We start from the raw sequence: 55,565 nt of genomic DNA on the forward strand, positions 1-55,565 counted from the left end.
CCATCCCGCGCAGGATGGTCTGGCCCGACTCCTGGTCGGTGGAGACGCGGAAGGACGGATCCTCCGCCGCGAGCTTGGCGAGCGCGATGCCGAGCTTCTCCTGATCGGCCTTCGACTTCGGCTCGACCGCGATCTCGATGATTGGCCCCTGATCGTTCGGCATCGCAAGCGCCCTCGAAGAGCTGAAATCGCCACCTAACGATCCTCTATGAAGGGAATCCCTATCGGACTCAATGCGCGCTATGCCTATAGTCCTAAGATAGTCATCACTGCCAGCGAGTTTTTTCGAAGGATCCGTTTCTTGGCTGAGCACGTCGAATAGTATGCGTCGACGGAATGACGAGTCTACCAGTGCGCGATCAGGACATTATTCCAGCGCGATCATCGCTGCATCGCTTAGTAAGGAATACTGATGAACCATCCCGACGTGGCGGAAGCGGCCCTCGCCTTCCTGCGCGACGGCCGCTTCCCGGATCGGTTGCGCGACATGCCGGGCGGAGCCGTCCGCCCGGCGCGATAGGGCCTCAGCCCGCCATCGCCGCCTTGAGGTTCTCGTCGACCTTGTCGAGGAAGCCGGTGGTGGAGAGCCACTTCTGCTCGGGCCCGACGAGAAGGGCGAGATCCTTGGTCATGTAGCCCGCCTCGACGGTGTCGACGCAGACGGTCTCGATCGTCGTCGCGAACTTGGCGAGCTCGGCGTTGCCGTCGAGCTTGGCCCGGTGGGCGAGGCCGCGGGTCCAGGCGAAGATCGAGGCGATCGAGTTGGTCGAGGTCTCCTTGCCCTTCTGGTGCTCGCGGTAGTGGCGCGTCACCGTGCCGTGCGCGGCCTCGGCCTCGACGGTCTGGCCGTCCGGCGTCATCAGCACCGAGGTCATCAGGCCGAGCGAGCCGAAGCCCTGCGCCGCCGTGTCGGACTGCACGTCGCCGTCGTAGTTCTTGCAGGCCCAGACGTAGCCGCCGGACCACTTCAGGCACGAGGCGACCATGTCGTCGATCAGCCGGTGCTCGTAGGTGATGCCGAGCGCCTGGAACTTGCCCTTGAACTCGGCGTCGAACACTTCCTGGAACAGGTCCTTGAAGCGGCCGTCATAGGCCTTGAGGATGGTGTTCTTGGTCGACAGGTAGACCGGGTACTTGCGCGCGAGGCCGTAGTTCAGCGAGGCGCGGGCGAAGTCGCGGATCGAGTCGTCGAGGTTGTACATCGACATCGCGACGCCGGCGGCCGGGAACTTGAACACCTCCTTCTCGATCACGGTGCCGTCGTCGCCCTCGAACTTGATCGTCAGGCGGCCCTTGCCCGGCACCTTGAAGTCGGTGGCGCGGTACTGGTCGCCGTAGGCGTGGCGGCCGATGACGAAGGGCTGGGTCCAGCCCGGCACGAGGCGGGGCACGTTCTTGCAGATGATCGGCTCGCGGAAGATGACGCCGCCGAGGATGTTGCGGATCGTGCCGTTGGGCGAGCGCCACATCTCCTTGAGCTTGAACTCCTTGACGCGCTGCTCGTCGGGGGTGATGGTGGCGCACTTCACGCCGACGCCGTGGCGCTTGATCGCCTCGGCCGCGTCGACCGTCACCTTGTCGTTCGTGGCATCGCGATGCTCGACGCCGAGGTCGTAATAGTCGAGGTCCAGGTCGAGATAGGGGTGGATCAGCTTGTTCTTGATCTCGGACCAGATGATCCGGGTCATCTCGTCGCCGTCGAGCTCGACGACGGGCTTCGCCACCTTGATCTTGTCCATGAGCCGCTGCCTTCCGTGGTAATCCGGGCGGGCCCCATGCAAATGCCGTGCGGCCGCGGGGCGGGTCATAGCGCGGGCGTTTCCCGGGCGAAAGCCGGGGGCGCGGACAGGCCGCCGGGGCTGTCATGCAAGCTCGGCCGTGCGGCGCTTAGGGGTGGACATCCGGCCGTCCGGCTGGGATCAGCGCGCATCCATCACGCGTGAGGAGCAACCATGAGCGAGCGCATCATCCTGCGGGCCGGCGAGGCGCTGGTCGCCGGCGGGCCGCCGAACACCGCATCCGAGCCGGAGGTGATCATCGGCGAGCTCGACGGGCCGGTCGGCACTGCGCTGGCCACGCTGACCGGCGACCAGGTCGTCGGCCATTCCCGCGTCTTCGCGCTGCTGAACACCGACATCATGGTGCGGCCGGTGACGCTGTGCGTCTCCAAGGTCAGCGTCACGGAATCGAAGTACACCTCGATCCTGATGGGCACGGTGCAGTTCGCCATCGCCAACGGCGTGCTCGATGCGGTCCGCGCCGGCTACATCCCCAAGGAGAAGGCCAACGACCTCGGCATCATCTGCTCGGTCTGGCTCAGCCCCGGCGTGATCCAGGCCGAGACCGTCGACCACAAGGCGCTGTTCGACATCCAGCGCCGCGGCATGACGGAGGCGATCCGCAAGGCGATGACCAACGAGCCCTCGATCGACTGGCTGCTGGAGAACCAGGACAAGATCGTGCACAAGTATTATCAGATGGGCCTCGACGGGAAGATCTGATCCTTGCGGCCGAGACCCTCCGGTCCGGCCGGCGGCCCTTCCGCACGGCGGACGTCCATGCGAGAGCGCCGCGCATGAGCGCCCCCGTCGTCATCCTCGTCGAACCGCAGCTGGCCGAGAACATCGGCATGACCGCCCGCGCCATGGCGAATTTCGGGCTGTCGGAGCTGCGGCTCGTCGCGCCGCGCAACGGCTGGCCGAAGAAGGGCGCGCGTGAGGCCGCCTCCGGCGCGACGCACGTGCTCGACGCCGCCAAGGTCTTCGCGACGCTCCCCGAGGCCGTCGCCGACCTCACCATGCTGCTCGCGACCACCGCGCGGGAGCGCGGGCAGATGAAGCGCGTGCTGCTGCCCGACGCCGCCATGACGGAGGCGGCCGAGCGCGGCGCGAACGCCGAGAAGGTCGGGGTGATGTTCGGCCGCGAGCGCGTCGGGCTCCTGAACGACGAGGTCTCGCTGGCCGATGCCATCGTCACCTTTCCCGTCGCCGAGGCATTCCCGTCGCTCAACCTCGCCCAGGCCGTGCTGCTGGTCGGCTACGAGTGGCGGCGCGCGGCGGGCCTCGCCCGACCGCGCTTCACCGGCGAGATCCGGGCGCCGCAGGCGACCCGCGAGGCGCTGCTCTCCCTGTTCGACATCCTCGAGGCGACGCTCGCGCGCGCCGGATTCTACCCGCCGCAGAAGCGCGAGATCATCGCCCGCAACATGCGCGACCGGCTCCACCGCATGAGCCTGACCGACCAGGACGTGCGCACCTTCCGCGGTGCGCTCAAGGCGCTCGAACGCGGGGCGCGGCGCCGACCGGACGACGCGTCCTAGAGGATTTTTGGTGATCCCCGGATCACGAAAAACGCTCTATCTTGTCTAGAGATCGCATTGTCTTCACGCGAGCCGGGATCCACCTCGCTTGAAGATGCTCTAGCTGCGATCGGCCGGCTTGCGGGCCAAGGCGGCCGCGGCGCGGCTCGACTGGGCGGCGAGGCTGCGCAGCGAGGCGAGGTTGGCGGCGACCTCCGCGGGCGGCAGGTCGCGCCGCAGGATCGCCTCGGCCTCGTCGAACCGGGCCTTCAGGCCGAGCACCAGGGCGAGGTTGCCGCGCACCCGCGCGTCTGCGCCGGGCCGCGAGACCGCGACGCGCATCGTCTCCTCGGCGCGGTCGAGCTGGCGTGCCAGCGCGTAGGACAGACCGAGATTGGACAGGACGGAGGGCTCGTCGGGGCGGATCTTGAGGGCCGCTTCGTAGAAGCTCTGCGCGCGGGCGTGGTCGCCGAGCTGGTCGGAGACGGAGCCCTGCGCCGACAGGATGCGCCAGTCGGGCTGCGCCGGGGAATGGGCGTTCTGCAGCACGTCCTGCGCCTCCTGCAGCCGCCCGACCTCGACCAGGGACTTGCCGTAGGCGCCGAGCACCGCCGTGTTGCGCGGGTTCCGCAGGGCAGCCTGCTGCAGCACCGCGCTCGCCTGGGCACGCTGGTCGGTGGCCCGCAACGCCTGCGCGTAGCGCATCGCGATGCCGAGATCGTTCGGGTTGGCCGCGTAGGATTCGGCGAGCGACTCGACCTGCCCGGCCGCGATGCGCGGGGCGTCGATCGAGCCGGTGGTCTCGGGCGAGCGCGACTGGCACCCAGCGGCCACGAGGGTGACCAGGCAGGCGGCGACCAGGCGGGGGGCCGAACCCCGGGCGAACGGGGCCGTATTCGGCCGGAGGGCCGCGATCATGGAATGCTCCGTCGAGGTCCGGCAGGAGGTTCTTCCCGTGCCGGACGGGACGGTGATAGAGCGTTAACCCTAACCCGGGGTTAAGCGCCCGGCCCGGCCAGGACCGCATGACAGACACCGCACCGTCCCTTCCGCCCCTGTTGCCGGCCGGAACCTCCGGCATCCCGATCTCCCTGGTCGCGAAGGACGGGTGGCCGAGGATCGAAGCCGGCCTCGACGCCGCGCAGCGGACCTATGCGGGGGCGATCGGCTTCGCGGCCAAGCCCGGGCAGGTGGCGTTGCTGCCCGCCGCCGACGGGACGCTCGCCCGCGTGCTGTTCGGCCTCGGCGAGACCGACGCGGCCGGCCACGATCGGCTTCTCGCCGGCAAGCTCCCCGGCCTGCTGCCGCCCGGCACCTACGCCTTCGCGGATGCCGAGGCGCCGGCCGAGGCGGCGCTCGCCTGGCTGCTCGGATCCTATCGCTTCTCGCGCTACCGCCCCGCCGGGCCGGAGCGCCCCCGCCTCGTCGCGCCGGAGGGAATCGACGCCGCCGACACCGATCGCATCGCCGCCGCGGTCGCGCTCGGGCGCGACCTCGTCAACACGCCGGCCAACGACCTCGGCCCGGCCGAGATCGAGGCGGCGGCGCGTGCGCTGGCCGAGCGGCACGGGGCGACGATCACGGTCATCGCCGGCGCCGAGCTCGAGCGCGATTTCCCGCTGGTCCATGCGGTCGGCGCCGCCTCGACCCGGCCGCCCCGGCTGATCGACCTCACCTGGGGGCCGGCCGACGCGCCGCGGGTGACGCTGGTCGGCAAGGGCGTCGCCTTCGACACCGGCGGCCTCGACATCAAGCCGTCGGCCGGCATGCTGCTGATGAAGAAGGATATGGGCGGCGCAGCCGCAGCCCTCGCCGCCGCCGACATGGCGATGGGCGCCGGCCTGCGCCTGCGGCTGCGCCTGCTCATCCCGGCTGTGGAGAACGCGATCTCCGGCGAGGCCTTCCGCCCCGGCGACGTGATCCGCAGCCGCGCCGGGCTCACCGTCGAGATCGGCAACACCGATGCCGAGGGCCGGCTGATCCTCGCCGACGCGCTGGCGCTCGCCGATGCCGACGCGCCCGAGCTGCTGATCGACTTCGCGACACTCACCGGTGCCGCCCGCGTGGCGCTCGGCCCCGACCTGCCGGCGTTCTTCACCGAGGACGACGCGTTCGCCGCCGCGTTCGAGGCGGCGGGCCGCGCCGCGGCCGATCCGGTCTGGCGCCTGCCGCTGCACGCGCCCTATGCGAGCCTGCTCGCCTCGAAGGTGGCCGACCTCAACAATGTCTCCGGCGGCCCCTTCGCCGGGGCGATCACCGCCGCGCTGTTCCTGCGCCGCTTCGCCCCGAGCACCAAGGGCCACGTCCACCTCGACCTCTACGGCTGGAACCCCTCGGCCAAGCCCGGCCGGCCGGAGGGCGGTGAGGTGCAGACCGCGCGCCTGGTCTACGCGCTGCTCAAGGAGCGCTACCCGGCGGCGTGACACGCGGGATCTTCGTGGGGGAAGATGGCCCACGTCGTCGTCGGCTCGCCTGCCGGGCTCGTCGCGGGCCGGAGCCGGGCCGCTAGGCCGCGGCGGCCAGCGCCTCCGGGCCGGCGGCCTCGATGCGGTTCCGACCGAGGACTTTTGCCCGGTACAGCGCGCCGTCGGCGCTCGCGAGCCTCTCGGCGAGACCGCGGCCCTCCGGGGCCGCGAGCCCGCCGCTGACGGTGGCGTGGATCGCGAGGCCGTCCGCCCCCGCCGGCGCCGCAGCGAACCGGCGCGCGATCGCCGCGCCGCGGCTGAGCGCCGGCTGCCGGTCGTAGCCGGGCAGGAGCGCGGCGAACGCCTCGCCGCCGAGACGGACGAGGAGCGCATCGGACCCCGTCCCCTCGCGTACGGTCTCGGCGAACAGCGTCAAGTCTCGTCGCCGACCGGATGGCCGTAGCGGTCGACGGTCCGCTCGCGAAGCTGGACGACGCCCGCGATGCAGGCTTGCCGCATGCCCGACATCCTTACGCCGCGTGATCACGAGGCTGCACGCGCCTGCGCGCCGAGGTTTCCACCAGCGCGCGTGTCGGCGACGGTCGCCGCGACCGCGATGATCGAGCAATGGCGGCGCTCTCATCTTCCCGCGTCGACAGCCGCGACCCGGAGACGCTTGCGCGTCCACGTCTCATCCCGCCAGCGGCAGCCCCGTCTCGATCAGGCGTGCCCAGAGCGAGGCGCCGAGCGGGGCGGCGGCGTCGCAGAAATCGTAGTGCGGGTGGTGGAGCGCGGCGCTGTCGCCGTTGCCGAGGAACAGGTAGGCGCCAGGGCGCCGGCCGAGCATGTAGGAGAAGTCCTCGGCCGCCATCATCGGCGCGACGGCGCGGTCGACCCGCGCTTCGCCGACGAGGCCGGCGGCGACGTCGGCCATGAAGGCGGCTTCCGCCGGGTGGTTCTCGGTCACGGGGTAGCTCGATCCGAAGTCGACGCTGCCGACCGCGCCGAACCCGGCCGAGACCTGCTCGACGATCGCCACGATCCGCGCCTTCGTCGTTGTGCGCACCGCGGTCGAGAGCGCGCGCATGGTGCCGCGCATCGTCACCGTCTGCGGCAGCACGTTGAAGGCTTCGCCGGCTTCGAGCGCGCAGACCGAGACCACGGCCGATTGCAGCGGGTCGATGGTGCGCGACACGATCGATTGCAGGGCGATCACCACGTGGCTCGCCACCACGACGCTGTCGATCGCGTTGTGCGGCAGGGCGGCGTGGCCGCCGCGTCCCTCGATCGTCAGGGTGAAGCGGTCGGTCGAGGCCATGATCGGGCCGGGACGGATCGCGAAGGATCCGAGCGCGAGGCCGGGGATGTTGTGCATCCCGTAGACCGCATCGATGCCGAAGCGCTCCATCAGCCCGTCCTCGACCATCGCCTCGCCGCCGCCGCCGCCCTCCTCCGCGGGCTGGAAGATCAGCACCGCCGTCCCGTCGAAGTTGCGGGTGGCCGCGAGGTACTTCGCGGCGCCGAGCAGCATCGCGGTGTGCCCGTCGTGCCCGCAGGCGTGCATCTTGCCCGGCACGGTCGAGCGGTAGGCGAGGTCACGCACCTCCTGGATCGGCAGGGCGTCCATGTCGGCGCGCAGACCCAGGGTGCGGGCGGCGGCTTGGCCCGCGCCGTGTCCGGCCCCGTTTCCCCTGCCCCGGATCACGCCGACGACGCCGGTCCGGCCGATGCCGGTCTCGACCGCGTCGCAGCCGAAGGCCGCGAGCTTGTCGGCGACGAAGCCGGCGGTGCGCGTGACGTCGTAGAGCAACTCGGGATGGGCGTGCAGGTCGTGCCGCCAGGCGGTCATCTCGTCGGCGAAGCGCCGGATCTCCGGCAGGCCGCCCGTGGATCGGTCCTCGGCGGCCGCGCCGCGGACGTGGGCATCGCGGGCGATCGGAGGTTCGGCGGACGGGTGCGGCAACGGCATGGATCGGTAGGCCTTCGGCTCCGGTCGTCGCGGCCGGCAGGTCCCACCAGCAAACAGGGGGCCAACGCTCCGGTCAACGTGGGAGCGACGGCGTATCGCCTCAGCGGCGGCGCCCCGATCCGCCGTCGTTGTGGGCGAGCGTCTGCGCCGCGAGCGCCGCGTCCAGTTTCCGCATCGCCTCGAAGCGCGCGATGTCGGCCTCGACGTCGCGGATCGTCTCCTCGACGAGGTGATGCTGGATCGCGAGGCGGGGATCGTCGGGCGCCATGCCCTCGCGCTCGCGCAGGCGCAGCACCGCCTGCCGCACCACCCCGTAGACCGCCTCGCGCTCGGCCCGGTTCATGGTCGGCTTGATCGCCTGGGCGACGAGGTCGGAGAAGTCCGGCATGGGCGTGCGATCGGGTCCGCTCGAGGGGGGGCGGCCGAACCCGGATGCGGGCCGGCCCTATCGGGCGCTGCGCCCGCTCAGATCCGCTGGTCCCTGATCCCGCCGACGATCAGCGACACCGAGCTCCACAGCACGACGAAGCAGAAGAACAGCACCGCGAGCTGGCGCCAGCGCTTGGGATAGAGCGAATCCGTCGGGATCATCGGCGGCACGAAGGCCGTGAGGAAGATGTGCTGCTTGCCGGCGGAGACGCGCGCCCGGTCGAGCAGCGTGTTCGCCATCTCGTTGAGCTTCTCGGCGATGGTGCGCTCGACCATCAGGCCCTCGTATTCGAGCAGCGCGTTGGTCATGGTCGCGCCGCCGGCGGCGCCCCCGTCGGTGGTCAGCTGGTCCTGCAGCGTCTTCATCTGGCCGTCGATCGCCGCCACCGTCGCGGCGAGGACCTGGATCGAGCGGGACTTCTCGTCGAGGTTCGAGCCGCGCAGCACCTGGAGGTCGTTCTCCGCCTTCAGCTTCTCCTTGCGCAGGGTCATCATCGTCAGCAGGGTGCCCTCCGCCGACTTGATCGGATCGATGATGCCCCAGTGGTTGCGGTAGCGCTGGATGTCCAGCGTCGCCTTGCGCAGCCGCTCCTGCGCCGCCGCCGAATCGATCTCGGCCTGCTTGACCATGTCGGCCTGCGCGCGCCGCGAGATCTCGTTGATCAGCACCTCGGAGCGGGCGACGACGTCCTTGGCGATCGCCAGGGCGTCCTCCGGCGTAAAGGCGCGGACCGACAGCTGGATCACGCCCGAGATCGCGTCGATCCGCGCCTGGACGTGCTCCTGCCAGTACTTCGTCAGCTCCTCGATCGGCTGCGGCGTGCGATAGCGCGCCCAGAAATCGGCTTCGTTGCGAGAGAACATCTGCGACACGCCGAGGCTCTTCTCGACGGCGTCGACCATCGCCTGGCTGTTGATGAAGTCCCGGACGATGTAGCTGTCCTGGCTGTTGTGCTTCTGAATCAGGCTGGTGTACTCGCCGAGCGACACGTTCTCCATCGGCTCGACGTTGCCGCGCACGGCGAACTGCGCCTCGGCGATGTACTGGTCCGAGGCGATCGCGAACAGGTAGAACCCGACGACCGCGGTCGGCAACAGGACGAACAGGCTGAAGCGCTGGACCAGCCGGGCGACGTAGCTCTTCGGCTCCGCGTCGACCGGGCTGAGGCCCGGCAGGCGGGTCCAGGCGAGGCTCTCGCGGGTGCGCTGGACCAGCGAGCGCCGGGCCGGATCGCGGATCGGCTCGATCGTCTCGGCACCGCGCCGAAGCTCGGTCACAGACCGCTGCGCGACCTGCAGAAGGCCGCGGAGCCGATCGCCTTGCCTGACCTCGTCGACGCTCATCCGTTCCGGTTTCCTGCGCTCTGCTCGTTCGACCGCGCCGTGACGGAGACGGCCGCGCCGTGCGACCTCGCCGGCTCGCTTTCGAGACGAGGCCCGCTCGCGATCGGAGCGGTGCCGCAATCCCGTTCTTTTCGGCCCTTTTTAAGGCGCCGGCGGTGCGCGGCCGGCGGCGGCCGGCACGATCCGCCGCGGTTGCGCGCCGCCCGTCCCCGTCCTACCCGATGTGCGATGAAAACGGATTCCGCCGACGTCGCATCTGCCCGACCCGTCCGAACGGCGAAGGCGAAGTTCTCCGAGGTGGTGGCGGTCTGCACGAAGTGCGCCAAGCGCCAGGGCTTGCCCAAGCGGGCGATCCGCGACCGGGTGAAGGCCGGCCTGAAGCAGGCCCGGCCCGGGGCGAAGCTTCGGATCGTCGAGACCGGATGCCTCGGCCCCTGCCCGAAGCGCCTCGTCGCCGTCGCCACCGGGGCCAGCGTCGCGGGCGGGCGGATCCTGCTGATCGACCCGGCGGCGCCCGCGGCCGAGATCGCCGCCCAGCTGCTGCCGTGCCGGAGACCGGCCGCGCCGTCGCACGATCCGGAGGCCGGAGACGATCGGGACGCGGCCGCGTGACGGCGCCGGGGGCCTCCCGCGCGGGCCGGCCCGGGGTCGCGCGGGCGATCCTGCGCCGCCTGCCGCTGGCCGGCACCGTGCTCGGCCTCGGCCTCGCCGTCTGGCTCGTCGCCACCAACGACCTCGGAGCCGTCGCCGACGCGTTCGGCCGGATCGGGTTCCTGGGCCTGGCCGCCGTGGTGATGATGCGGGCGGCCATCGTGACGATCTGCGCGGTCGCCTGGCAGCGCATCCTCGACGGCCTATCGCCGGCCGGCCTTCCCGCCTTCGCCACCCTGCGCTTCGTGCGCGAGGGCATCAACGTGCTGCTGCCGGTCGCCTCCGTCGGGGGCGACGTGGTCGGCGGCCGGCTGTTGACCTTCTGGGGCGTCGCCGGCCCGCTCGCCGCCGCCTCGATCCTCGCCGACATGCTGTTCCAGGTCGGGACGCAGGCGCTGTTCGCGCTGCTCGGCGCCGGCCTGCTGATGCAGGTGGAGGGCGAGCCGGCCGCCGAGCTCGCGCGCTGGGTGCTGCGGGCGCTCGCGGTTGCTGGCCTCGTGCTCGCCGCCTTCTTCGCCTTCCAGCGCACGGGTGCGGCGCGCTTCGTCGAGCGCAAGCTCGGCGCGCTCTCACGGCGCTTCGTGCGCGAGGCCGAGCCGGCCCGCAGCGAGGGCGGCAGCGTGCAGGATGCGCTCGATGCGGTCTGGGGCCCCGGACGGCGCCTGCGCCTGCTGCAATCGGTCCTGCTGCACGCCCTCGCCTGGACGCTGGGCGCGGCCGAGATCGCCATCGTGCTCGCCTGCATCGGCGTCGAGGGCGTGACCGTGCCCGAGGTCCTGGTGATCGAGGCCCTGAGCCAGGCGATCAAGTCGGCGGCCTTCCCGATCCCGAGCGGGCTCGGCGTGCAGGAGGGCGGCTTCGTGATCGTCGGCGCGCTGTTCGGCATCGATCCCGGCACCGCCATCGCCCTGTCGCTCGCCAAGCGCGTCCCCGACGTGGTGCTCGGCCTGCCCTCCCTGATCGTGTGGCAGAACCTCGAATCGCGCCGCGGCACCGTGGGCTCGCCGACGCCATGAGCACGCGCGGCCCGTCCGCAAGGCTCGATCCGTCCTCCAGGCTTGCACGGCCCGAGAACCCGCCCCAGGGTGCCGCCGCCATGAAGCCCGCCGACATCCATCCTCGTTTCCGGATCCCGCGTCGTCTCGGGCTCGCCGTCTTCGCGCTCGCGCTCGGCGCGGGTCCGGCCGCCGCGCAGAGCCTCACCGTGGATCTCGGCGCGGGCGGCGCCAGCGAGCGCGCGCTGCAGCTCGTCGCGCTCATCACCGTGCTAGCTTTGGCGCCCTCGGTCCTGGTGATGGCGACCGCGTTCACGCGGATCGTGGTGGTGCTGTCGATCCTGCGCTCGGCGCTCGGCACCCAGACCGCGCCGCCCACCACGGTGATCGTCAGCCTCGCGCTGTTCCTTACCGCCTTCGTGATGGCGCCGACCGGGCGCGAAGCCTACCGCGCCGGCATCGAGCCGCTGCTCGCCAACCAGATCACGCAGGTGCAGGCCTTCGAGCGGGCGTCGGCGCCGTTCAAGGCGTTCATGCTGAAGAACGTCCGCGAGAAGGACCTGAAGCTGTTCCTCGACATGGCCAAGGTGCCGGTGCCCTCCGGGCCCGAGGCGGTCGGCCTCGAGATCGTCACGCCGGCCTTCATGATCTCGGAGCTGCGCCGCGCCTTCGAGATCGGCTTCCTGCTGTTCATCCCGTTCCTGATCATCGACCTCGTGGTCGCCTCCGTGCTGATGGCGGTGGGCATGATGATGGTGCCGCCGGCGACCGTGGCGCTGCCGTTCAAGCTGATCTTCTTCGTGCTGGTCGACGGCTGGACGCTCGTCGCCGGATCGCTGGTGCAGAGCTACGGGGGAAGCTGACGCGGGCTTCGTTCGCGGAAAGCTCACATTGACGAGCCGCCCGGCGCGGCCCATCCTGATCCCATGTCGGTCGACACCATCCACCTCATGCGGCGGACCGATCCCGGCGCTCCGCTGCGGGATCTCGACGACGTGCGCGTGCTTGCCAGTGTCGTGACGATGGACGGCGACATGATCCCGGCCGGCGCCGCGGGAACCGTGGTCGCGGTCTGGGGGGCCGGCGAGGCCTACGAGGTCGAGTTCCCGGAACCACCCGGCGCGCTCGCCACCGTCGAGGCAGCGCAGCTCGTGCGAACGGGGCGCTCGGTTCCTTGATCGACGAAGGCTGGTGGCCGGTCCTCGAGATTCCGGACGGCAAGCTGGTCGATTACCTCCTAAACCCCGAACATCCGACAGGCGGCCCGAAGGCGCGCTTCTTCCTGTCTTTCGGGTTCGATCGGTCCCGGCCGCAAGAGCTCGGCCGAGCCTTGCTGGCACAGGCCGACGCGCTCTACGGCACGGAAGCCCTTTGCTTGGTCCAGGTCGACGGTCGCGTGCGCCTCGTCGTCGAGGGGCCGATCGCTGCCCCGGATGGACGGCGCCCGCGCGTCCGCGTCGTCTGGCAGCAACAAGCGGCGATCGCTTGGCGCCTCATCACCGCGGTGCCGCTGACGCGCTGATGCCTTCGCCCATCGACCCGACGAAGCGAAGGCCGCGATCACGGCAACCGCTCCGATGACGAATGCATGCGGCGGACGCATCGCCATCCGGCGAGGCCGCACCGCCAGGTCCGACGATGCTCAGCCTGGCGGCGTCGCTTGCCCGTCCGCGCGCTTCTCGGGCTCGCCGCGGGCGGGGAGCGAGGCGTCCGGGTAGCGCTTGCGGTACTCGGCGAGGAAGGCCGCCAGGGTCTCGGCGTTCGTCGCCTTCTGGGCGATCTCGCGGAACCCCGGCTTCTTGGTCGCGTCGGCGCTGGTCAGCAGCGCGAAGGTGCGGGCATCGGCGCTGTCGGCCATCGCATCCGAGAACTTGGCCTTCAGCCGCTCGAGCCCGATCGGCTCGACCGCGAGGTCGTAGGCGATGCCGGCGCGGATCACGTGGGCGCGGGCCGCGTCGTCGAGCACCTTGCCGGAGCGCCACGCATCGCCGAGCAGCGCCTCGTGCGCCTCCCCGGCCTCGCGCCAGCGCCGCGCCGACCACAGGATGTCCGCCCGCAGCCGCGCCGCGTCCGGGCCGGCCTCGCCCTCGATCGTCTCGAGCGCGAGATCGGTCCGCGACAGGTCGGACAGGGCACGCGCGCGCAGCAGCGACCGGGCGCGGCGCAGGTCGCGGGGAAGCTCGGGCAGGTAGGTTCCCTCGATCGCCTCCAGCGCCATCAGCGGCTTGCCGTCCATGAGACGGATCGCGGCGAGCTGCGTCGCGACGCTCGATCGGCTCGGTCCGGTGAGGCGGTTGTCGATCTGGTACTGGAGCAGGTTGGCGGCGGGATCGAGCAGGTCGAGGCCGACGAGCCGCTCGGCCAGCCGACGCACCACGGCGTCGCCCCGCCGCCCGATCGGCGCGAAGTCCTTGAAGTCGAAGTACAATGCCACCGCGTCGATCCCGCTGAGCGAATCGCCCCGCGGCGAGAGGTACAGCTCGTCGAACAGCGCCATCGCCTCGTCGTGCAGCGCCCGGGTCTCGGGTGCATCGGAGCCGATGGCATCGGCGGCCCGCACGGCGGTGAAGGCCTCGCGATAGCGCCCGGCCGCCATGTAGAGCCGGGCGAGCCCGGCGGTGATCGCGTTCTCGATCTCGCCGCCGTGCCAGGTGATCGCCAGCCGCTCGAGCCGGTCCATCGCCTCGTCGGGGGTGATCTTGCCGGTCTCGCGCGCGAGCAGCGTGCCGCGCAGAGCCGCCGCCGCCGCCGCCGGTCGCTCGCCCGATTCGGCGAGGCGATCGTAGGCGTCGAGCGCGGCCTTGGTCCGATCGGTCGCCTCGTCGACGCGGGCCCGGACCAGGGCGACGCGGTCCCGCTCCAACGGTGTCGGCTCGGCGGTCGCGAGCTGCGCGACCCGCTGCAATGCGGTGTCGAGGTCGCCGGTCTCGAGCGCGGATTCGGCCGCCAGCGTGCGGATCGTCGCCTGCAGGGCGAGCGGGTAGCGCTCGATCACCGGCAAAGTCCGCTGGAAGCCGGCCTCGGCGTCGTGCCAGCGTCCCGCCTGCCCGTCGGCGACCGCGCGCCACAGCACTGCCTCGGGATCGCGCTGCAGCGCCTCGGTCGCGAGCACCCGACGCGCCTCTGCATTTCGGCCGATCGCGGCGAGCGCCGCGGCGCGCAGGATCGCGGTGTCGCGGCCGCTCGCCACCAGGGGGTCGTCGGCCGAGGCCGCGTCGAGGGTGGTCAGGGCCTCGGGCGCGAGGCCGTTGGCGAGCTGGGTGCGCGCGAGGGTGAGCCGCAGCGGGCCGCGCGTTCCGGCGGACGCCGCGATCGAGGCGCCGAACTGTGCCCGGATCGTCTCGCGCACGTCGCCAAGGCGCGCCTGCTCCCAGGGCTCGCGCTGGATCGCGAGGTTCGAGGCCTCGGCGAGCGGCGCTTCGGGGGGGCGCGCCACGGACGAGACCGCGAGGCCGCCCTCGCGCCCGATGACCACGCCGTCGAGGTCGGGACGCACGGTGAGGTCGTCGGCCTGAGCCAGCACGGCGAGGCCGAAGCGGCTCGGCAGCAGCTCGAAATCGACGAAGCGCTGGCGCTTCGCGATGCCGGCGGGCTTCCAGCCGCGCGCGGTGACGACGGCGATGCGCTCGCCGTCGAGATCGAGCCATGCCGCGCTGGCGGGTTGCGGCAGGCCGACCGCGACGCGCCCGTGCCCGGCGGCGTCGGGCAGGCGCGTCGGCGCGAGGGTGTCGCTCGGGCCGAGGTCGTCCCCCGCGGTCAGCTCCCAGGCGCCGGCGGCGGACCCGGCACGCACCGGCACGAGATCGAGCAAGGTCCCGGCCGGGACGGCGAAGCGCAACGCCGTCAGCGCACCCGTCCGCACCGGCTCGCCGAGGGCGCGCAGGCCGCCCGACTCGCCGGTCGGGAGGGCGACCGGCGCGCCGGTCTCGAAGACCAGGGTCGCGACCCCGCCGCGCTCGAACAATGCGACCGCCGGGCGCTTGGCGAACGGAAAGACGAGGCCGGACCCGGCCTGCCGCTCGGGCGGCTCGGGCGCCGGTGGCCGGTTCGGCGCCGCGGTGCCCGGTGGTCCGGCGGCCGCCGGAACATCGGCCGTGGCGGAGGCTTTGGCATCCCCGGTCCTGGGCGCGACCCGGCTCGGCGGCTCTCCCTTGCTCGCGGGTTCGGGCTTGGTCGCAGGTTCGGCCTTGGTCGCGGCTTCGGCTTTGGCAGCCTGCTCCGCCCTGGCAGCCGCCTCGGCCTTGGCGGCGGCGTCCTTCTTGGCGACGATGTCGAACACCACGGTGTCGTCGTCGCGGTCGGTAGAGACCGTGAAAGCATCGCCCGCCGCCACCACGAGCCCGGCCGAGGCATCGTCGGCCGACGCGGTCAGGCGGGCCATGTCCTGGCGCAGCCGGCCACGGGTCTCGGACAGGTCGAAGCTGTAGGCCCCCAGGATGCGCAGCCGCGTTGCGCCACCTTCCGGGCCGACGGTCGCCTCGGCGCCCTCGGGCAGCCGCACCGTCAGGCGGGTGAGCGTCGGCAGCTTCGCGACCTCGACGCCGAGCGGCCGGCGCACGGGTGCGGGGTTGCGCGATTTCAGGATCGCTTCCGCGGCACGCGCACGCCGGGCCAGGTCGGCGACGATCTCCGGCGGCAGCGGCGGCGGCAGGCTCGTCCAGCTCTCGGGCAGGAGGTCGACGAAGACCTTCTCGCCGGCGTCCTGCACGTTGACGCGCACGGTCCGCTGCAGGGCGAGCCGCAGGCCGCTGCCGTCGGGATCGCGCCGGACGGCGGTGAGGTAATCGGGCAGCTGCGAGACCAGCCGCTCCGGCCCAGCCTCGGTCCGCTCGCCGTAGCCGAGCACCAGCACGCCGTTCGAGAGCCGCGCCTTGATCGAGACCGCGCTGTCGAAGGTGAAGGCGATTCGCGCATAGCCCTGCGCATCGGTGCCGGCGACGGCGAGGAGCTTCGCCGCCTGGGCCGGCAGCCCGAGGCCGATCAGGACGGCGAGCGCGAGGCCCGCGCTGCGGGGCGTGCGGCGGACCCCTGGTCCCGTCTCAAGCCTCGCGCCCATCGATACGCCGCACCCGGGGCGGCGGGCGCCCCGGACGAGGGACGCAACGCTCCGACGCCGCTGAGGGCCGACACTGCCGGATCGCGGCTAACGTGCGCTTAATCGCAGTCGCCGCCGACGTCCCAACGGCATTCCCGATGGGAGGCCGCGCGACGCTCAGCGCTTGACGATCAGGTTCGGGACGATTCGGCTCGACGGGCCGAACGTCTCGATCGCGCGTTGGCAATTGGCCGGAACGTCCTTGCGATAAGTCTCGACATACGAGCGCGAGATCGCCGCCAGCTCGCCCTGCTCCAGGTCCTGCGGATCGATTCCGAGGCGCTCGACGGCCGATTTCAGCAGCGCGGGATCGCCCTGGATGTCCGGGCAGGAGGTGTTGGCGAAGCCGACCAGCCCGGCGAGCCGCGCGGCCATGACCCGCTTCTTGTCCATCGGCGGTGCGTCGGGCATCGAGTCCGGCGGCGCACCGGGCGGGCTCGACTCTTGCGCCGCGAGCGGGCTGGCGAGGCAGGCGAGCAGCGCCGCTAGGATCATCGGGTCGCGCATGCTCGGCCTCTCCTCGTCGTCTCGCTCGCCGGTGCCGTGGCGCGGCGGGTTGATGTCCCGCGCGTCGCCTTGGTCGCCGCGCGTCAGTTGCTCAGGGCGATCGCCCGGTCCCAGACCGGCGCGAACCCGCCGAGCGGCACGGCGATCGGCTGCGGATCGTTGGTCCCGGACTTCACGCCGATCACCTGAAGGGTCTTGGCCGTCCGCATCGCGTCGGTGGCGAGCGTCGGGAAGCTGATCGGCACCAGGCAGCCCTCGGACCCGCACGAGATGTAGGGCGCGCCCTTGCCGAGCACCACGTCGTCGAGCTTGAAGGTGATGCCCGGGTCGATCGCCAGGCCGAACGGCATCAGGATCAGCCCCTCGGACCGCCCGTCCTTGGGCGCCTGCAATTCGAAGGCGAACAGGCGCTTGCCGGTCTTGTTGTCCCCCTGCGACTGCATCAGCATGCACGACGTCGCCGGCTCGGCACGGCTGCAGCTCAGCGTCCAGTCGCCGTAATTCTCGGTGATGGAGAGTGCGCCGGCCGGCCAGACCGCCGCGGTCTTGGCAGGCGCGGCCTGCGCGGCAGGGGCGGCGGCCGGCGTCGCCTTCGGGGCCGGCTTCGGCGCGGGCGGGCGCGGCTTCGGCTTGACCTTCGGCGCGGCCTCGGGCGGAGCCTCCGGCGCCTCTTCCTGTGCGGCGCACGGGACTGTGCCGATCGACAGCGCGATCAGGACGGCGGCGAGGATCGCGGGACGGCGGGATGCGCGGATCGGCGACATGCGAAGAACGGCCCCCTCGGCCGATGTGGCGTTGAGGAAGCCGCCTAGCGGTCAAGCCGAGGCTGCGCAATCCGGTGCCGGTGGATTCGACCGGCGCCGCAACAGGATCAAGCGTGCGGCAGCGTCCCGGCGGCGCGTGCGCAACGCCGCTCGAAGGCGCTGCGGCCCTCGCGCCGGAGGACCCGCACGACCGTGAAGGCGAGGGTCAGGAAACCGGGATCGCGGTCCTGCGGCTCGTCGGCGGGTACCGGAACGCGGGCGGTGAGGACGGACAGCATGGCGGACTCCGTTCGATCGATGATCCGGCACGAATCGTGATCGATTTCGCGGTGCAGCATGCGAGCGTTGTGCGATGCACGCAACATGAGGTTCGGTGGGGCTCGCATGCAGTCATCGCATGCCGCGGCAAGACTTCGTCAACGACTCTGCTCGCCGCGCGGGCGTTGCGCGGTTGACCCTCACGGCACGAGGCGGCACTAGGGCCGGACATACCCCGCGCCGCGATCGATCGCCGACTGGGATCGGCGCCCGGGCCGGAGGGCCGTCGCGGACGCCCGTTCGCGGACGAGCCCGGCCTGTCGCCCCATCGTCACATCGGCCGCCTAACCCGAGCCGCCCCTGCGCGCCGCGCACATCCGAAGGACCGCCCGAGCCATGACCGACACGCCGAACCAAGGGCCGAACAGAGGGCCGATCCACGGCCGCATCAGCGGACCCATCGTGATGATCGGGTTCGGATCGATCGGTCGCGGCACGCTTCCGCTCATCGAGCGCCATTTCGAATACGACCGTGCCCGCTTCACCGTGATCGATCCGGATGATTCGCACCGGTCTCTCGCCGACAAGCACGGCCTGCGCTTCGAGACGGTCGCGCTGACCCGCGAGAATTATCGCGACGTGCTCACGCCCCTCCTCACCGAGGGCGGCGGCCAGGGCTTCTGCGTCAACCTCTCGGTCGACACCTCGTCGCGCGCGATCCTGGAGCTGTGCCGCGAGCTCGGCGCCCTCTACATCGACACCGTCGCCGAGCCGTGGCCGGGCTTCTACTTCGACAAGGAGAAGAGCCAGGGCGACCGCACCAACTACGCGCTGCGGCAGGACATCCTGGACGCGCGCACCGCCAGCCCCGGCGGCACCACCGCGGTCTCGTGCTGCGGCGCCAATCCCGGCATGGTCTCGTGGTTCGTCAAGCAGGCGGTGCTGAACATCGCGAAGGACACCGGCGTGACCACGCCCGAGCCGAAGTCCCGCGCCGAATGGGCCGCGCTGATGCGCGAGGTCGGCGTCAAGGGCGTCCACATCGCCGAGCGCGACACCCAGCGCGCCAAGCATCCGAAGCCGCAGGGCGTGTTCGTCAACACCTGGTCGGTCGAGGGCTTCGTCTCGGAGGGCAACCAGCCGGCCGAGCTCGGCTGGGGCACGCACGAGACCTGGATGCCCGAGAACGCCCGCGAGCAGGAGAAGGGCTCGCGCTGCGCGATCTACCTGCTCCAGCCCGGCGCCGACACCCGCGTGCGCTCGTGGACCCCGACCGCGCAGTCGCAGTTCGGCTTCCTCGTGACCCACAACGAGGCGATCTCGATCTCGGACTACTACACGGTTCTCGAGGGCGAGCGCGCGGCCTACCGCCCGACCTGCCACTACGCCTACCACCCGGCCAACGACGCCGTGCTGTCGCTCCACGAGATGTTCGGCAATGCCGGCAAGGTGCAGGAGAAGCACCACATCCTCGACGAGAACGAGATCGAGGACGGCATCGACGAGCTCGGCGTGCTGCTCTACGGCCACAAGAAGAACGCCTACTGGTACGGCTCGCAGCTCTCGATCGAGGAGACGCGCCGGATCGCGCCCTACCAGAACGCCACCGGCCTTCAGGTGACCTCGGCGGTGCTCGCCGGCATGGTCTGGGCGCTGGAGAACCCCGAGGCCGGCATCGTCGAGGCCGACGAGATGGACTTCCGCCGCTGCCTCGAAGTCCAGACCCCGTATCTCGGCCCCGTCGTCGGCGTCTACACCGACTGGACGCCGCTGGCCGGCCGCCCGGGCCTGTTCCCGGAGGACATCGACGCCAGCGACCCCTGGCAATTCCGCAACGTGCTCGTGCACGGCTGAACCCGAGCGTCCGCGCCGTTGCGGACCGGCCCCGGACTGCTACCATCGCGGCCTCACCGGAGGAGGCCGCGATGGCCGTTGCCCGACGACGCGACGCGCGCATGGGCGTCGCCGAATACCAGGATTGGGTCGCGTCCAAGCCGGACGACCAGCGCTGGGAGCTGCTCGACGGCGTACCGACGCTGATGTCGCCGACGAGCGGGCGTCACCAGCGCATCGTCGCGAACCTGGTCCGGCGCCTCGACGAACTCGCCGAGCGCAGGGGCTGCAGCGCCCTCCCCGGCCTCGCCGTGCTCAGCGCGGAGATGGACGACTTCGCGCCGATCCCCGACATCGTGGTCCAGTGCGGCCCGCTGCCCCGCGACGGCTACACCCGCGACCCGCTGCTCGTCGCCGAGGTGCTGTCCCCCTCGACGATGAGCATGGATCGCGGCCGCAAGACCGATTTCTTCCGCACGGTCGCGGCGCTGCAGGTCTTCCTGATCGTCTATCAGGACGATGCCCGGGCCGAGGTCTGGCGGCGCGACGCCGGATGGGCGATGCGGATGCTGGGACGGGGCGACGTGATCGACCTGGCCGAGCTCGGCGGCACGCTCGCTGTAGCCGACATCTACGCCCGGGTGGAATTCTGAACGCCCGCGGCTGACGCCGGTCGCGGGCGGACCCATCTATGGTACGCTCGCCCAGGCAGTTCGGAGAGGCCCGCATGGCAGTCGCGGCGAAGCGGGACGACCGCATGAGCGTCCCGGACTACCGGGTTTGGGTCGCCGGCCGCCCGGACGACGAGCGCTGGGAACTGCTCGACGGCGAACCGGTGCTGATGTCGCCACCGACCGAGCGGCACCAGACCATCGTCTCCAACCTCATCCGTCGCCTCGGCGACCTCGCCGATGTGCGGGGCTGCCGCGTCGTCCCCGGCATCGCGGTCGTCAGCCGGGACACGGACGACTTCGCGCCGATCCCCGACGTGGTGGTGCGTTGCGGCCCGATGCTGCCGGACGGCTACGCGTCCGATCCCGTCCTCGTCGCGGAGGTGCTGTCCCCCTCGACGATGAGCGCCGACCGCGGCCGCAAGACCGACTTCTACCGTGCCGTCGAGAGCCTGCAGGTCTTCCTGATCGTGTATCAGGACGAGCCGCGGGTGGAGGTCTGGCGCCGGCAGGAGGGCGACGCCTGGCGCAAGCAGGCGCTCGGCCTCGACGGCGCGATCGAGCTTCCCGAATTCGGCAGCGCCTTGCCCGTCGCAACCGTCTTCGCCGGTCTGTCGTTCTAGCCAACACCCACCAGGTCGCAGCCCTTGCCCCATTTCGAAGACTTCTACGCCGACAAGCTGCGCGGCGGCCTCGGCGTCACCGATGCGGAATCGGTGATGGACCTGCGCGGCGCCAACCGGGCGACCGCGGAGGCGTCGCTGAACGAGATGCTGGAGCGGAGCCGCTTCGCCAAGGGCAAGACCGTGGCGATCCGCCTCGATCTTCCGCCTGAGGGCGGCGGCGAGACCCTGTTCCAACCGGTGGGCCGCCTGCTGCTCGATGCCAAGCGCCGCGGCCTCGTCGACAGGTTGCAGACGCTCCCGGCCGGGGACGGGCTCGGGTTCTACGTGGCGCTGGCCGGGAAGCCGCAGCGCGAGCCGGCGTGACCGGCTCGGCCCCCGGTCCGTCCACCGCGTTCGCCGGGCGCAACACCATCGAGCGGCTGGCGCGCTTCGGGTTCTGCGCCCGCGGCGCGGTCTACTGCGTCGTCGGCGTGCTGGCGGTGCTCGCGGCGGTCGGGGCCGGCGGCAAGGCCGGCGACAGCGAGAACGCGCTCCGCTTCGTGCTGCTCGGACCCCTCGGCCCCTGGATCGTCGGCCTGATCGCCCTCGGGCTCTGGGGCTTCGCCGCCTGGCGCCTCGTCGAGGCAGTGACCGACGCCGACCGGCGCGGCACCTCGCCCAAGGGGCTCATGGTGCGGGGCGCCCACCTCGTCAGCGCCGGCATCTATGCCGGCCTCGGGCTCACGGCGGCGAGCCTCGCCCTCGGGCTCGGCCTGCAGTCGGACGGCGACGGCCTGCAGGACTGGACGGCGTGGCTGCTGGCCAAACCCTTCGGCCGCTTCGCCGTGGCGCTGATCGGCCTCGGCGTCGCCGGCGGCGGCGTCGGCTTCCTGGTCAAGGCCGTCCGCGGCGACGTGACCGAGCGCCTCGCCCTCGACGCGGCACGGCAGGCCTGGGCGGAGCCGGTCGGCCGATTCGGCTACGCGGCCCGCGGCATCGCATTCCTGATCATCGGCGGCTTCGTCGTCGTCGCGGCCTGGTATCAGGCCTCGTCGGAGGTGAAGGGCCTGTCCGGGGCGTTCCAGGCCCTGCGCGCCCAGCCCTACGGCCGGATCCTGCTCGCGATCGTCGCGGCCGGCCACGTGGCGTGCGGGGCCTTCGGCCTGATCCAGGCCCGCTATCGCCGGATCGACGCGCCCGACATCGACCAGGCCGACGACGCGGTGGCGCGGGCCGTCCGCCCGACCGGCTGACCGATCGCGTTGACACCGCCCGAGGCGGAGCCGATACCGCCGCGGAACATCATGCAGCAGCGCACCTACAAGACCGCGGTGATGGTGGTCCACGATCTCGTGGCGACCGCGCTGGCCGTGGTCCTCACCTTCGTGTTCCGCTTCACCGGCGACGCCCTCGCCGAACGCGTGCACGCGCTTCCCGTCCTGCTGCCGCCGTTCCTCGTCGTCGCCGGCCTCGTCTACGGACGGTTCAGGCTCTACCGCACCAAGTGGCGCTTCGCCTCCCTGCCCGATCTCGCCGGCATCGTTCGCGCCGCGAGCGTGCTCGCCTTCGGGCTGCTGGTGCTCGACTACGTCCTGGTCTCGTCGGACCTGTACGGGTTCTACTTCTTCGGCAAGATCGCCATCGTCCTGTACTGGGTGCTGCAGATCTTCCTGCTCGGCGGAACGCGCCTCGCCTTCCGCTACCTGAAATACGCCCGCTCCAAGCAGTCGAGCGCACGCTCGGCCACGGTGCCGACGCTGCTGCTCGGCCGCGGCGCCGACATCGAGACGCTGCTGCGCGCGATCGAATCCGGCTCGGTGCGCAAGCTCGCGCCGAAGGGCATCCTCTCGCCGCGCGCCGACGAGGCCGGGCAGACGATGCGCGAGGTCGCCGTGCTCGGCGGCTTCGCCGACCTGGAGCGGGTCGTCGGCGACCTCGCCGCCCGCGGCCAGCCGGTGCGCCGGCTCGTCGCGACCCCGAGCGCGCTGGCGCCCGAGGCCGAGCCCGACGACCTGATCGCCCGCGCCCGGCGGCTCGGCCTGCCGCTCGCCCGGGTGGTCAGCCTCGGCGACGGCATGCGGGACGCCGAGCTCGCGCCGCTCGAGATCGAGGACCTGCTGCTGCGCCCCACCGTCGCGATCGACAGGCCGCGGCTGGAGCGGTTCCTCGCCGGCAAGCGCGTGCTCGTGACCGGCGGCGGCGGCTCGATCGGCTCCGAGATCTGCGCCCGGGCGCTCGCCTTCGGCGCCTCGGCGCTGATGGTGGTGGAAAGCTCCGAGCCGGCCTTGCACGGCATCCTGAGCCAGCCTGCGCTGCTCAACGCGCAGGCCGAGGTCGGCGGGACGCTCGCCGACATCCGCGATCGCGAGCGCCTACACGCGGTCTTCGCCGAATTCCGGCCCGACTACGTGTTCCATGCCGCCGCGCTGAAGCAGGTGCCCTATCTCGAGCGCGACTGGAGCGAGGGCATCAAGACCAACGTGTTCGGCTCGATCAACGTCGCCGACGCGTCGGTGGCGGCCGGCGCCCGCGCGCTGGTGATGATCTCGACCGACAAGGCGATCGAGCCGGTGTCGCAGCTCGGCGTCACCAAGCGCTTCGCCGAGATGGTGGCGCAGGCGCGCGACGCCGAGCAGGCCGCGATCCCCGGCCACCCGACACGGCTGATCGCCGTGCGCTTCGGCAACGTGCTCGGCTCGGTCGGCTCGGTGGTGCCGGTGTTCAAGGCGCAGATCGCCCGCGGCGGCCCCGTCACCGTGACGCACCCCGACATGGTCCGCTACTTCATGACCGTGCGCGAGGCGGCCGACCTCGTCCTCACCGCGGCCTCGCATGCCGACCGCGAGGCGCGCAGCCTCGCGCCGGGCGCGGCCGACCAGCGCGCCGCGGTCTACGTCCTCAAGATGGGCCAGCCGGTGAAGATCGCCGAATTGGCCGAGCGCATGATCCGGCTCGCCGGCTTCGAGCCCGGCGCGGAGATCGAGCTGGTGTTCTCCGGCGCACGGCCGGGCGAGCGCCTGAACGAGATCCTGTTCGCGCGCGAGGAGCCCCGCGTCAGCCTCGACGGGATCGACGGCGTGATGGCGGCCAAGCCGGTCTTCGCCGACCGCGCCCGGCTCGATGCCTGGACGGTGGCCTTGCGCGAGGCGGTGGAGGCCGGCGACCGGGCCGCCGCGGAGGCGGTGTTCGAGGCGGCGATCCCGCATTTCCGCGAGCGCTTCGACAAGCCGGTCGCGGTGGCGCCGGCGAGCCCGGATGCGCCGGCCCTCGGAACCGCCGACGCCGGCCTCTGTTGATTCGCGAGCTTTCCCGGTCGGGAACCATTCGACGCCCCGCCGATTGAGGCGACGACCGAACCGAGCGCAGTTTCCGTACAGGGAGTGTGCCGAAGGAAGGACGAATTCATGCGGACGAAGACGTTTCTCGCAGGCCTCACGATGGTCGCCGGTCTCGGCGTGGCCGGGCTTGGCGTCGCTGCGCCGGCCTCGGCGCAGGGCATCCAGATCGGACCGGGCGGCGTTCGCGTCGATCCCGGCTATCGCGACCGCGGGCCCCGCGACGACATCGACTTGAGCCGCGGCGAGGCGATCCGGATCGCCCGTCGCGAGGGCCTTGCCGACGTCGACAACGTCGACCGGCGCGGGCCGCGCATCATCGTTCGTGGATCGGATCGTCGCGGCGACGACATCACGGTGGTGGTGGACAGCCGCTCGGGCGACGTGATCGACGTTCGCCGCTGACGCCATCGCCTCGGTGTCGTAGGATCGAGCCCCGGCCTCGCGGCCGGGGCTTTCTTTCGGCCGAGGCCTGCCTTCGATGATGCTGTCCCGCGCCGCCGCATCGCTTCGCCGAGGCTCCATCGTCGCCGCCGCGGCGTTCGCGATCGTCCTGCCCGGGGCCTTATCCGCAAGCGCCGAAAGTTGCCGCGCCGCCGTCGGGGCGCGTCAGGCCGAGCGGCTGGTCGAGCGCTGCATCTCGGTCTCCCCGGCGACCCATCCGCCCTGCAACGCGGACAATGCCTGCGCCCTGATCGAATCCGAGATCGCCCGGGGCTGCCGGATGATCGACGACGGCACCGCGCCGTCGTTCTGTCGGGACGACTAATCCGCCGATCAGGCCCACAGGCGCGCGAGCCGAGCGAGGCCGTCCCGCGTCGTGCCGGCCGGCGCCCAGCCGAGGGCCGCCAAACCGTCGCTGCGCGCGACCAGATTCTCGGCCAACCGCGAGAAGGTCGCCTCTCGCCCAGTCAGGCGGCAGGCCAGCCCGATCGCCGCCGAGGGTATCGGAACCAAGCCGGGCCGTCGGCCGAGCCCGGCGCGCAGGGCCGTCAGCATCTCCGGGAGCGTCGGCGCGTCGGGGTCGGCGACGACCAGCGGCCGGTTCAGCGCGGCGTCGGTCCGCAGCACCGTATCGATCGCCGCCGACACGCTCTCGACCGAGACCAGCGACCGGCAACCGGCCAGCGATCCGAGCGGAAGCGGATACGGCGAGCGGGCGAGCCGCACCAGCGCGGCCATGTTGCCCTTCACGCCCGCGCCGTAGACCAGGACGGGCCGCAGGGCGACCCAATCGATGCCGATCGCGTCGAGCGCCCGCTCGGCCTCGAGCTTGGAGCGGCCGTAGGCGTCGGTGGGAGCCGGATCGTCGGCCTCCGTCACGGTCCCGGCGGCGGTCGGGCCGGTCTGCGCACGGATCGAAGACAGGAACACGAAGCGGCGCACCCGCGCCCGCGCGGCGGCTTCGGCCAGGCGCCGCGTCGCCTCGGTGTTGAGCGTGCGGTAATCGTCCTCCGGTGCGCCCGACATTGCGTGCGCGAGGCCGGCCGAATGCACCACCGCATCGACGCCGGCGAGCGCCGCCGCCATGTTCATCGGCCGGGTCAGGTCGCCGACGATGGCGCTCGAGGCACCCTCCGGCATCGCGTCCACCGGCCGCCGCAGCAGCAGGCGGACGCGGTAGCCGCGCGCCGTCAGATCTCTCAGGACGTGCCGGCCGATGAAGCCGGTCGCCCCGGTGAGCGCGATCAGTTGGCTCAAGACGTCGTCACTCCGTGCTTGGCCGGCGCCCGCGCGAATCGAACCAGCACCGATCCGACGAGACCGCATCCGACCGCCAGGGCACCGAGGGTGATGGCCGGCGAGGGCCAAAACAAGGTCGCTCCGGCGAGCGCGGCCAGGCACGCGTTGAGCGCGAGCACGCGTCCGACGACGCCGGTCACCGCGATGCCGTTCGTGGTGGCCCGCTGGTAGAAGTGGCTGCGATGCGCCTGCCACACCGGCTCGCGCCGGGCGGCACGCCGGATCAGCGTGAGGGTGGCGTCGGCGAGGTAGTAGAGCGGCAGCAGGATCGCCGCGGCGAGGCCGCCCGCGAGGGCGAGCCGGTACAGCAGCCAGGCCAGGATCAGCCCGAGCGGCAGCGAGCCGACATCGCCGAGGAAGAGCTTCGCCACCGGCCGGTTGAACGGCGCGAAGCCGAGCATCGCCCCGAGCAGGGCCGCGGCGACGAGGATCGCGGCCGGCGGCAAGGCGCCGGACCCGCCGAGCAGGATCAGCGCACCGGTAACGGGCACCGTCTCGGCGACCGTCATCCAGTCGAGCCCGTCCATGAAGTTGACGAGGTTCACGAACCAGATCCCGGCGAGCACCGCGAGCACCCGTTCCACCGCGAGCGGCAGGGTCGGCACCAGCCGTCCGTCGACGCTCGCCACCAGGGCGGCGACGACGAGGGCGTGCAGCACGAGGCGAAGCGACGCCGGCAGCGGGCGGATGTCGTCGACGGCGCCGACCAGGGCGAGCACCACGGCGCCGAGCCCGAGCACCAGCACGTCGCGGCCCGCATCCGGCGCGGCGAGCAGCAGCCCCGTCACCGCGAGGGTCGCCGCGACGACGGCGATCCCCCCGCCCTGCGGCGTCGGCTCGGTGTGGCTCGAGCGCGCGTTGGGGCGGGCCAGCGCGTAGCGGACCAGCAGCGGCCGGAGCCGGACGATCAGGCCGGCGCTGAGGGCCGCGGCGAGGGGAACCGCGATGAGGGGGGCGAGCATGGTGCCGCTCTACGCTCCCGGGCCGCCCGGGTGAAGCCGCCGGGTGCGCGCGTGTCGCTGCACCCGGCGGCCTCGCGCCTTAATAGACCTGCGCCGCCGCGTCCTTGCCCTTCGCGGCGCCGTCGGTGCGGTTGGTCTTGTCGATCGCGCGCTCGACCACCTTGGCGATGCCGATCATGATCGTGTCGATCACGTAGTCCTTCGGCGTATAGACCGCCGAGACGCCCATGTTCTTCAGGACCAGCTCGTCGTCGGGCGAGATGATGCCGCCAACCACGAGCGGGATGTGGTCGAGGCCGGCCTCGCGCATCTTCGCCTTCACGTCGCGCACCAGCGGGACGTGGCTGCCGGAGAGGATCGAGAGGCCGACCACGTGGGCGCCGGTCTCCTTCGCCTTCGCGACGATCTCGGCCGGGGTCTGGCGGATGCCGTCGTAGGTCACGTCGAATCCGACGTCGCGGGCGCGCAGGGCGATCTGCTCGGCGCCGTTCGAGTGGCCGTCGAGGCCGGGCTTGCCGACGACGAGGCGCGGCTGCTCGCCAAGGCGTTCGCCGAGATCGGCGATCAGCAGCTTGGCCTCCTCGGCGGCGCCGGACGAGACGGTCTGCAGGGTGACGCCGGTCGGCGCGCGGTACTCGCCGAACACCTCGCGCAGGCGCGTCCCCCACTCGCCGGTCGTGACGCCGGCCTTCGCGGCGGCGATCGAGACCGGCATGATGTTGGCGCCCGAGCGCGCCGCCGCCTCGAGCTCCTCGAGCGCCTTGCCGACGGCGTTGTCGTCGCGCTTCGCGCGCCAGTCCCGGATGCGGGCCTCGGCCTCCATCTCGACCGTCTCGGACACGGTGAAGATCGCGCCCTCGCCCGCGGTGAGCGGCGAGGGCTCGCCCTGCTGCCACTTGTTGACGCCGACGACGATCTGGTCGCCGGCCTCGATCGCCGAGATGCGGCGGGCATTGGATTCGACGAGCGACCGCTTGAGTGCGCCGGTCTCGACCGCGGCGACCGCGCCGCCGATCCCGCCGATGCGCTCCAGCTCGGCCCGTGTCTCGACCTTGAGCGCCTCGACCTTGGCGTCGATCACCTTCGAGCCGTCGAAGATGTCGTCGTACTCGAGGAGGTCGGTCTCGAAGGCGAGGATCTGCTGCATCCGCATCGACCACTGCTGGTCCCAGGGGCGCGGCAGGCCGAGCGCCTCGTTCCAGGCCGGCAGCTGCACCGCGCGGGCGCGCGCCCGCTTCGACAGCGTCACCGCCAGCATCTCGATCAGGATGCGGTGGACGTTGTTCTCAGGCTGTTGCTCGGTGAGGCCGAGCGAGTTCACCTGCACGCCGTAGCGGAAGATCCGCTTCTTCGGGTCGTCGATGCCGTAGCGCTCCTGGGCGATCTCGTCCCACAGCTCGGAGAACGCGCGCATCTTGCAGATCTCGGTGACGAACCGCAGGCCTGCGTTCACGAAGAACGAGATCCGCCCGAACACCTCCGGGAAGCTCTCGGCATCGAAGTTCGGGTCGTCCCGCACGGTGTCGAGCACCGCGATCGCGATGGCGAGCGCGTAGGACAGCTCCTGCACCGGCGTCGCCCCGGCCTCCTGCAGGTGGTAGGAGCAGACGTTCATCGGATTCCACTTCGGCACCTCCTTGGTCGTGAACAGGATCACGTCCTTGGTCAGCCGAAGGCTCGGCGCCGGCGGGAACACGTAGGTGCCGCGCGACAGGTACTCCTTGATGATGTCGTTCTGGGTGGTGCCCTGCAGCCCCGAGAACGGCGCGCCCTGCTCCTCCGCGACCGCGAGGTAGAGCGACAGCAGCCACGGCGCCGTGGCGTTGATCGTCATCGAGGTGTTCATCTGGACGAGCGGGATGTCGTCGAACAACGTCCGCATGTCGCCGAGATGGGCGATCGAGACGCCGACCTTGCCGACCTCGCCGCGCGCCAGCTCGTGGTCGGGGTCGTAGCCGGTCTGGGTCGGCAGGTCGAAGGCGACCGACAGGCCGGTCTGCCCCTTGGCGAGGTTGCCCCGGTACAGCGCGTTCGATTCCTTGGCGTTCGAATGGCCCGCATAGGTGCGGATGATCCAAGGCTTGTCGCGCTTCACCCCGTCGACGCTCGCGCTCGCGCTCATGTCACCCGTCTCCGCTGATCCGTTCGTCGCGCGGCTCCCTCGCCCCGCCCCTTGCGGCGCACCGTAGCGAAGCCGTCGCGGGCCGTCATCTCATGCGAAGGGCCGGCGCCCGTCACCGGGCGGCGAGGCGCCCGCAAAAATCTCAGGGTCGACATCAAGGAAATTTGACGGGGATGGGTGGCACCGCCGCGGTTTCGAACGGTTCCAAACCGCTCGACGCGCGTTGGCTGGCCGCATTCGGACCTGGACGCGCGGCGTGCGCGCCCGACCACGCGGACCACCAAGCCAAGGAGCCCTGCACGATGGCAGACACCTCGCCCCGTCTGACGACGGCGTTCGGAAACCCGATTTCCGACAACCAGAACTCGCTCACCGCCGGCACCCGCGGCCCGGTGCTGATGCAGGATTACCATCTCATCGAGAAGATGGCGCATTTCAACCGGGAGCGGATCCCGGAGCGGGTCGTCCACGCCAAGGGCTACGGCGCCTACGGCACCTTCCGGCTGACCCGGAGCCTGTCGCAGTACACCCGTGCCAAGGTGCTGACCGAGGTCGGGCAGGACGTGCCGATGGTGGCGCGCTTTTCGACGGTCGGCGGTGAATCCGGCTCGGCCGACACCGCCCGCGATCCGCGCGGCTTCGCGCTGAAGTTCTACACCTCGGAAGGCAACTGGGACCTCGTCGGCAACAACACGCCGATCTTCTTCGTCCGCGACGCGATCAAGTTCTCCGACTTCATCCGCACCCAGAAGCGCGATCCGCGCACCCACCTGAAACCCCATTGGCGCCGCTGGGACTTCTGGGGCCTCTCCCCCGAGGCGATCCACCAGGTCATGATCCTGTACTCGGACCGCGGCACGCCGAAGTCGGCCCGCTTCATGAACGGCTACGGCTCGCACACCTTCTCGCTCTGGAACGAGGCTGGCGAGCGGCACTGGGTGAAGTTCCACTTCCACACCCAGCAGGGCATCCAGAACTTCTCTGCGGCGGAAGCCGACAAGATCGCCGGCGAGGATCCGGACTACTCGGCCGCCGATCTCTCGACCGCGATCGAGAAGGGCGACTTCCCGAAGTGGAAGGTCTCGGTGCAGCTGATGCCCGAGCTCGACGCCGACACCTACCACATCAACCCGTTCGACCTCACCAAGGTCTGGCCGCACGGCGACTATCCGTTGATCGAGATCGGCGAGATGGAGCTCAACCGGAACCCGGAGAACTACTTCGCCGAGATCGAGCAGTCGGCCTTCGAGCCCTCGAACGTCGTGCCCGGCATCGGCTTCTCGCCGGACAAGATGCTGCAGAACCGCCTGCTCTCCTACGGCGACGCGCACCGCTACCGCCTTGGGATCAACTACCAGCAGATCCCGGTGAACCAGGCGAAGAAGGCCGCCGTCCAGACCTACCATCGCGACGGCGCGATGCGCACGGACGGCAATCACGGCGCGCAGGTCGACTACCAGCCGAACTCCTTCGGCGGGCCGGTCGAGGATCCGTCGGTGGCCGAGCCGCCGCTGCGGATCACCGGGGATGCCGGCCGCTACGGCTGGCCGGGCGACGACGCCGACCTCTACGGCCAGCCGCGGGACCTGTGGACGAAGGTATTCGACGACGGCGAGCGCAAGCGGCTCGTGGAGAACATCGTCACCTCGATGGGCGACTCGCCGCGCCACATCCAGGATCGGATGATCGGGCACTGGTACAGGGTGCATCCCGACTTCGGCCGCGGGGTCGCGGAAGGTCTCGGCATCGAGACGAGCAAGGCCGCCGCCGAATAGTTTTTGGGTGGCCGCCAAGTTAATTTTGTATCCAGAAGGCGTCGGCATGAGCCGGCGCCTTTTTTCTTGTCGGACACCGTACTCCTGGCCTTTCGGACGACTTGCAGACCCTTGGACGCCTCATCCTTCGCCGTTATAGCGCTAGGCCGGAACCGCGGCGTCGTCAGAACCGCGAGCGGGCACGAAACGGATTCAGGAGAGAGACGATGGCTGCCAGCGCGGCACTGCAACCGGCCAGCGCCGGGACGGGCGAGGTCAAGGACCTCTACGAGATGGGCGAGATCCCGCCGCTCGGTCACGTGCCCGCCAAGATGTATGCCTGGGCGATCCGCCGCGAGCGCCACGGGCCGCCGGAGGATTCGCATCAGCTCGAGGTGCTGCCGGTCTGGGACATCGGCGACGACGAGGTCCTGGTCTACGTCATGGCCGCCGGCGTGAACTACAACGGCGTCTGGGCCGGCCTCGGCGAACCGATCTCGCCCTTCGACGTGCACAAGGCCGCGTACCACATCGCCGGCTCCGACGCGTCCGGCATCGTCTGGGCGGTCGGCGCCAAGGTGAAGCGCTGGAAGGTCGGCGACGAGGTCATCGTCCACTGCAACCAGGACGACGGCGACGACGAGGAGTGCAACGGCGGCGACCCGATGTTCTCGTCCTCGCAGCGGATCTGGGGCTACGAGACTCCCGACGGCTCGTTCGCCCAGTATTGCCGGGTGCAGTCGCGCCAGCTGATGAAGCGGCCGCAGCACCTCACCTGGGAGGAGGCCGCCTGCTACACGCTGACGCTCGCCACCGCCTACCGCATGCTGTTCGGCCACGCGCCGCACACCGTCCGCCCCGGCCAGAACGTGCTGATCTGGGGCGCCTCGGGCGGCCTCGGCGTGTTCGGCGTCCAGCTCTGCGCCGCGTCCGGCGCCAACGCCATCGCCGTGATCTCGGACGAGTCGAAGCGCGACTACGTCATGAGCCTCGGCGCCAAGGGCGTCATCAACCGCAAGGACTTCGACTGCTGGGGCCAGCTGCCCAAGGTGAACTCGCCGGAGTTCAACGCCTGGACCAAGGAAGCCCGTAAATTCGGCAAGGCGATCTGGGACATCACCGGCAAGGGCAACGACGTCGACATCGTGTTCGAGCACCCGGGTGAGGCGACCTTCCCGGTCTCGGCGCTGGTGGTGAAGCGCGGCGGCATGGTGGTGTTCTGCGCCGGCACCACCGGCTTCAACATCACCTTCGACGCCCGCTACGTCTGGATGCGCCAGAAGCGCATCCAGGGCTCGCACTTCGCCCACCTCAAGCAGGCCTCGGCCGCCAACCAGTTCGTGATCGACCGCCGGGTCGACCCGTGCATGAGCGAGGTGTTCCCCTGGGAGAAGATCCCGCAGGCGCATACCAAGATGTGGAAGAACCAGCACCCGCCCGGCAACATGGCCTGCCTCGTCAACTCTCCGCGCGCCGGCCTGCGGACGGTCGAGGACGTGATCGAGGCGGCGGGTTTTCCGCGCGGCTGACGCGAACTCTTCGAAGCTTTAAGACCCGCGTCCCTCAGGGGGCGCGGGTTTTTCTTTGGCCGAGGGATTCGCGCGCGGCGCGTCGTGGCACGCTCCCGTTCGGGCCATCGTCACGCATCGCGTCGAGGCGCCCGTGCCCACCCTCCCCCCTCTGCGGGGGAGGGTGGCCCCCGTGAGGGGGTCAGGAGAGGGGACGCACCGCACGTCCGCGACGGGCGACCCGACGAGGGTTCGAGCCGGTCGTGCAGCGTGCCGTCCGCGCTACCGCTTCGTCTCGGTCCCCGGCAGGTGGCGCCCGTAGCTTTCCTGCTTGGTCGCCTTCTCGGTGATCAGGTCGGCGTAGGCCTGCCGCATCTCCGGGGAGACGGAAACCGTGCGGGCCTTCTCCTTCTTGCGCTTGGGCGCTTTCTTGAAGGTGTTGCTCGTCTCGCTCATGCCGGGCCTCGCGTCGGGGTGGTCGGGTCGGCGTGCCCGGATCTGGCTCGCCCGGGGCAGGCGGATCGCAAGGGAACGCGACGAACGAAAGAAGGCGGGGCGGCTTTCGCCGTCCCGCCTTCGTGTTTCTATCGTCCGAGGAAGATAGAGGCCAGTCGCTGGAGCAGGCCCCGCGGTGCGGGCGGAGGCGCGCTCTGCCCAGGACTGTCCCCGATCTAAGCGTTCGCGGCGAAGGGGTGGGTCGCGGACTTGCGCTGTTCGGTGACCGCGGCGGCCTTCGGCTCGCCGGAGACGGCGCGCTGGATCGACAGCTTGGTGGCCTCGTAGTTGTACTTCTGGATCTTGGCGTCGTCGGCCGCTTCCCAGTGGATGAACACGCCGACCAGGATGAACAGGTCGTCGGCCTCATCGGCGGGGATGATGCCCTCGGCGACGGCGTCCTGCACGGCCATGGCGACGCCATGCTGGGCGGGGCCGAACATCTGGACGGCCTGACGGGCGTCGTTGATGGTCACCTTGTTGAACATCAGGGTGTTGGGCTTGCACGGCAGGTTCGGCGCGATGACCGCGAGCAGGCTGGTGAAGCCGTGCTTGTTGTTCACGAGGCCGTTGCAGAAGGCGGTCTCGGCCGGCGAACCGCGCGGTCCGATGATCAGGTCGATGTGGGCGACCTCGTTGCCGTCGCCGACGAGGGCTTCGCCGACCTGGACCTTGGTGATCTTTGCCATTCGGGTTTTCTCCCTGGATTCCAAACTCAAGGACCGCGGCCCGTCGAGTCGGGCGCGGCCGGAAGCCATCCTTGTTCGCGACGCCCGGCCTTGGAAAAGCCGGGCCGGTTAGCCCGGATAGCGGCGCGGACCGTACAGCGCGGTCCGGCCCGTCACAACCCATGGCAACGCGCTGAAATCGATATTAAAAGTGCGGCCCGGCGCTTGACGGCGGGAACTTTTTCAGGGGACGCCCGCAGGGTCCGCGACACGGGCGCCCACGGATGCGAGAGCATCGCAGAACAGCGTGGCGACGGTGAAATCGGCGCTGGTGCCGGGATTGATACCGGCGGCCTTCCAGGCCGCGTCGAGCGCCAGCAGGCGCTCCACAGGCCGGGCGCGCAGGTCGAGGCCTGTAAGCGCCTCCACGGCCCCGGACCGCACGGCCTCCGCCCGGTCGGCGCCGTGCTTGCGCGCCACGTGGCTGTCGGGAAACGCCTGCAGGTAGGCGAGATGCACGGCGGTGGTGCACCAGGCCGGTTCGAGATCCTTTTCGCGCGCGGCTGCCAGAGCCGGGAGCCCGACCCGGACGAGGTCGGCGAAGCCGTCGGTGTAAGCGCGGGCGATGCGGTCGCGCGGGGCAGCCTCCTGCATTGCCGCCACCAGGGAATCCGGGGCCGGCGCGGCCACGTCGTGCCGTCCGGCCCGGCCGAGCCCGCCCGGGTTGGCGAGGCGGATCGCGTCGAAGACGCCTTGCGCATCCGCCGGTTCGAGGCCGGCCAGCACCTCGGCCACGGTGGTTCCCCGCTCGGCGGCCAGCGCCAGGGGCGCGCAGAGCAGCAGGATGCCGAGGTTGGTGTTCTGTCCCACCGCCGCCATCGTCGCCGCGACCGCGTCGCGGACCCGTGCGCCGAGCCCGGCTCCGCCGCGTGCCAGGGCGGGCGCCGACACTGCGGCGCTCGTCGTGAAATCGGCCACCGCCATGCGATGGCCGGCGGCGTAGGCGTGGACGTTGCCGGGTTTCAGGGCGTCGAGCTCGGCCAGGCACGCCGCCTGGTACGAGGCCGCGATCGCCTCCGGCGCGAGGCGCATCAGGCGACCACGAGCCGCGGCCGGCGCGCGGACCGGACGGCGGCGAGGAAGCCGCGCACCACCGCCCCGGCGATGTCGACCTCCGAGACCTTTTGCAGCCCCGACCATGCCGGCATCGAGTTGACCTCGAGCACGAGGAAGCCGCCCTCCCCGTCCTCGACGAGGTCGATGCCGGTGTAGTCGACGCCGACCGCGGCGGCGGCGGCCTCGGCGAGCTCGGCCGCCCGCGCCGGCATCGCCCAGGGCAGCGGGCGGCCGCCGAGGTGGACGTTGGTGATCCAGCCGTCGCCCTCGCGGATCATCCCGGCGATGGCCCTGCCCTCGCAGACGAAGACGCGGTAGTCGCGCCACAGCCCGTCGCTGCGGGGCACGTAGCGCTGGAGGTAGTAGACCCGCGAGACCGCATCCTCCGGCGGCAGGTCGTCCGGCCGCTCGATCAGCTGCAGCCCCTCGCCCTGCGAGCCGAACAGCGGCTTCAGCACCAGGGGCCGCCCGGGGCCGGCCTCGCGCGCGACGATCTCGGCGGCGGCCGTGCGCTTCGAGCAGACGAAGGTGTCGGGCGTCGGCAGGCCGGCGCGGGCGATCATCAGGCTGGTCGCCGCCTTGTCGACCGAGCGTTCGATCGCGACCGGGCCGTTCCAGACGGTGACGTCCGAGGCCACCAGCGCATGCAGCACGCCCAGACGCATCGTCGTGGCCTCGAAGGTGCCGCCGGCGATGGTCCGCAGCAGCACGCCGTCGGGCAGCGTCCCGGCGAAGCCCGGCACCTGCAGGGGCTCGCCGCCGCCGGTGACGATCGCCACGTCGGCGAGCGAGAACAGCACCGGCTCGACGCCCTGCGCGCGAAGCGCCGCCAGGAGCCGGGCCTTGTGCCAATTGCCGTTGTCGGCCGCGAGCGCGATGCGCATGCTTTTCCAGACCCCCAGGTGGCGCTCGTCCCTCCCCCCTCTGCAGGGGAGGGTGGCCCGCGAAGCGGGTCGGGAGAGGGGCAGCGCGACGTCCGTGAGCGTGGCTCCCCTCTCCCGACCCTCGCTGACGCGAGGCCCACCCTCCCCCGCAGAGGGGGGAGGGAAATGCCCGACGCTACGAGAACGACGCCTCGACCAGCTCCGGCATCAGCTTGCCGCCGCGGAAGGTCGCGCCGGTGCGGATGGAGGTGACGATCGCCTCGGCCGGCGAGAACAGCGCGCCGTCGATCTTGTAGAAGTCGCCGTTCACCCGCGAGAAGATCTCGGCGAAGGGCGCGCCGTGGTCGCTCGACGTGGTCGAGGGCAGCTGCTCGGCGAGCTGCTTGGCCTCCGCGTCGTCGGCGTCGACGAAGAGCTGGACCCGGCCGCCGTAGATGATCGCATCGTTGGTGCGGCCCATCGCCTTGATGAAGTCCGGGTGCTGCGGCGACAGCGGCGCCGAGCCGATGCCGTCGACGATCCGGTGCAGGTCGAAGCCGACCGTGTGCGCCTTGTGGAGGGCGACCTCGAGCACGCGGGCAACGACCTGTGTCGCGCCGGCGAGGCTCTGGGTCGGCGCGAAGATGAAGGTCAGGTCCTCCGGGCGCAGGGAGCAGGCCTCGGCGACCTTGGCGACGACGCTGGCCGGCGGCCCGCCGGCGGCCTCGAGCACCAGGGCGGTCTTCGTGGCCGAATCGCGGTAGCCGAGCTCCTTGTAGAGGTCCTCGACCACGGCGACGGCGCGGCCCGGGCCGGAGCCGAGGGCGAAGAAGCCGGAATCGCCGTCCTCGTCGGCGAGCGACCAGCCGGCATACTGGCTGCCGAGGCAGGCCAGCACCGGGTCGGCGGCGTGGACGACCACCGAGTACGGCCAGGACGGGATCGGGCCCGACGGGCTGATCGAGACGGTACCGAGGCCGCCGAGGCAGATCTCGGCGATCCGGCGGCCGGCCTCGATCGAGCCGCGCGCCGAGGCGCCGGCATCGACCATGCGCGCGCCGCCCGGCGCCTGGGTCACGGACAGGCGCAGAACGTCGGCGTCAGCGACGAAGCGCTCCACCAGGGGCGTCGCGATGGCGTTCAGGCTCGGCTGGTTGGTGCTCATGCGTTTCCTCCTCGGACAGCCGGTCGCGCAAGCTGGCGATCCGGGTCCCCAATTCTTGTCGTGCCGCCGGCCCGTCCGGCCCCCCCGCCAGGACCGTGCAGAGCGGGGCGTCCCGCATCACCCGTGTACCGGCGCGGGGCCGGTCCCGCACGTGGTCCGGCCAGGCGACCGCCGGGACGACGGCGTGATCCCGCGCCGCGTAACAGATCTGCGAGGCCGCCGCATCCTCCGGCGCCGGCCCGATCTCGGGCGCGTGGTCGAGGCAGGCCTCGACATGCGCGTGCAGCAGCGGCACGCCGCGCCGGTCGAGCACGTCGAGGGTGGCGCCCGGGCGCGGGTTGATCTCGGTCAGCCACCATGCCTCGCCGTCGGACAGAAAGTCGACGCTCGCGAGCCCGCGCAGCCCGGTCGCGCGGACCAGCTCGTCGGCCGCCTCCGCGACGGCGGCGACGATGGCCTCCGGCAGCGCGGAGGCCTCCCGCCGCCCCGGCGCCAGCGCGCCGGCATAGCGGAACGGGCGTAGGGTAGACGGCACGCTCCACTGCTCGGTCAGCGCCAGGATGCGCGCGCCCGACGCGTCGGCCAGGATGTTGAGCGCGAAGGCGCGGCCCGGGACCCGGGCCTGGAAATAGGCGCCCGCCGGCGCCGGCCCGCTTGTCGCCGCGCGGATATGGCTCCCGCCCGAGCCCCCGGCCCGCTTGAGCAGCCAGGCCTTCGGGTCGTCGAGCCGCGCCCGCGTCACCGCCGGATGCGGGATGGCGAGCGTCGCGCACAGGGCCGCGAAGCGCAGCGGGTCCTTCAGCGCGGACACGGTCTCGGCCCGCGCGCCGACCAGGCGATGGCGCCGCGCGATCGCAGCGATCAGCGCGGGTGCGGCCTCGAAGCCGCTGCCGAGCACCACGCCGAGCGGAGCACCGCCGGCCATCGCCGACAGCGCGTCGAGATGGGCGAGCACCGTCTCCGCGAGCCGTCCCGTGCCGAACCGGCCCTCGAGCGGGCGATGCGCCGCGGCGAGTTCCAGGGTGTCCGAATCGGCGAACAGGTCGGCGACGAACGGGCGCAACCCGGCGCGGCGGGCGGCCTCGGCCAGGGCCCGCCCCGACTGGGCCGCGATCAGGATCGCCGCGCCGGCCATGATCGCCCCGCCGGCCTTGCCGGTCTCAGCCGGCAATCTCGACGGCGAGGGCGTAGGCGTCGCGGAAATCGAGGCAGAGCGGCGCCTCGGCCGCGAGCATCCGCCCGAACAGCTGCTTCTGCGTCTGGTACTTCACGTTGCCGACGGCGAGCGCGCCGATGCCGACGCCCTTGCCGACCGGAAGGGCCACGTCCACCGCGTTGACGTCGATCCCGGCGATGCCCGCCGGCGGCACCGCGTTGACGTCCGAGGCGACGAGCAGGTTCGGGGCCGCGCGCAGGTCCTCGGCCGAGAGGATCGGAATGCCGGCGGGGCCGGCCGAAAGGATCACGTCGGCATCCGCGATCGCCTTGCGGCGGTCGTCCGGCGTGGTGCCGTCGATGGCGCCGACCTCGATCCCGAAGCGCCACTTCATCGTGAAGGCGATCTTCGAGACCCGCTCCTCGCCGTCATGGCCGACCAGCACCGTCCTGGCGCCTTCGAGCGCGCCGATCACCGCGGCGACGTAGGCGACGACGCCGGCGCCCCCGAAGATGACGATGCGCTTGTCCTTCAGGCCGGTGCCGAATTTCTGGCGCAAGGCCCGCGAGACCTGCGCCACCATCGCCGCGCCGGTGGTGAAGGAGCCGGCCGGGTCGGCGAACAGGTGGTTGGCGAAGGGCGGCACGAAGGCCTTTCTGGCCCGGTCGACCATGTCGAGGGCGTCCTCGGCGTTCTTGCCGCCGATGAAGATGCCGGTGCGGACGCCGTCTCCGGGGGCGCGCGAGAAGATCGAATCCTGCGTGAGCGAGACCACGTCCGGCAGCGTCACGTCGGTGTAGGTGACGATGGTCTCGAACCCGGCATCGACGGCCATGTTCACGTCGAACGGGCTCATGTGCTTGAGCGGCGTCAGCATGTGCAGGATCGAGCGGGCCATGGGGATTCCCTGTCTGGTGCGAGGTTCGTCGGTCGGTGTCGTTGTGAGTCGCAATCGACGCCCGCGGTCAAGCGTGCCGGTTCAGGCGGTCGTGATCTCGGCGCCCGTGTTCCGGCCCCGCGCGATGAGGAAGCGCAGCGGGCCCGGCCGGTCCAGCCCGGCGACGAGCGCGCGGGCGTCGGCCTCCGACGGCATCAGCGCGAAGCCGGTCGGCCCCCAGGAGCTCTGGCCGTAGCCGGCGACGCCCTGGTCGGCGATCGTCCGCAGCGCCTCCGCGACGGCGGGGCTGGCGTAGCGCCCACCCTGGTGCGGCGCGAAGTGGTCGCCGATCAGGCGCTGGATCTGGGTGATGCCGGCGCCGAAACCCTGCGGCTCGGCGAGCACCGCCGCCGGCATCACCTGCATCAGCACGATCCGGCAGATCTCGGCGGCCTGTCGCTCGGGAAAGCGCGGCAGCTCGGCGAAGGCGCGCTGCTCGCGCGAGCCATGGATGCCGGTGGCGTCGCGGTCGAGGATCAGCACGACGCGCCACGGGTCGGGGTAGGCCAGGCGGGCGATCACCGGCGGCGGAGCTCCGGTGGCGTCGCGTCCGCCGTCGACGATCAACCCGCCCTCGGTGAAGGCCGACAGCCCGACGCCGGACCGGTTGCCGCGATCGAGCGCGTTCGAGAAATCCTCGGCCGAGAACGGCTTGCCGGAGAGGCGGGCCAGGGCCGCGGCCACGCTGAGCGCGAGCTGCGTGCCCGAGCCGAACCCGGCATGGGCCGGAATCGCCTCCTCGACCCGGATCGCGACCGATTCGGCGACGCCGAGATGGCTCGCCGCCGCGTGGACGTAGCCGCGGACGCGGCCCTCCTCCGGTCCCGAGACGGACAGCCCGTTGGCGGCGCTCGCGGTGAGTCGGACGCCGGGAGCGTCGATCGCCAGGCCGATGCTGCCGAAGCGGCGGCCGAGGCCGCCATGCAGGTCGAGGAACCCGAAATGCAGGCGCGCCGGCGCGTGGACGTGGACGGAGCGCGAGGCGGCCTCGGAGCGGCCGCGTGCGGGTTCAGACACGTCGATCCCCTCCGCCTTCGCCACGCCGCTTCATCCTGCCGTCGCGGCGGACCTCTCGGGAAATCGGTCCCCGCGGGAGCCGGCTTCTCCCATGGAGGCGCCCCGCCGGGCAACCGCCTGTCGGGGCGAAGCGGCCGCAAATCGCGGCGACAGGGTTGCCTGCGGCGTCTGAGCGATGCAAACGTGCCCTCCAGCGCAGGCATTCCGAGTGCCGCCGGGTCGGGATCGCATCCCGTCCGGGCAGGCCATTCCGGCTGCGACGGTCCTTCGGCCGTCCTCCCCGGTCTTACGGCGACGATCTGCGACGCCTCAAGAAACGGTTCGGGTGAGGACGCATGACAGCCTGGGTGAAGGGTGACGCGACCGATGCGGAGGGCGCCATCGCGGCCGCCGCCGCTCTGCTCGCCGCCGCGCATGCACCGGTCTTCGCCGGACTGAACGCCGACGTCGCCGCGATTCGCGCCGCCTACCGCCTCGCTGGCACGATCGGCGCCTCCCTCGATACGCAGGGCGCCGCCGGCACCTACGCCGACCTCGGAGCGCTCAGCCGCGTCGGCGCGATGACGTCGACGCCGGCCGAGGTCCAGGGGCGGGCCGACGTGGTGCTCGTCGTCGGCGCCAAGGCCGGCACCAGCACCCTTGCCTCGGCCCTGCGCGGCAGCAAGCCGGTGCGCGGCCTCGCGGCCGGGGCCGACCGCCAGGTGCTCGCCGTCGCCGGCGCATCCGCTCAGGCGCTGGCCTCCGACCTCGGCCTGCTCCGCGCCCATGCCAAGGGGCACCTCAAGGACGCCACCCCGCTCAACGAGATCGCCCGCGCGCTCTACGCCGCCCGGTACGGCGCGGTGCTCTACGACCCAGCCGAGCTCGGCGAGCTCGGCGTCGAGACGGTGCAGGGGCTGGTGCGCGACGTGAACGAGATCACGCGCTGCTTCGCGCTCTCGCTCGGCGGCCCCGACCAGGACCGCTCGGTGGTGCAGGTCGCGGCCTGGACCACGGGCCAGGCCCCGCGCACCGGCTTCGGCCGCAAGGTCCCCGAGCACGATCCCTGGCGCTTCGACGCCGCGCGGCAGGTCTCGACCGGCGAGGCCGACGCCGCGCTGTGGCTCTCGACGCTTCCGGCCGCGCGCCCCGACTGGCTCGGCGGCCTGCCCTCGATCGCGATCGTCGGCGCGGGCAGCCTCGAGGCCGCCCCCGGCACCGCCGAGGTCGTGATCGCGGTCGGCGTGCCCGGCGCGAGCGCCGGCGGCGTCCTCTGGAACGAGGGCCGCGGTGCCCTCACCTACCGACCCGGCACGGGGGGCGGCGCTTCGGCCGCCGACGTGCTGGCCCGCATCGAACACCATTTCGCTGGGAAGGATTCCTGATGCTGATCCGGATCCAGGGCGGCCGGGTGGTCGACCCGACGGCCGGCCGCGACGGCGTCGGCGACGTCTGGGTGGAGGACGGCCGCGTCGTCGCCCCCTCCGAGCGCACCCCCGACCGCACCGTCGACGCGACGGGCTGCGTGGTGATGGCCGGCGGCGTCGAGGTGCACTCGCACATCGCCGGCGGCAACGTCATCACCTCGCGGCTGCTGCTGCCCGACCTCTACGTCAGCGAGACGGCGCCGAACGGCCACCCCTTCGCCCATGCCGGCGGCGCGGCGGCCTGGATCGGCGCGGCCTACGCCAAGATGGGCTACACCACGGCGGTCGAGCCGGCGATGCCGCCGACCCACGCGCTCGCGACGCAGCTCGAATTGGCCGACATCCCGCTGCTCGACCGCGGCGCGCTCGCGGTGATGGGCAACGACGACCAGCTGCTGCAGCTGCTGCGCGCGGGCGAGAGCCGGGACGCGGTCCGCGACCTCGTGGCGCTCAACGTGGCGCAAAGCCGGGCGCTCGGGGTCAAGTGCATCAACGCCGGCGGCGCCTCGGCCTTCAAGGACGGCGTGCTCAAGCTCAGCCTCGACGACGAGATCCCGGTCTACGGGCTCTCGACCCGCAAGATCATGGGCTCGCTCCTCGACGCGGTCGAGGCGATCGGCGTGCCGCACCCGCTGCACGTCCACTGCAACAACCTCGGGCTGCCCGGCGCCGACGACAGCTTCATCGAGACGCTGGATGCGGCCGAGGGCCGGCGCATCCACTTCGCCCACGCCCAGTTCTACGCCTACGGCGCGGCCGACCCCGCGAATCCGGGCACAGGCGGCTTCCGCTCGGCGGCGCGCCGCATCGTCGACGCAATGCACGCGAACCCGAACGCGACCCTCGACATCGGGCAGGTGGTGTTCGGCCAGACCGTCACGGTCTCGATGGACATCCTGCGCCAGTTCGGCGGCCGCAAGGGCGCCAACCCGAAGAAGTGGGTGCTGAACGCGGGCGATGCCGAGGGCGGCGGCGTGGTGCCGTTCCTGTACAAGCCGCGCGGGCCGACGAGCTCGCTGCAATGGGCGATCGGCCTCGAGATCATGCTGCTCTCGAACGAGCCCGAGCGCACGATCCTGACCACCGACCACCCGAACGGCGGCCCGTTCACCGCCTATCCGCGCATCATCCACCTGCTGATGGACAAGGAGGAGCGCGACCGCGAGATCGCGACGCTGCCCAAGGTCGTCGGCGAGCGCTCGTCGCTGCCCGAGATCGAGCGCGAATACTCCTTCTCCGAGATCGCCGAGCTGACCCGCTCGGGGCCGGCCAAGCTCCTCGGCCTTTCCGATCGCGGGCACCTGCGCGCCGGCGCGCGCGCCGACATCGCGGTCTACCGCGAGGACAGGAACCGCACCGCGATGTTTGCGAGCGCCAAGCTCGTGCTCAAGGACGGCGTGGCGATCGTCGAGGACGGCGAGGTCGTGCACTGGCACGTCGGCCGCTCGCTGTCGCTCACGGTCGAGTCCGACAAGGCGATGGAGCGCCGCACCGACGCCTACCTGCAGGACCGGTTCGGCCAGGGGCTCGACAGCTTCGCCGTGCCGGACGCGGCCTTCCCCGAGGCCGAGGTGTTCGAGGACGTGGCATGCCGGGCATGAGCGAGCGGCTTTGCGCCAGGGACGGGAACCGGAATGTCTGACCTCACCCTCAACGGCATCCGCGTCGAGGACACCTTCGCGGAGGCGTTCGACGTCGCCGGCACCGCGATCGTCGTCACCAACGACACCGCGAAGTGGGCGATGATCGCTGCCACGACGATGACCGGCTTCGCCACCTCGGTGATCGGCTGCGGCGCCGAGGCCGGGATCGACGCCGAGCTGTCGCCCGAGGAGACGCCGGACGGGCGCCCGGGCGTGCGCATCCTGCTGTTCGGCTTCGAGCCGAACGGGCTCAAGGAGCAGCTGCTGAAGCGCGTCGGGCAGTGCATCCTCACCTGCCCCGGGACGGCGTGCTTCGCCGGCGTCGAGGGGCCGACCAAGATCAAGCTCGGCGGCGCGATCCGCTACTTCGGCGATGGTTTCGCCATCGCCAAGCGCCTGCCGGACCACACCGGCAGGATGCGGCGCTACTGGCGCATCCCGGTGATGGACGGCGAGTTCCTGTGCGAGGATTCCGTGCGCGCGGTCGACGGCGCGGTCGGCGGCGGCAACCTGCTGTTCCTCGGCCGCACCCACGCCGAGACGCTGACGGTGGCCGAGGTCGCCGTGGAGGCTGCCAAGGCCATCCCCGGGGCGATCCTGCCCTTCCCCGGCGGCATCGTCCGCTCCGGCTCGAAGGTCGGCGGCCGCACCAAGGGCATGATGGCCTCGACCAACGACGCCTACTGCCCGACGCTGAAAGGCCGGGCCGGCTCGGCCCTGCCGCCCGAATGCGGCGTGGTCCTGGAGATCGTCATCGACGCGCTGACCTCGCAGGGCGTCTCCGATTCGATGCGGGCGGCGCTCCACGCCGCGACCGAGATCGGCGCGCAGCACGGCCTCGTCGCGGTCACCGCAGGCAATTACGGCGGCAACCTCGGGCGGCACCACTACCGCCTGCGCGACCTGCTCGACAAGAAACCCGCCGCGAAGGAGACCGTAGCGTGAGCGTCCTCTCCCTGCGGCAGGCGCCCCCCGAGCGCCTCGACTTCCTCAACATCGCGCCGGCGACCCTGGCCGCGCTTTCGCCGGCCGAGGCCGAGCGCCTGCCGATCGGCACCACCCGGCGCGGCCTGGTGCTCGGCGACTGCTTCCAGGTGTCGCTCGACGGCGGCGACAGCCTGACCATCGAGGGCGGCCACGAGCGGCTCGACCGCGTCGGCGGCGCGCTCGCGACCGGCACGATCCACGTCGTCGGCGACGTCGGCCAGCGCCTCGGCGAGGGCATGGCCGGCGGCACGTTGACCGTCACCGGCACGGCCGGCCCGTTCGCCGGCACCGGCGCCACCGGCGGCACCATCACCATCGCGGGCGATGCCGGCGATTACGCCGGCGGCGCGGTCTACGCGGCCAAGGCCGGGCTCGACGGCGCGACGCTGGTCATCAAGGGCACCGCCGGCCGCCATCTCGGCGACCGCATGCGGCGCGGGCTAATCCTGGTCGAGCGCGCGGGCGATTACGCCGGCTCGCGGATGATCGCCGGCACGATCGCCGCCGGGTCCGTCGGCGACGACGCCGGCTACGGCATGCGCCGCGGCACGCTCCTCCTCGGCAGCCACGGGCGCCTGACGCCGACCTTCGTCGAGACCGGCGAGCACGACCTCGTCTTCCTGCGGCTGCTGGCGCGCTCGCTCAAGACCCTGAGCCCGCGCCACGCCGAGATCGCCGCCGGCCCGCTGCGGCGCTATTCCGGCGACCTCGCGACGATCGCCAAGGGCGAGATCTGGGCGGCGGCCTGAGAGCCGCTCCTGCCTCCCCTCGCAGTGGGGGGGGAGGCAGGCTCACGTGCCGTCCTCGCCGCATCACTTCCCACGGACCTCGGCGTCGTCTTAAGATCCTCTCAACCCGGCCGCGGAGCCGGGACCCTGCGAGGACGTCCTGCCGATGCTGATCCTGCTGTCCGCCTGCCTGCTGTCGCAACCGACGCAGTGCCACGACGACCAGATCCCGATGTCCTACGAGGGCAGCAACCCGTTCATCTGCCTGCGCCACGCCCAGAGCGTCCTCGCCGAATGGCAGGCGGTGCACCCCGACCTCCACGTCGCGAAGTGGCGCTGTGCCGTGCGCGGCACGGTGCCGAAGGACCTGTGACCGCCGCGGACCGAAGCTGAACGGATCCCGACGCGTCCGCTCGCGAACGGTTCAGCCTCCTTCGATCATCCTCCGGGCTTCGATGGCCGCCGGCCACGCACTGCGCGAGGACATGTCGTGTCGCTCCACCGTTTCCGTCTTTCCGGGTTCTGCGCGCTCGTCCTCGCGGGGCATGCCTTCGCCGGCGCCGCGCGGGCCGCCGATTTCGACGGGCCCTATCCGCCGCCGCAGCCGGAATACGGCGGCTACGCCCACCGGGAGCCGCCCCCGCCCCCGCCCGAGCCGCCCTTCCGCCGCCCGCGCTTCACCGCCGGCCCGGATTTCGAGCCGCCCGAGCGCTGCCGCAGCTTCGTGAAGCGCCGCATCGACGCCTATGGCGAGGAGGTGGTGCGCCGTGTCCGGGTCTGCGACGAGCCGGGCGGATACGATGCCGGCCCGCATCGCCCGGTCGTCTTCAATCACCCGCCGCGGCCGCCGGTCGACATCCCGGATCGCGGTTGGGGCGGCCCGCGCTGGTAGCCCGGGGGGCGAGCACGCCCCCGCCTGAGGTGGCTGAGATCTCCGTGGCGGAAAACGCGACGTCCCGCCGTGTCGACGGTCACCCTGCGATCCAGGGATCACGGGATCGACGTCACGCCCGAACCGGCGCCTTCTTGAGGGCGGCGGCGAAGGCCTTGAGCTGGCGGTTCAGGTCCGCCAGCTCGTTCAGCGCGATCGTCTTGTGCCCGTCCTTGACGGCACGCTCGATGTCCTCGACCTGCGAGGCGGCGAGGCGCCGGATTGCGGTGGCGACTTGGTCACGGGTCAACGGCGCCTCTCCCGGCACGACGCATGAGGGATGCTCGGTGATAGGTCGACAGGCTTAACCGTTGGTGTGCGGGCCTCCTCGCGCGCGGGCCCGCATCAGTCGTCCGGCGCGGTCGGCGGGGGCGGCGCCAGCGCGGCCTCGGCCGCCTGCAGGCCGGCCCGCGCCTTCGCCATCGCCGCGGCCTTGGCGCCGGTCTCGGCGTTCAGCGCTTCGAGGAAGGCGGTCCAGTTCCCGCGCAGCGCCGGCGGCATCTCGGCGTCGAGACGGTCGCGCAGCTGCGCCATCCGGGCGACGGGGCTGTCCGCCGGACCGGCCCCGTCCGAATCGTAGACGCCGACGCCGCACACCTGGTCGCCGGCGCGGGTGTAGTAGGTGGTCTTCTGGAGCGCGACGGTGCTGCCCGGTTTGGGGAACAGGTAGCGGATCTCGGCGACCGTGCCGGCCTTGGCCGTCTCCAACATCTGGCGGATGAAGTAGGTGCCGTTGCTGTCGTGCAGGTCGCGCACGTTCTGGCCCTGCAGGATCGGGTTGGGATGCGCGCTCATCACGCCGTCCGGCCCGACGCAGAAGACGTAGGTGTCGGCGGTGCGGAACCCCGCTTCCCCCTTGGTGAAATGCGCGAGCGCCGCCGGCGCGTCGGCCGCGATCGCCGCGACGACGTGCTTCAGCATCCACTTGGCGGAGGCTTCCGAGCCGGCATCGCCGCAGGAGACCGGCGCCTCCCCGTCGCCGCAGGCGCGCCCGGGCTGGGGCGTCGCCGCCAACCCGATCGCAGCGAGGAGGGACGCAGCGAATACGGAGCGAAGCAATGCCATCGGTCGCGCCTCGACGATCAAGCGAAGGCCCGCGCGCGGCGGCATGACGTGCGCACGTCCGTTGCAGATGGATCCGTGGCTCGACAAGTCATGGTCGAAGCAGCCGGGATGGACGGCAGCTTCCATCGATTTCGTCGAATCTTCAAGCGTGAAATTGAGCATTCGAAACGCGCGAAAACAGTAGACCGGCGCGCGTCGGCGCCGGCGCATCTCCTGCGGGCCGAAGCGGCGCGACCCGTCCGCGGGTCGCGCCCTCGGCGCCGGGCATCGGCGTGGCCGTGGCGCGGCTCAGGTCCGCCAGGGGTGGGCCGGCAGCTCGGTCTTGCCGATCGTGCTGGCGCCGGCCTCGGCCACCACGTGGTCGTTCTCCACGGTCGAGCCGCTGACGCCGATGGCGCCCGACATCTCGCCGTCCGCGTCGACGATCGGGATGCCGCCGGGGAAGGTGATCAGCCCGTCGTTCGAGTGCTCGATGCCGTAGAGCGGGCCGCCCGGCTGCGACAGCGCGCCGATCTGTCCGGTCATCATGCCGAAGAACACCGAGGTCTTGGCCTTCTTCTGGGCGATGTCGATCGAGCCGACCCAGGCGCCGTCCATGCGGTAGAACGCCTTCAGGTTTCCGCCGGAATCGACGACGGCGATGCACATCTGCGTGCCGAGTTCGGCGGCCTTGGCTTTGGCGGCGGCGATCGCGGTCTCCGCCTGCTCGATGGTGACGTGCATGGTGTCATCTCCCTGATGGCGCCGCCGGACCGGGGCGCGTCGTCCCCGCAGCCTCGGCGGGGATACCGATCGACAACGGCCGAGGTTGCGCCCGGTGCCGAGAACAAGGACGGCCGCCCCGGATGTCCCTGGGGCGGCCGCGGATCGATCGCGTCGGTCGGCCTGCCTCTGCCGGCCTACTTGGCCGACATCGCGTTGGCCTTCTCGATCAGCGCCTCGGCCATGCGGATCGAGGCGATGTCGATCAGGCGGCCATCGAGGGAGACGGCGCCGCGGCCGGCCTTGGCGGCCTCTTCCATCGCCACGAGGATGCGGCGCGCCTTGGTGACCTCGGCCTCGGACGGGGTGAACACCTCGTTGGCGAGGTCGATCTGCGAGGGGTGGATCGCCCACTTGCCCTCGTAGCCGGCCGACGCGCAGCGCCGGGCCGCGGAGGTGTAGCCGTCGGGATCGGAGAAGTCGCCGAACGGGCCGTCGATCGGGCGCAGGCCGTAGGCGCGGCAGGCCACCAGCATGCGCTGCTGGGCGAACAGCCACGGATCCTGCCAGTGGGTCTCGCGCTTGCCGCTCTCGTCCTTGTCGGTGAGCACGCTGTAATCGGGGTTCACCCCGCCGATGACCTGGGCGCGGGCGCGGCAGGACGCGGCGTAGTCGGCGACGCCGAAGGACATCGCCTCGAGGCGCTTCGAGGAGGTCGCGATCGCCTCGACGTTGGCCATGCCGAGCGCGGTCTCGATCAGCACCTCGAAGCCGAGCTTCTTCTCGCGCTTCTTGGCCTGCTCGATCTGCGTCACCAGCACGTCGATGGCGTAGACGTCGGCCGGCACGCCGACCTTCGGGATCAGGATCATGTCGAGGCGCGGACAGGCTTCGACGATGTCGACCACGTCGCGGTACATGTAGTGGGTGTCGAGACCGTTGATGCGGATCATCATGGTCTTCGAGCCCCAATCGATATCGTTGAGGGCAGCGATGATGTTGGTGCGGGCCTTCTCCTTGTCGTCCGGCGCGACCGCGTCCTCGAGGTCGAGGAAGATCACGTCGGCGTTCGAGGTGGCCGACTTCTCCATGAAGGTCGGGTTCGAGCCCGGCACCGCGAGTTCGGAGCGGTGGAGCCGCGGGGTGGCCTGCTGGACGAGGGTGAAGCTCATGGGGGGTCTCCTGTTTCCCTGGGAAGTCGAGCGGCTTGCGGTGCCGCCGTCAGAGCGCGGGCTCAGCTAGGCCGCCCGAACCGTCGGTTTCAACATGGGCCTGCGCGTTCTCGGCGACAGGCCTAGGCGATACGTTTGCATCAGCCGGTCGCACCGAAGCCGACGGCGATGCAGTTGATCGAGAGCAGGAGCGCGGATTTCACCGCCTCGCGCTTGTCCTCGTCGGTCTCGGCGCGGAACCGGCGCAGCAGCTCGACCTGCTCGCGGCCGACCTGGTTGATCGTCGGCAGGCGGCCGGTGAGACGGTCGCGGAACAGCGGCGCGCGCTCGGCCAGCTCCCGCCCGCCGGTGATCCGCAGCACCATCTCGCGCGTCAGCGCGTACTCGGCTTCGATCATCCCGAAGATGCGGTCGCGGATCTCCGGGTCGGCGACGAGGCCGGCGTAATCCCGGGCGATGCCGAGATCGACCATGAGCAGCGTCTTCTCGACCTCGTCGAGGATCAGGCGGAACAGCCGGCATTCCTGGAACAGGCGCTTGAGCAGCGCTTCGCCCTGGTCGCCGCGCACGTCGAGGAAGCTGCGGATGCCGGAGCCGACGCCGTACCAGCCGGTGACGACGTGTCGGTTCTGCGACCACGCGAACACCCAGGGAATCGCGCGCAGGTCGCTCAGCGACTTCGCCCCGAAGCGCCGCGCCGGGCGCGAGCCGATGTTGAGCAGCGCGATCTCGTCGAGCGGGCTCGCGGCCTGGAAGTAGTCCACGAGGCCGTCGGCCTGGAGCAGGTTGACGTAGGCCGCGCGCGAGGCGCCGGACAGCGCCTCCAGCGCATCGTCGAACTCGTGCCGGGGCTGGTTCGCGCGCTGCCGCTCGGATTGCAGCGCGTGCTCGAACACGGAGGCCGCCAGCAGCTCCATCTGGTAGGCGGCGGTGCCGCGGTTGGCGTACTTGAACGAGACCACCTCGCCCTGCTCGGTGGTGCGGAAGCGGCCGTTGATCGAGCCGGGCGGCTGCGCGTCGATCCCGCGCTGGGTCGGCACGCCGCCGCGGCTCACCGAGCCGCCGCGCCCGTGGAAGAACGCGATCGGCACGCCGGCTTCCTTGCCGAGCGCCGTCAGCTTCGCCTGCGCCTTGTACAGCTCCCAGTTCGAGGCGACGAAGCCGCCGTCCTTGTTCGAATCCGAGTAGCCGATCATCACCTCCTGCACGCCCCCCTGCCAGCGGGTGGAGCGGCGGACCACCGGGATGCCGACGAGCTCCTTCATGATCGCCGGCGCGGCGCGCAGGTCCTCGATGGTCTCGAACAGCGGCACGATCGGCAGCGGGCAGATCTCGGTGCCGGCGGCGTCGAGGTAGAGGCCGGCCTCCTTGGCCAGCAGGTAGGCGCCGAGGATGTCGGGCACCGAGCGGGTCATCGACAGGACGAAGGCGCCGAACGCCTCGCGGTCGAGGGTGTCGCGCATCTCGCCGACGAGCGCGAAGGTGGCCAGGGTCTCGCGGGCGTCGTCCGGCAGGCCCTCGAACGAGGTTTCGCCGGTCCGCGGCCGCGCCAGCTCGGCGACGAGCCAGGCCTTCCACTCGGGCGACTCAAGGTCCGGCGGCGCCTTGCCGCCGCTCTGGCGGGCGTAGAGCGCGTGCAGCGTCTTCGTGGTGCGGGTGGTGTTCTCGCGCAGGTCGAGGCGGACGGTGGAGAACCGGAAGATCTCGACCATGCGCCGCACCGGCCGCACGAGGTCGGTGGCGAGCGAGGTGCACTTGGCGTCCGCGAGGCCCTGCTCCAGGGTGCGCAGGTCGTTGATCAGCCCGTCGGCGCTCGGGTAGTCCGGCCCGCTCGTGCGGCCGCCCTCGTTGCGCCGGATCGTCGCCTCGATCTTGCGCAGGATGCAGGACAGGTACTGGCGATAGGCCTCGCCGGGGTTGCGGCCGGCGATCGCCTTGGCGTCGCCGCTCTCGGACAGGGCCCGGGCCAGCTCGGCCCGGAAGGTCTCGGGCACCGGCATCGAGCGCTCGGTGAGCGACAGCACCCGGCCGAGATGAAGCACGCCGTCGCGGTAGCGCCTGAGCGAGGCGAGCGCGTTCCACTTCAGCGTCTCGCGGGTGACGCTGGCGGTGACGTAGGGATTGCCGTCGCGGTCGCCGCCGATCCAGGAGCCGAACTGAAAGAAGGCCGGCACCTCGAACTTCTCGTCCGGGTAGTACTGCGCCAGCGATTCCTCGAGCGAGTAGACCACCTCCGGCAGCATCTCGAACAAGGTCTCGTCGAAGAAGTGCAGGCCCCAGGAGACCTCGCGCTCGACGGTGGCCTTCTCGAGGTGCAGCTCGCCGGTCATCCAGACCAGCTCGATCTGGTCGCGCAGCTCGTTCATCAGACCGTTGCGCTCGCGCGTAGTCCAGCGCGGCAACTCGAGCTCGCGCAGCACGAGGTAGATGCGCCGGAACTTCTCCAGCACGGTCACGCGCTTGCCCTCGGTCGGGTGGGCGGTGATCGTCGGGCGGATGCGCAGGTCCTTCAGCAGGGCATGGATCTGCGGCGCGGGGATGCCGCCGGCCGAGGCTTCCGCCAGCACCTTGGCGAAGGACCCGCCGAGGGCCGAGCGGCCCTCCGTGCGCTCGACGTGCCGGCGCCGGCGCATGGCGACGTTCTGCTCGGCGATCGACAGCAGCTGGAACCAGATGCCCTGCACCTGGAGCGCGCGGGCCAGCATCTCGGGCGTGAAGGTCGAGATGTCGGCGGTGCCGTGCAGCACGGCCTCCAGCTCCGGCTCGTGCCGCCGCGCCACGTCGAGCAGCGCGTGGAACAGGATGTCGAGGGCTTCCTTCGACGAGGTGCCGGTGATCACCGGCGGCGCGAAGGCGTTCTCGTCGGCATGGCCGAGGGAGGCGTGAAGGGTCTTTGGCATCGGATCAAGCCACCTGGGGCGGATATCGTTTTGGCGGGGGTGGCACCGCGCGGCCCCCTCTCCCGAGCGGGAGAGGGTTGGGGTGAGGGGCTAGGTCATTCCGGAGAGGTCACGCCCCTCACCCTGTCCCTCTCCCGAACGGGAGAGGGGACCCGCGCTTCAGGTTCGCGCTTCGGGCGCTACGCCGCCCGCCGCATCACCTCGGCGACGGTGTCGCCGAACGAGCCGGGATCGGGCGCCACGGTCAGCCCGTAGGACCGCATGATCTCGGCCTTCTCGGCCGCGCTGTCGCCGGTGGCCGAGATGATCGCGCCGGCATGGCCCATGCGGCGGCCCTTCGGCGCCGTGAGCCCGGCGACGAAGCCGATCACGGGCTTCGAGAAGTTCGCCTTGATCCAGGCCGCGGCCTCGGCCTCCTGCGGGCCGCCGATCTCGCCGATCATCAGCACGGCCGCGGTCTCCGGGTCCTGCTCGAACAGCGCGAGGTGGTCGAGGAAGGACGAGCCGTTGATCGGGTCGCCGCCAATGCCGACCGAGGTCGAGATGCCGATGCCGTGCGCCTTCATCTGCGAGGCGGCCTCGTAGCCGAGCGTCCCCGAGCGCGAGATCACGCCGACGTTGCCCTTCAGGTAGATGTGCGGCGGCATGATGCCGAGCATCGACTTGCCGGGCGAGATGATGCCGGCGCAGTTGGGGCCGACCACCATGGTGCGGCGGTCCTTGGGGTAGCGCATCAGGTAGCGCTTCACCCGCATCATGTCCTGGGCCGGGATGCCGTCGGTGATCGAGCAGACCAGCTTCAGCCCGGCATCGGCCGCCTCCATGATCGCGTCCGCGGCGAAGGGCGGGGCGACGAAGGTGATCGAGGTGGTGGCGCCCGTCGCCTCGACGGCGTCCTTGACGGTGTTGAACACCGGCAGGCCGAGATGGGTCTTGCCGCCCTTGCCGGGGGTGACGCCGCCGACGACGTTGGCGCCGTAATCCTTCATCTCCTTGGCGTGGAAGGTGCCCTTGTCGCCGGTGATGCCCTGGACGATGATCGGGGTGGTCTCGTCGATGAGAATGCTCATGGCGGTATCCTTCGCTTATCTCACGGACGTCAGTGCTTGGTGCCGTTGCAGGCCTCGACGGCCTTGCGCGCGGCCTCCGACAGGGTCTCGGCGGTGATCAGGTCGAGCCCGCTCTCGGCCAGGATGCGCTGCCCGGCCTCGACGTTCGTGCCGGCGAGCCGGACGATCAGCGGCACCTCGATCTTCACCTCGCGCGCCGCCTGGACCACGCCCTCCGCGACCCAGTCGCAGCGGTTGATGCCGGCGAAGATGTTGACGAGGATCGCCTTCACGTTCGCGTCCGACAGGACGAGGCGGAAGGCGGTGGCGACGCGCTCGGGGCTCGCGCCGCCGCCGACGTCGAGGAAGTTCGCCGGCTCGCCGCCCGCGTGCTTGATCATGTCCATGGTCGCCATGGCGAGGCCGGCGCCGTTGACGATGCAGCCGATCTCGCCCTCGAGCCCGATGTAGCTGAGGTTGTGCTCGGCGGCCTGGGCCTCGCGCGGGTCGCCCTGCGACGGGTCGTGCATGTCGGCGATGTTGCGGCGGCGGAACATCGCGTTGTCGTCGAACGACATCTTGGCGTCGAGCGCCAGCACGCGGTCGTCCTTGGTGACGACGAGCGGGTTGATCTCCAGCATGGTGCCGTCGCAGTCGCGGAACGCCCGGTAGGCGTTCATGATCGTCTTCACCGCGGCCGAGACCTGCTTGATGTTGAGGCCGAGCTGGAACGCGATCTCGCGGGCCTGGAACTGCTGCAGGCCGACGGCCGGCTCGACCACCACCTGGATCAGCGCCTCGGGCTCGCTGGCCGCGATCTCCTCGATGTCCATGCCGCCGCGCTGAGAGGCGATCACGCGGACGCGCTCGGCCTTCCGGTCGAGGACGTAGCCGAGATACAGCTCGCGCTCGAACGGGTCGGCGGTCTCGACGTAGACCCGCTGCACCGGCTTGCCCTCGGGCCCGGTCTGCAGGGTGACGAGGCGCTTGCCGAGCAGCTCGCGGGCGGCATCGCGAACCTCGTTGTAGGTTCGGCACAGCTTGATCCCGCCGGCCTTGCCGCGGGCGCCTGCATGGATCTGGGCCTTAACCGCCCAGAACGAGCCGCCGAGCTCGGTCGCGGCATAGACGGCCTGATCGGCGCTGAAGGCGACGGCGCCCTTGGGAACCGCGACGCCGAAGCTCGCGAGCAGCTCCTTGGCCTGATACTCGTGCACGTCCATCGGGCGCCTCCTTCGGTACTGTTCTTGGCTGCGTTTCTACGCCCTCATTTTACTTTGGGGGAGAGCAGTGTCGCATTAAATTTTTTTGCATTCTCGTTGAGTTCGCCTTGATCGGCGAAGGAATGCTTGCGGTCTTCTTGTTGCGTCGCACAATCTTCTAACGACGATCGTTTCCCGACTTCGCAATTCGCCCGTCGGCGGTCCCCGATCGCCGCCGATCGGGGACCGCCTACGGGCTTCGCGTCAGCTCACCTTGGCCTTGACCACGTCGTAGACCTTCTCGTTGAGCGGGCCGGCATCGCCGAGCAGCGCCTCGAGCTCGATCAGGCGCGCCTGCGCGAAATCGCGGTCGTCGAGGCCCTTGGCATTGACGTAGACGTTCAGCGCCGCGCTGCGCAGGCCGGCATGGGCCGAGAGCACGGCGACGCCGGCATCCGAGATGACGTTGAGGTTGCCCTTGTCGGCGACCACCTCGGCGAGGTCGATCACCGCGCGGCAGGCGCGGCAGCAGGCGAGCGGCACGTCGGTCGCCACCTTCAGCGCCGCCTGGATCCGCTCGGCGCGGACCGCCTTCTCGTCGTCGGTGGCCTTGGGCAGCCCGTAGGCCCCCATCACCGCGTCGAAGGCGGCGACGTCCTCGGCGATCATGCCGGTGAGCTGCGCCCGCAGCGCCTCGGACTGGACGAGCATGTCCTTCAGCTCGGCCTCGACCTCGACGTACTTCTTCTTGCCGATGGTGAGGTTGCACACCATCGAGACCAGGGCCGCGCCCATGGCGCCGGAAATGGCGGCGGCACCGCCGCCGCCGGGGGTCGGGGCGGCGCTGGCCAACCCGTCGAGGAAGGTCGCGATCGTATCGTGCTCGGCCATGCGCCCCACTCCCCCGTTCAGGCCATCTTCTTGGCGAGCGCGTAGATCTCCTCGGCATCCAGCACCTGCTCGGTGCTGTCGAAGAGCTGGCCGACGCAGGCGCGATGGAGCTTCAGCTTCAGGCCGCCGATGCCCAGTGCGCCGAACGACTTCTTGCCGTGCCGGTCCTTGCCCTTGTCTATGGCGTCGATGCCGCCGAAGCCGAGCGGCGGCTGGGCGTTGTAGTCGGCAACGAACTCGATCGAGGCCTCGTCCTTCCAGGCCGACTCTGGCAGCAGCTCGATGCCGATGGCGCCGGCCGAGAACACCAGGTTCTTGCCCTTGACGATCTCGGCGCGCGAGGCCTCGTCCGGGGTCGCGGCCGCCGTCACGGCGACGCCGAAGCGCTTGTTGACGGCGTCTGCCGCCGCCTGCGCGCGGTCGAGCTGACGGGCGGCGAGGACGACCTCGGCGCCCTCCTGGGCGAGCAGGGCCGCCGAGCGCATGCCGACCGGGCCGGTGCCGGCGAGCACCACGGCCTTCTTGCCCTCCAGAGAGCCGGCGGCCTTCGCCACCAGAGCGACGCCGGCGGCGGCGGTGGTGTTCGAGCCGTTGGAATCGAGCATGGTCGAGACGCGGAACGGGCCGAAGAAGCGCTTCTTCACCGCCTCGAGCACCGCCTCGCCGGCCGCCATGTTGCCGCCGCCGACGAAGATCGCCGTCGACTTCTTCTCCGAGCCGCCGCGGGTGTAGATCGTGCCGTCGACGAGCGCGCCGACGTTCTCGGGCGTCACGCCGCCGTAGCCGGTGATGTGGTCGGCGCCGCCGTCGTAGCCGACGACGGTGTCGAACACGGACGGCATCGCATCGGTGTCGAACAGGAACAGAAGCTTCTTCATGGTGCGTCCTCTCGCCCGCGTCTCGGCGCGGATGGCGTTCGTGTTGGTAATTGGGTTCGGGCTCGTCGGTCGCTCAGCCTTCCCTCCCCCCTGCGGGGGAGGGGGGGTTTCGACCTGGCCCAGGTCCTGGGCCTTGCGGCGTCCGAAGCCCTGGCCTTTGTCGACGGACGGTTGGGCAGGGTACGCACCCCCTCCTTGGCTGCCCCGGGCGCGTTGGGTGGGCCGAGTCGGGTCTGCGCGGTCTGGTGGCAACGGAGTTTTGCGGTTTTTGGGCGGGCCGGGCCCCCCACCGCCGAGGCGGCTCCGCCCCTGGGGCCCGGCTTCCACGGCTGCGCCCAGGGTCCCC

General features: G+C 71.3%; 54 protein-coding genes and 1 pseudogene. 24 read left to right on the forward strand and 31 right to left on the reverse strand.

Translation table 11 applies throughout. The features are described from left to right. Both MKK64_RS14445 and MKK64_RS14450 read right to left on the reverse strand, forming a co-directional pair. Positions 1-145: pseudogene (locus MKK64_RS14445) on the reverse strand (hypothetical protein); the annotation flags it as partial. A 379-nt stretch (positions 146-524) separates the two neighbouring features. After that, on the reverse strand, positions 525-1,739 hold the full coding sequence (locus MKK64_RS14450; RefSeq protein ID WP_243935615.1) for an NADP-dependent isocitrate dehydrogenase: 1,215 nt from the start codon (positions 1,737-1,739) through the stop codon (positions 525-527). Between the two features lie 213 nt (positions 1,740-1,952). On the opposite strand from MKK64_RS14450, the gene MKK64_RS14455 reads away from it, so the two are divergent. Next, entirely contained in the window at positions 1,953-2,501 is a 549-nt protein-coding gene (locus MKK64_RS14455; protein WP_147725869.1) for a formaldehyde-activating enzyme, read from the forward strand. Between the two features lie 74 nt (positions 2,502-2,575). Then, a complete protein-coding gene (locus tag MKK64_RS14460; protein ID WP_243935616.1) occupies positions 2,576-3,319 on the forward strand; it encodes an RNA methyltransferase in 744 nt (247 codons plus the stop codon). Between the two features lie 99 nt (positions 3,320-3,418). Here MKK64_RS14460 and MKK64_RS14465 read toward each other — a convergent pair whose 3' ends face one another. After that, positions 3,419-4,216 carry a tetratricopeptide repeat protein gene (locus tag MKK64_RS14465; RefSeq protein WP_243935617.1) on the reverse strand — a complete coding sequence of 266 codons (798 nt, stop codon included), beginning with the start codon at positions 4,214-4,216 and terminating at the stop codon, positions 3,419-3,421. A gap of 107 nt (positions 4,217-4,323) precedes the next feature. Here MKK64_RS14465 and MKK64_RS14470 point away from each other — a divergent pair, with 107 nt between their 5' ends. Further along, a complete protein-coding gene (locus tag MKK64_RS14470; protein WP_243935618.1) occupies positions 4,324-5,721 on the forward strand; it encodes a leucyl aminopeptidase family protein in 1,398 nt (465 codons plus the stop codon). An 82-nt stretch (positions 5,722-5,803) separates the two neighbouring features. Here MKK64_RS14470 and MKK64_RS14475 read toward each other — a convergent pair whose 3' ends face one another. From MKK64_RS14475 to MKK64_RS14490, 4 genes are all read right to left on the reverse strand, one after another. After that, positions 5,804-6,139, reverse strand: a complete 336-nt coding sequence (locus MKK64_RS14475; protein WP_243935619.1) for a GGDEF domain-containing protein — start codon at positions 6,137-6,139, stop codon at positions 5,804-5,806. Between the two features lie 255 nt (positions 6,140-6,394). After that, complete coding sequence (locus MKK64_RS14480) at positions 6,395-7,582, reverse strand: M20 aminoacylase family protein (protein ID WP_243935670.1); 1,188 nt, start codon at positions 7,580-7,582, stop codon at positions 6,395-6,397. A 190-nt stretch (positions 7,583-7,772) separates the two neighbouring features. Continuing rightward, positions 7,773-8,060 (reverse strand): hypothetical protein, encoded by a 288-nt coding sequence (locus MKK64_RS14485; protein WP_147728782.1) that lies wholly within the window; start codon positions 8,058-8,060, stop codon positions 7,773-7,775. Positions 8,061-8,137: 77 nt separating this feature from the next. Continuing rightward, positions 8,138-9,445: a capsule biosynthesis protein gene (locus tag MKK64_RS14490; RefSeq protein WP_243935620.1), complete on the reverse strand. Its 1,308-nt coding sequence runs from the start codon at positions 9,443-9,445 to the stop codon at positions 8,138-8,140. 228 nt (positions 9,446-9,673) lie between these two features. Between MKK64_RS14490 and MKK64_RS14495 the strand changes: the two genes are divergently transcribed. The 5 genes from MKK64_RS14495 to MKK64_RS14515 all read left to right on the forward strand — a co-directional run bounded on the left by MKK64_RS14495 (position 9,674) and on the right by MKK64_RS14515 (position 12,613). Continuing rightward, a complete protein-coding gene (locus MKK64_RS14495; protein WP_243935621.1) occupies positions 9,674-10,057 on the forward strand; it encodes a hypothetical protein in 384 nt (127 codons plus the stop codon). Beyond that, positions 10,054-11,112, forward strand: a complete 1,059-nt coding sequence (locus MKK64_RS14500; protein WP_243935623.1) for a lysylphosphatidylglycerol synthase domain-containing protein — start codon at positions 10,054-10,056, stop codon at positions 11,110-11,112. The genes MKK64_RS14495 and MKK64_RS14500 overlap by 4 nt, the downstream gene beginning before the upstream one ends. Positions 11,113-11,192: 80 nt before the next feature. Then, entirely contained in the window at positions 11,193-11,954 is a 762-nt protein-coding gene (gene fliP / locus MKK64_RS14505; protein ID WP_279593197.1) for a flagellar type III secretion system pore protein FliP, read from the forward strand. Positions 11,955-12,017: 63 nt separating this feature from the next. After that, complete coding sequence (locus tag MKK64_RS14510; protein WP_147728581.1) at positions 12,018-12,269, forward strand: DUF4926 domain-containing protein; 252 nt, start codon at positions 12,018-12,020, stop codon at positions 12,267-12,269. Further along, positions 12,266-12,613 (forward strand): DUF6883 domain-containing protein, encoded by a 348-nt coding sequence (locus MKK64_RS14515; protein WP_243935624.1) that lies wholly within the window; start codon positions 12,266-12,268, stop codon positions 12,611-12,613. The genes MKK64_RS14510 and MKK64_RS14515 overlap by 4 nt, the downstream gene beginning before the upstream one ends. Positions 12,614-12,733: 120 nt before the next feature. Here MKK64_RS14515 and MKK64_RS14520 read toward each other — a convergent pair whose 3' ends face one another. The 4 genes from MKK64_RS14520 to MKK64_RS14535 form a co-directional block, all read right to left on the reverse strand. Further along, a complete protein-coding gene (locus MKK64_RS14520) occupies positions 12,734-16,147 on the reverse strand; it encodes a tetratricopeptide repeat protein (protein ID WP_243935625.1) in 3,414 nt (1,137 codons plus the stop codon). Between the two features lie 156 nt (positions 16,148-16,303). Further along, positions 16,304-16,693 carry a hypothetical protein gene (locus MKK64_RS14525; protein ID WP_243935627.1) on the reverse strand — a complete coding sequence of 130 codons (390 nt, stop codon included), beginning with the start codon at positions 16,691-16,693 and terminating at the stop codon, positions 16,304-16,306. 83 nt (positions 16,694-16,776) lie between these two features. Beyond that, positions 16,777-17,457, reverse strand: coding sequence for an invasion associated locus B family protein (locus MKK64_RS14530; protein WP_243935629.1), 681 nt, complete (start codon positions 17,455-17,457; stop codon positions 16,777-16,779). A gap of 107 nt (positions 17,458-17,564) precedes the next feature. Beyond that, entirely contained in the window at positions 17,565-17,795 is a 231-nt protein-coding gene (locus MKK64_RS14535) for a hypothetical protein (RefSeq protein WP_243935631.1), read from the reverse strand. A gap of 316 nt (positions 17,796-18,111) precedes the next feature. On the opposite strand from MKK64_RS14535, the gene MKK64_RS14540 reads away from it, so the two are divergent. From MKK64_RS14540 to MKK64_RS14575, 8 genes are all read left to right on the forward strand, one after another. Continuing rightward, positions 18,112-19,569 (forward strand): homospermidine synthase, encoded by a 1,458-nt coding sequence (locus tag MKK64_RS14540; RefSeq protein ID WP_147728458.1) that lies wholly within the window; start codon positions 18,112-18,114, stop codon positions 19,567-19,569. A gap of 71 nt (positions 19,570-19,640) precedes the next feature. After that, positions 19,641-20,201 carry a Uma2 family endonuclease gene (locus tag MKK64_RS14545; protein WP_243935633.1) on the forward strand — a complete coding sequence of 187 codons (561 nt, stop codon included), beginning with the start codon at positions 19,641-19,643 and terminating at the stop codon, positions 20,199-20,201. 74 nt (positions 20,202-20,275) lie between these two features. Further along, positions 20,276-20,842: a Uma2 family endonuclease gene (locus MKK64_RS14550; RefSeq protein WP_243935635.1), complete on the forward strand. Its 567-nt coding sequence runs from the start codon at positions 20,276-20,278 to the stop codon at positions 20,840-20,842. A gap of 24 nt (positions 20,843-20,866) precedes the next feature. Next, on the forward strand, positions 20,867-21,208 hold the full coding sequence (locus MKK64_RS14555) for a hypothetical protein (protein WP_243935637.1): 342 nt from the start codon (positions 20,867-20,869) through the stop codon (positions 21,206-21,208). Then, on the forward strand, positions 21,205-22,077 hold the full coding sequence (locus MKK64_RS14560) for a DUF1206 domain-containing protein (RefSeq protein ID WP_243935639.1): 873 nt from the start codon (positions 21,205-21,207) through the stop codon (positions 22,075-22,077). Before MKK64_RS14555 ends, MKK64_RS14560 begins: the two co-directional genes overlap by 4 nt. 51 nt (positions 22,078-22,128) lie before the next feature. Next, the gene (locus tag MKK64_RS14565; RefSeq protein ID WP_243935641.1) at positions 22,129-24,120 is read left to right on the forward strand and encodes an SDR family NAD(P)-dependent oxidoreductase; all 1,992 of its coding nucleotides are present in this window, start codon (positions 22,129-22,131) and stop codon (positions 24,118-24,120) included. A 108-nt stretch (positions 24,121-24,228) separates the two neighbouring features. Beyond that, a complete protein-coding gene (locus MKK64_RS14570) occupies positions 24,229-24,564 on the forward strand; it encodes a PepSY domain-containing protein (RefSeq protein WP_243935642.1) in 336 nt (111 codons plus the stop codon). Positions 24,565-24,643: 79 nt separating this feature from the next. Beyond that, the gene (locus MKK64_RS14575; RefSeq protein WP_243935644.1) at positions 24,644-24,928 is read left to right on the forward strand and encodes a hypothetical protein; all 285 of its coding nucleotides are present in this window, start codon (positions 24,644-24,646) and stop codon (positions 24,926-24,928) included. Between the two features lie 8 nt (positions 24,929-24,936). Here MKK64_RS14575 and MKK64_RS14580 read toward each other — a convergent pair whose 3' ends face one another. The 3 genes from MKK64_RS14580 to MKK64_RS14590 all read right to left on the reverse strand — a co-directional run bounded on the left by MKK64_RS14580 (position 24,937) and on the right by MKK64_RS14590 (position 28,986). Beyond that, positions 24,937-25,860 carry an NAD-dependent epimerase/dehydratase family protein gene (locus MKK64_RS14580; protein ID WP_243935646.1) on the reverse strand — a complete coding sequence of 308 codons (924 nt, stop codon included), beginning with the start codon at positions 25,858-25,860 and terminating at the stop codon, positions 24,937-24,939. Then, entirely contained in the window at positions 25,857-26,864 is a 1,008-nt protein-coding gene (locus MKK64_RS14585; RefSeq protein WP_243935648.1) for an MraY family glycosyltransferase, read from the reverse strand. The genes MKK64_RS14580 and MKK64_RS14585 overlap by 4 nt, the downstream gene beginning before the upstream one ends. Positions 26,865-26,943: 79 nt before the next feature. Continuing rightward, entirely contained in the window at positions 26,944-28,986 is a 2,043-nt protein-coding gene (locus MKK64_RS14590) for a protein meaA (protein ID WP_147726860.1), read from the reverse strand. A gap of 302 nt (positions 28,987-29,288) precedes the next feature. On the opposite strand from MKK64_RS14590, the gene MKK64_RS14595 reads away from it, so the two are divergent. Then, positions 29,289-30,761, forward strand: a complete 1,473-nt coding sequence (locus MKK64_RS14595; protein ID WP_243935650.1) for a catalase — start codon at positions 29,289-29,291, stop codon at positions 30,759-30,761. A 206-nt stretch (positions 30,762-30,967) separates the two neighbouring features. Then, positions 30,968-32,269: a crotonyl-CoA carboxylase/reductase gene (gene ccrA / locus MKK64_RS14600; RefSeq protein WP_147726857.1), complete on the forward strand. Its 1,302-nt coding sequence runs from the start codon at positions 30,968-30,970 to the stop codon at positions 32,267-32,269. Between the two features lie 261 nt (positions 32,270-32,530). On the opposite strand, the gene MKK64_RS14605 is transcribed toward ccrA, so the two are convergent. The 8 genes from MKK64_RS14605 to MKK64_RS14640 form a co-directional block, all read right to left on the reverse strand. Further along, positions 32,531-32,704 carry a hypothetical protein gene (locus MKK64_RS14605; protein WP_187274654.1) on the reverse strand — a complete coding sequence of 58 codons (174 nt, stop codon included), beginning with the start codon at positions 32,702-32,704 and terminating at the stop codon, positions 32,531-32,533. A gap of 215 nt (positions 32,705-32,919) precedes the next feature. Further along, a complete protein-coding gene (fae, locus tag MKK64_RS14610) occupies positions 32,920-33,432 on the reverse strand; it encodes a 5,6,7,8-tetrahydromethanopterin hydro-lyase (protein ID WP_147726855.1) in 513 nt (170 codons plus the stop codon). Positions 33,433-33,654: 222 nt separating this feature from the next. Further along, positions 33,655-34,503 (reverse strand): triphosphoribosyl-dephospho-CoA synthase, encoded by an 849-nt coding sequence (locus MKK64_RS14615; RefSeq protein ID WP_243935652.1) that lies wholly within the window; start codon positions 34,501-34,503, stop codon positions 33,655-33,657. After that, complete coding sequence (locus MKK64_RS14620; RefSeq protein ID WP_147842520.1) at positions 34,503-35,411, reverse strand: RimK family alpha-L-glutamate ligase; 909 nt, start codon at positions 35,409-35,411, stop codon at positions 34,503-34,505. Before MKK64_RS14620 ends, MKK64_RS14615 begins: the two co-directional genes overlap by 1 nt. A gap of 175 nt (positions 35,412-35,586) precedes the next feature. Further along, entirely contained in the window at positions 35,587-36,555 is a 969-nt protein-coding gene (gene mch, locus MKK64_RS14625; RefSeq protein ID WP_147729305.1) for a methenyltetrahydromethanopterin cyclohydrolase, read from the reverse strand. Then, positions 36,491-37,690, reverse strand: coding sequence for an ATP-grasp domain-containing protein (locus tag MKK64_RS14630; protein ID WP_243935672.1), 1,200 nt, complete (start codon positions 37,688-37,690; stop codon positions 36,491-36,493). The genes mch and MKK64_RS14630 overlap by 65 nt, the downstream gene beginning before the upstream one ends. Positions 37,691-37,715: 25 nt before the next feature. Continuing rightward, positions 37,716-38,609, reverse strand: coding sequence for an NAD(P)-dependent methylenetetrahydromethanopterin dehydrogenase (locus MKK64_RS14635; RefSeq protein ID WP_147842522.1), 894 nt, complete (start codon positions 38,607-38,609; stop codon positions 37,716-37,718). Positions 38,610-38,690: 81 nt separating this feature from the next. Further along, entirely contained in the window at positions 38,691-39,665 is a 975-nt protein-coding gene (locus MKK64_RS14640) for a beta-ribofuranosylaminobenzene 5'-phosphate synthase family protein (RefSeq protein ID WP_243935654.1), read from the reverse strand. A gap of 335 nt (positions 39,666-40,000) precedes the next feature. Here MKK64_RS14640 and MKK64_RS14645 point away from each other — a divergent pair, with 335 nt between their 5' ends. From MKK64_RS14645 to MKK64_RS14670, 6 genes are all read left to right on the forward strand, one after another. Beyond that, on the forward strand, positions 40,001-41,029 hold the full coding sequence (locus MKK64_RS14645) for a formyltransferase (RefSeq protein WP_243935656.1): 1,029 nt from the start codon (positions 40,001-40,003) through the stop codon (positions 41,027-41,029). After that, a complete protein-coding gene (locus tag MKK64_RS14650; protein WP_243935658.1) occupies positions 41,029-42,672 on the forward strand; it encodes a formylmethanofuran dehydrogenase subunit A in 1,644 nt (547 codons plus the stop codon). The genes MKK64_RS14645 and MKK64_RS14650 overlap by 1 nt, the downstream gene beginning before the upstream one ends. 33 nt (positions 42,673-42,705) lie before the next feature. Next, the gene (gene fhcD / locus MKK64_RS14655; RefSeq protein WP_243935660.1) at positions 42,706-43,659 is read left to right on the forward strand and encodes a formylmethanofuran--tetrahydromethanopterin N-formyltransferase; all 954 of its coding nucleotides are present in this window, start codon (positions 42,706-42,708) and stop codon (positions 43,657-43,659) included. Next, positions 43,656-44,450, forward strand: coding sequence for a formylmethanofuran dehydrogenase subunit C (locus tag MKK64_RS14660; RefSeq protein ID WP_243935661.1), 795 nt, complete (start codon positions 43,656-43,658; stop codon positions 44,448-44,450). Before fhcD ends, MKK64_RS14660 begins: the two co-directional genes overlap by 4 nt. 145 nt (positions 44,451-44,595) lie before the next feature. Next, complete coding sequence (locus MKK64_RS14665) at positions 44,596-44,802, forward strand: hypothetical protein (RefSeq protein WP_243935662.1); 207 nt, start codon at positions 44,596-44,598, stop codon at positions 44,800-44,802. A gap of 117 nt (positions 44,803-44,919) precedes the next feature. Continuing rightward, complete coding sequence (locus MKK64_RS14670) at positions 44,920-45,321, forward strand: hypothetical protein (RefSeq protein WP_243935663.1); 402 nt, start codon at positions 44,920-44,922, stop codon at positions 45,319-45,321. Between the two features lie 112 nt (positions 45,322-45,433). Here the strand turns inward: MKK64_RS14670 and MKK64_RS14675 are convergent, their stop codons facing one another. The 9 genes from MKK64_RS14675 to MKK64_RS14715 all read right to left on the reverse strand — a co-directional run bounded on the left by MKK64_RS14675 (position 45,434) and on the right by MKK64_RS14715 (position 55,219). Next, entirely contained in the window at positions 45,434-45,610 is a 177-nt protein-coding gene (locus MKK64_RS14675; protein WP_187274652.1) for a hypothetical protein, read from the reverse strand. Positions 45,611-45,705: 95 nt separating this feature from the next. Beyond that, positions 45,706-46,425, reverse strand: a complete 720-nt coding sequence (locus MKK64_RS14680) for a cache domain-containing protein (protein WP_243935664.1) — start codon at positions 46,423-46,425, stop codon at positions 45,706-45,708. Between the two features lie 288 nt (positions 46,426-46,713). Then, on the reverse strand, positions 46,714-47,148 hold the full coding sequence (locus tag MKK64_RS14685; RefSeq protein WP_147726365.1) for a GlcG/HbpS family heme-binding protein: 435 nt from the start codon (positions 47,146-47,148) through the stop codon (positions 46,714-46,716). Between the two features lie 176 nt (positions 47,149-47,324). Then, entirely contained in the window at positions 47,325-48,299 is a 975-nt protein-coding gene (locus tag MKK64_RS14690; RefSeq protein ID WP_147726364.1) for an HpcH/HpaI aldolase/citrate lyase family protein, read from the reverse strand. A 140-nt stretch (positions 48,300-48,439) separates the two neighbouring features. Beyond that, positions 48,440-51,199 carry a phosphoenolpyruvate carboxylase gene (locus MKK64_RS14695; RefSeq protein ID WP_243935665.1) on the reverse strand — a complete coding sequence of 920 codons (2,760 nt, stop codon included), beginning with the start codon at positions 51,197-51,199 and terminating at the stop codon, positions 48,440-48,442. A 179-nt stretch (positions 51,200-51,378) separates the two neighbouring features. Beyond that, entirely contained in the window at positions 51,379-52,269 is an 891-nt protein-coding gene (gene sucD / locus MKK64_RS14700; protein WP_147726362.1) for a succinate--CoA ligase subunit alpha, read from the reverse strand. A 29-nt stretch (positions 52,270-52,298) separates the two neighbouring features. Next, positions 52,299-53,471 carry a malate--CoA ligase subunit beta gene (locus MKK64_RS14705; RefSeq protein WP_243935666.1) on the reverse strand — a complete coding sequence of 391 codons (1,173 nt, stop codon included), beginning with the start codon at positions 53,469-53,471 and terminating at the stop codon, positions 52,299-52,301. A gap of 243 nt (positions 53,472-53,714) precedes the next feature. Then, positions 53,715-54,341 (reverse strand): methenyltetrahydrofolate cyclohydrolase, encoded by a 627-nt coding sequence (gene fchA, locus MKK64_RS14710; protein ID WP_243935668.1) that lies wholly within the window; start codon positions 54,339-54,341, stop codon positions 53,715-53,717. A 17-nt stretch (positions 54,342-54,358) separates the two neighbouring features. Further along, positions 54,359-55,219, reverse strand: coding sequence for an NADP-dependent methylenetetrahydromethanopterin/methylenetetrahydrofolate dehydrogenase (locus MKK64_RS14715; protein ID WP_243935669.1), 861 nt, complete (start codon positions 55,217-55,219; stop codon positions 54,359-54,361). Positions 55,220-55,565: the final 346 nt, after the last annotated feature.

The organism is Methylobacterium sp. E-025 (assembly GCF_022829705.1).
Classification (GTDB): Bacteria; Pseudomonadota; Alphaproteobacteria; order Rhizobiales; family Beijerinckiaceae; genus Methylobacterium.

Coding starts and splice junctions, on each gene's coding strand:
- MKK64_RS14470 (WP_243935618.1), top strand. CDS start 4,324: ATGACAGACACCGCACCGTCCCTTCCGCCCCTGTTGCCGGCCGGAACC.
- MKK64_RS14635 (WP_147842522.1), bottom strand. CDS start 38,609: ATGGCCCGCTCGATCCTGCACATGCTGACGCCGCTCAAGCACATGAGC.
- MKK64_RS14620 (WP_147842520.1), bottom strand. CDS start 35,411: ATGCGCATCGCGCTCGCGGCCGACAACGGCAATTGGCACAAGGCCCGG.
- mch (WP_147729305.1), bottom strand. CDS start 36,555: ATGAGCACCAACCAGCCGAGCCTGAACGCCATCGCGACGCCCCTGGTG.
- MKK64_RS14550 (WP_243935635.1), top strand. CDS start 20,276: ATGGCAGTCGCGGCGAAGCGGGACGACCGCATGAGCGTCCCGGACTAC.
- MKK64_RS14715 (WP_243935669.1), bottom strand. CDS start 55,219: ATGAAGAAGCTTCTGTTCCTGTTCGACACCGATGCGATGCCGTCCGTG.
- MKK64_RS14450 (WP_243935615.1), bottom strand. CDS start 1,739: ATGGACAAGATCAAGGTGGCGAAGCCCGTCGTCGAGCTCGACGGCGAC.
- MKK64_RS14535 (WP_243935631.1), bottom strand. CDS start 17,795: ATGCTGCACCGCGAAATCGATCACGATTCGTGCCGGATCATCGATCGA.
- MKK64_RS14615 (WP_243935652.1), bottom strand. CDS start 34,503: ATGCGCCTCGCGCCGGAGGCGATCGCGGCCTCGTACCAGGCGGCGTGC.
- MKK64_RS14565 (WP_243935641.1), top strand. CDS start 22,129: ATGCAGCAGCGCACCTACAAGACCGCGGTGATGGTGGTCCACGATCTC.
- MKK64_RS14605 (WP_187274654.1), bottom strand. CDS start 32,704: ATGAGCGAGACGAGCAACACCTTCAAGAAAGCGCCCAAGCGCAAGAAG.
- MKK64_RS14520 (WP_243935625.1), bottom strand. CDS start 16,147: ATGGGCGCGAGGCTTGAGACGGGACCAGGGGTCCGCCGCACGCCCCGC.
- MKK64_RS14570 (WP_243935642.1), top strand. CDS start 24,229: ATGCGGACGAAGACGTTTCTCGCAGGCCTCACGATGGTCGCCGGTCTC.
- sucD (WP_147726362.1), bottom strand. CDS start 52,269: ATGAGCATTCTCATCGACGAGACCACCCCGATCATCGTCCAGGGCATC.
- MKK64_RS14490 (WP_243935620.1), bottom strand. CDS start 9,445: ATGAGCGTCGACGAGGTCAGGCAAGGCGATCGGCTCCGCGGCCTTCTG.
- ccrA (WP_147726857.1), top strand. CDS start 30,968: ATGGCTGCCAGCGCGGCACTGCAACCGGCCAGCGCCGGGACGGGCGAG.
- MKK64_RS14705 (WP_243935666.1), bottom strand. CDS start 53,471: ATGGACGTGCACGAGTATCAGGCCAAGGAGCTGCTCGCGAGCTTCGGC.
- MKK64_RS14510 (WP_147728581.1), top strand. CDS start 12,018: ATGTCGGTCGACACCATCCACCTCATGCGGCGGACCGATCCCGGCGCT.
- MKK64_RS14485 (WP_147728782.1), bottom strand. CDS start 8,060: ATGCCGGACTTCTCCGACCTCGTCGCCCAGGCGATCAAGCCGACCATG.
- MKK64_RS14650 (WP_243935658.1), top strand. CDS start 41,029: ATGCTGATCCGGATCCAGGGCGGCCGGGTGGTCGACCCGACGGCCGGC.
- MKK64_RS14590 (WP_147726860.1), bottom strand. CDS start 28,986: ATGAGCGCGAGCGCGAGCGTCGACGGGGTGAAGCGCGACAAGCCTTGG.
- fhcD (WP_243935660.1), top strand. CDS start 42,706: ATGTCTGACCTCACCCTCAACGGCATCCGCGTCGAGGACACCTTCGCG.
- MKK64_RS14540 (WP_147728458.1), top strand. CDS start 18,112: ATGACCGACACGCCGAACCAAGGGCCGAACAGAGGGCCGATCCACGGC.
- MKK64_RS14685 (WP_147726365.1), bottom strand. CDS start 47,148: ATGCACGTCACCATCGAGCAGGCGGAGACCGCGATCGCCGCCGCCAAA.
- MKK64_RS14645 (WP_243935656.1), top strand. CDS start 40,001: ATGACAGCCTGGGTGAAGGGTGACGCGACCGATGCGGAGGGCGCCATC.
- MKK64_RS14465 (WP_243935617.1), bottom strand. CDS start 4,216: ATGATCGCGGCCCTCCGGCCGAATACGGCCCCGTTCGCCCGGGGTTCG.
- MKK64_RS14525 (WP_243935627.1), bottom strand. CDS start 16,693: ATGCGCGACCCGATGATCCTAGCGGCGCTGCTCGCCTGCCTCGCCAGC.
- MKK64_RS14695 (WP_243935665.1), bottom strand. CDS start 51,199: ATGCCAAAGACCCTTCACGCCTCCCTCGGCCATGCCGACGAGAACGCC.
- MKK64_RS14665 (WP_243935662.1), top strand. CDS start 44,596: ATGCTGATCCTGCTGTCCGCCTGCCTGCTGTCGCAACCGACGCAGTGC.
- MKK64_RS14630 (WP_243935672.1), bottom strand. CDS start 37,690: ATGGCCGGCGCGGCGATCCTGATCGCGGCCCAGTCGGGGCGGGCCCTG.
- MKK64_RS14680 (WP_243935664.1), bottom strand. CDS start 46,425: ATGGCATTGCTTCGCTCCGTATTCGCTGCGTCCCTCCTCGCTGCGATC.
- MKK64_RS14585 (WP_243935648.1), bottom strand. CDS start 26,864: ATGCTCGCCCCCCTCATCGCGGTTCCCCTCGCCGCGGCCCTCAGCGCC.
- fliP (WP_279593197.1), top strand. CDS start 11,193: ATGAAGCCCGCCGACATCCATCCTCGTTTCCGGATCCCGCGTCGTCTC.
- MKK64_RS14690 (WP_147726364.1), bottom strand. CDS start 48,299: ATGAGCTTCACCCTCGTCCAGCAGGCCACCCCGCGGCTCCACCGCTCC.
- MKK64_RS14575 (WP_243935644.1), top strand. CDS start 24,644: ATGCTGTCCCGCGCCGCCGCATCGCTTCGCCGAGGCTCCATCGTCGCC.
- MKK64_RS14460 (WP_243935616.1), top strand. CDS start 2,576: ATGAGCGCCCCCGTCGTCATCCTCGTCGAACCGCAGCTGGCCGAGAAC.
- MKK64_RS14545 (WP_243935633.1), top strand. CDS start 19,641: ATGGCCGTTGCCCGACGACGCGACGCGCGCATGGGCGTCGCCGAATAC.
- MKK64_RS14595 (WP_243935650.1), top strand. CDS start 29,289: ATGGCAGACACCTCGCCCCGTCTGACGACGGCGTTCGGAAACCCGATT.
- fae (WP_147726855.1), bottom strand. CDS start 33,432: ATGGCAAAGATCACCAAGGTCCAGGTCGGCGAAGCCCTCGTCGGCGAC.
- fchA (WP_243935668.1), bottom strand. CDS start 54,341: ATGGCCGAGCACGATACGATCGCGACCTTCCTCGACGGGTTGGCCAGC.
- MKK64_RS14455 (WP_147725869.1), top strand. CDS start 1,953: ATGAGCGAGCGCATCATCCTGCGGGCCGGCGAGGCGCTGGTCGCCGGC.
- MKK64_RS14495 (WP_243935621.1), top strand. CDS start 9,674: ATGAAAACGGATTCCGCCGACGTCGCATCTGCCCGACCCGTCCGAACG.
- MKK64_RS14530 (WP_243935629.1), bottom strand. CDS start 17,457: ATGTCGCCGATCCGCGCATCCCGCCGTCCCGCGATCCTCGCCGCCGTC.